Origin of the sequence: Rathayibacter sp. AY1B6, assembly GCF_002932755.1 — a bacterium.
Lineage (GTDB): Bacteria > Actinomycetota > Actinomycetes > Actinomycetales > Microbacteriaceae > Rathayibacter.
Genome location: NZ_PSWL01000010.1, coordinates 56,185 through 111,617, shown reverse-complemented (window position 1 = coordinate 111,617; position 55,433 = coordinate 56,185). Strand labels below are relative to the sequence as shown.

Sequence of the window (55,433 nt, the reverse complement as noted above, 5' to 3'; positions counted from 1 at the left end):
GCGACCTGTTCGCGCGCGTTCTGCACGGCGGGGCGCTGACCATCCAGGCCACCGTGATCGCGATCGCGATCGCCCTCATCGGCGGCCTCGCGCTCGGCGTCGTCTCGGGCTACGCGGGCGGAGTCGTCGACGCCGTCATCATGCGGATCGTCGACGTGCTCCTCGCGATCCCGGGGCTGCTGCTGGCGCTCGCCATCGTCACCGCGATCGGCTTCGGCACACTGCCGGTGGCGCTGGCCGTCGGGATCGGGATCCTGCCGGGCTTCGCACGCACCACGCGCGCCGAGGTCCTGCGGGTGAAGACGCTGCCCTACGTCGAGGCCGCCCGCACCGGAGGCGCCACTCGGCTGCGCATCCTCGTGCGGCACGTGCTCCCCAACTCGTGGGGCCCGGTCGCCGTGCTGGCGGTGCTCGATCTCGGGACCGCGATCATCGCGGTCGCCGCGTTGAGCTTCCTCGGCTTCGGTGCCGCTCCTCCCGCGGCGGAGTGGGGCACGCTCATCTCGAGCGGTCGCAACTACCTGGTGACCAGCCCCTGGCTCTCGCTGCTGCCCGGCCTGTTCGTCGGACTCCTGGTCTTCTCGCTGAACCACGTGGCGAAGACCGTCGAGGAGGTGCAGCGATGAGCGCCCTCGTAAGGCTGGATCGCCTGTCGGTCGCCTACGGCGAGCAGACCGTCGTGCACGAGGTCTCGCTCGAGATCGCCCCGGGCGAGATCGTCGCCGTGGTCGGCGAGTCGGGGTCGGGCAAGTCGACGACCGCGAACGCCGTGCTCGGGCTGCTGCCCGCGTCCGGGCGGATCCTCGGCGGCTCGATCGAGATCGCCGGCGGCGATGTCACCCGCGCCTCCGAGATGGAGCTGCGACGCCTCCGGGGACGCGTCGTCGGGCTCGTGCCGCAGGACCCGATGGTCGGCCTCGACCCCACCCTGCGGATCGGTGCCCAGGTCGCCGAGGCGGTGCGCCTGCGGGGGGTCGACCGCCGCGCGGTCGACGCCGAGGTGCTCGAGGCGCTCGGGCAGGCGGGGATCGATGATCCGCAGTTGCGCGCCCGGCAGTACCCGCACGAGCTCTCGGGGGGCCTGCGCCAGCGCGCGCTGATCGCGATCGCGCTGGCGGGGAAGCCGCGGCTGATCATCGCCGACGAGCCCACCTCGGCGCTCGACGTGACGGTGCAGAAGCGGATCCTCGACCACCTGCAGTCGCTCGTCCGCGAGCAGGGGATCGCGCTGCTGATCATCACGCACGACCTCGCGGTCGCCGCCGACCGGGCCGACCGCGTCCTCGTGATGCGGGGCGGCCGGGTGATCGAGCAGGGTCCGCCGGCCGAGATCCTCGTGGCGCCGCGGGAGGAGTACACCCGCGCTCTGATCGACGCGGCACCCGGGCTCGGGCACGGCGGGGCGATCGTGCCGCGCTTCGATCAGGTGGAGCCGGCTCCCGAGATCCTGCGGATCGAGAAGGTCGTCAAGGACTTCGCGCTCCCCGGGCGGCGCGCCGACTTCCGTGCGCTCGACGACGTCTCGTTCTCGGTGCGCGCCGGGCAGACGCTCGCGCTGGTGGGGGAGTCGGGCTCGGGCAAGACGACCGCGCTGCGGATCGCCCTCGGCCTCGAGCGCGCGTCGGGCGGCCGCGTGCTCGTCGAGGGGGCCGACCTGACCCACGCCGGCGAGAAGCAGTGGCGGCCGCTGCGTCGGCGCATCCAGCTCGTGCACCAGAACCCGTTCGCGGCGCTCGACCCGCGCTTCACCGTGCTCGAGTCGGTCGTCGAGCCGCTGGTGTCGTTCGGAGTCGGCGATCGCCTCACCCGCCTCGCCCGCGCCCACGAGCTGCTCGACCGGGTCGGGCTGCCCGACTCCTTCCTCTCCCGTCTGCCCGCCGAGCTCTCGGGCGGCCAGCGCCAGCGGGTCGCGATCGCCCGGGCGCTCGCACTCGGGCCGGATCTCGTGCTGCTCGACGAGCCGGTCTCGGCGCTCGACGTGTCGGTGCAGGCGCAGATCCTCGAGCTGCTGGTCGAGCTGCAGCGAGACCTCGGAGTCGCCTACCTCTTCATCTCGCACGACCTCGCGGTCGTCGCCGACGTCTCGCACGACATCGTGGTGCTGAACCGCGGCCGGGTCGAGGAGGCGGGGACCACCTCCCGCGTCTTCCGCTCGCCCGAGTCGGAGTACACCCGGACGCTCCTCGCGGCGATCCCCGGAGTGTCGGCGGTGACCTCGTGAGCCGGCGCTTCCTCGTCATCGGCGGCGGGGCCGTGGGCTCGGTGGTCGCGGCGCAGCTGCATCTCGCGGGGGAGGACGTCGTGCTGATCGCGCGCGGCGAGCACCTCCGCCTGGTCCGCGAGCGCGGGCTGCGCCTCCGACGGCCGGCCGGCGACGAGACGGTGCGGGTGCCGGTGGCGAGCGGACCGCTCGAGGCGGCACCGCGCCGAGGCGACGTGCTCGTGCTGACCGTGAAGGCGCAGGACGCCGAGGCGGCGCTCGCCGAGTGGGCGTGGACGCCGCTGGTCGGCGGGCGAGCGGGCAGCGAGCTGCCGGTGCTCACCTTCCAGAACGGACTTGCCGCCGAGGACGCGGCGCTGCGCCGCTTCGCCGACGTGTTCAGCGTCTCGATCGGCATCGCGGCCAGCTTCCTCACCCCCGGCGAGATCGTGTCGCCGTCGTTCCCGACGGTCGGAGCGCTCTGGATCGGCCGACACCCCGACGCCGACGACCCCCGGGCCGAGGCGCTCGCCGCGACGTTCCGCGATGCGGGCTTCGCGGCGCGGGCCGTGCCCGACATCGGCGCGTGGAAGGCGCGGAAGCTGCTCGCGAACGCCGTCAACGGCCTCGACCTCTTCACCGGCTCCGACGACGAGCGCAGCGCGCTTCGCGACACGCTCGTGGCGGAGGCGCGCCTCGCGCTCACCGCGAACGGCCGCACGATCGCCGCCGACGACGGCACTCGCCTCCGGGTCGACCCCGTCACCGGCCACACCGCCGGTCGTCTCTCGACCTGGCAGAGCTTCGCCCGCGGCGCCGGAAGCGAGGTCGACCACCTCACCGGCGAAGTCGTGCTGCTCGCCCGCCGAGCGGGCGTCGCCGTTCCCGTGAGCGAGCGCCTGCAGCTCCTCCTCGGGCTCCGCGGTCGGGAGGCGGCCGTCGCGCCGCTCCCGCTCGCCGAGCTCTCCGTCCCCTCTCCCGAAGGAGTCCCCGCATGACCCTGACCATCCCCGCCCCCCTCGTCCAGCGCTTCGACGAGCCCGAGGGCATCGGACCCCGAGGCACACTGATCGTCCTCGGCGGCCGAGGCGAGACGCCGGCCGTCTACGAGCGCCTCGGCACCCGGCTCGCTCGCGACGCCTACCGCGTTCGCGCGCTGGGCGACGCGACCGTCGAGGGGATCCGGGAGGCGGCGCTCGAGCTCCTCCACGACCCCGCCGCCGTCTCACCCCTGGTGCTGGTCGGCTCCGACGCGGGCGCGGCGGTCGCCCTCGAGCTCGCCGCGACCCACCCCGAGGCGGTCGACGCGGTGATCGTCGCCGGTCTGCCCGTCCGCGCCGAGGGAGGCGAGGGCGTCGCCGAGCGGACCGCCTGCCCGACCCACGCCGGGGTGCTCGCGCGCGAGGCCGATGCGGTCGCGCGCGACGCGGTGCTTCCTCCGGAGCTGCTCTCGGTCGTGGCGAGCGCCGTGCGCGCCCCGCTGCTCGCGCTGCACGGCGAGGCCGACGCGATCAGCCCCGTGGCGGAGGCGGTGGCCGTCTACCGCACGGCCCCGCGCGCCGAGATCCACCTCCTCGCCGACGGGCGACACGACGCGCTGAACGACGCGACTCACCGCTCGGCCGCGGCGACCGTGGTCCTGTTCCTCGAGCGGGTGAAGGCGTCGGCGGCGACCGCTGCGATCATCACGCGGGTGGAGGCGTGAGCGCCATCGCCTCCGCCCCCGACATCGCGCCCGCCCCCGACATCGTGCCGATCCTCGAGATCGCGCCCGCCGTCGTCCACGCCGACCGCTCGGGCTGGTCGCCCGCGGGCGATCCGGTCGGAGTGGTGCGCGCCCGCGATGTCGCTGAGGTCCGCGCGACGCTCGCGTACGCCTCCGCCCACGGGATCCCCGTGGTGACCCGAGGGGCCGCCTCCGGCCTCGCGGGCGCCGCGAGCGCGGGGGAGGGCGTGATCGTGCTCGACGTCTCCGGGCTCGACCGCATCCTCTCGATCGACCCGGTCGACGGCGTCGCACGGGTCGAGCCCGGGGTGATCACCGCCGACCTCGACCGCGCCGCCGCCCGCCACGGCCTGCTCTACGCGCCCGACCCCGGCAGCGTCGAGATCTCGACCATCGGCGGCAACATCGCCACGAACGCGGGCGGGCTGCGCGGCGCGAAGTACGGAGTGACGCGCGACGCGGTGCTCGCCCTCGACGTGGTCCTGGCCGACGGCTCGCTCGTCCACCTCGGCCGCGACACCGTGAAGGGCGTCGTCGGCCTCGACCTGACCTCCCTCGTGGTCGGGTCGGAGGGGAGCCTCGGCGTGGTCGTCGGCGCGACCCTCCGCCTCCTGCCTCGGCCCCGCGTCACCGCGACCGCCGCGGCGTTCTTCGCCGATGTCGCCGCGGGAGCCGAGGCCGCCGTCGCGCTCGCGCTCGCGGGCCTGCGCCCGAGCGTGCTCGAGCTCGTCGACGACCGCACCCTCGAGGCGATCGACGCGCTGCGCGGCTCCGATCTGGCGGCCCGCGGAGGCGCGTTCCTCCTCGTGCAGACCGACGGCTTCGGCGCGGCCGACGAGATCGAGGCGGTCCGCACCGTCCTCGCGGCGACCGCGGCGAGCGTCGAGACGACCCTCGACGCCGCCGAGGGGCTCGCCCTGGCGGCCGCGCGCCGCGACGCACTGCCCGCTGTCGAGGCGGGCGGCCGGGTCCTCATCGAGGACATCGCCGTGCCCCGGTCGCGTCTCGCCGAGGCGATCCGGCGGATCCACGCGATCGCCGCCGACACCGGCGCCGACGTGTACGTGTTCGCGCACGCCGGCGACGGCAACCTGCACCCGATCATCCGCCTCCGCGACGAGACCGACGCGGCTCGCGCGCAGGCCGACGCCGCGGCCGAGGCGGTGTTCGCCCTCGCCCTCGAGCTCGGCGGCACCGTCAGCGGCGAGCACGGCGTCGGTGGCCTGAAGCGCGAGTGGGCCAGGCGCGAGCTCGGCCCCGATGTCGTCTCCCTGCAGCGCGCGGTGCGGCGGCTGTTCGATCCTCAGGGCATCCTGAATCCCGCAACCGCGCTGTGAGCGCACTCGAAAGGACCGTCATGACCGACACTGCTCTGCCCGATACTGCGCTTTCCGACCCTGCTCTGCCCGATACTGCACTTTCCGACCCTGCACTTTCCGACACTGCGCTCTCAGGCTCCGACCGCTCCGGCTCCGCTCTCCCCGATCGGCGCGACGTGCTCGTGACGCCCGAGGAGCTCGAGGAGGCGCTCGCGTCGCCCGAGCCGCCGCTCGTGCTCGACGTGCGCTGGCGCCTCGATCGCCCCGACGGCCGGCCCGCGTACCTCGACGGGCACGTGCCCGGAGCCGTCTACGTCGACCTCGATCACGAGCTGGCCGAGCACGGCGACCCGGCTGACGGGCGGCACCCGCTGCCTCCGATCGACGCGCTGCAGGAGGCGGCCCGCGGCTGGGGCCTGCGCCAGGGCCAGGCGGTCGTGGTCTACGACGACCTGAAGAACCTGTCGTCGGCCCGCGCGTGGTGGCTGCTGCGGGCGGCCGGAGTCGCCGAGGTGCGCCTGCTCGACGGGTCGCTCCGCGCCTGGACCGGGTCGGGGCGCGCGCTCGAGACCGGTCCCGTGACTCCGGTGCGCGGCGACGTGGAGCTCGCCTACGGTGCCCTGCCGGTGCTCGACATCGACGCGGCGGCCGCGTTCCCCTCTCACGGCGTGCTGCTCGACGCCCGCGCGCCCGAGCGGTACCGCGGCGACGTCGAGCCGATCGACCCGCGCGCCGGGCACATCCCGGGGGCGCTGAACGCGCCGGCGACCGACAACGTCGACTCCGAGGGCCGCTTCCTCCCGTCCTCCGAGCTGCGCGCGCGCTTCGAGGCGGTCGGCGTGCGGGCCGATGCTCCGGTCGGCGTCTACTGCGGCTCCGGAGTGACGGCCGCCGCCGACGCCGTCGCGCTGACGCTCGCGGGCTTCGCGCCGCGCCTCTACCCCGGCTCGTGGTCGCAGTGGTCGAACACCCCCGGTCGCCCGGTCGCGACGGGCCCGTCCGCGTAGCACGCACTCTCCTCGTTCTCGATTCGCCGGCGCACCCACTCCTCAGAAGTCGCGGTAGTCGCGTCCCACTCCCGCGACTTCTGGAGTGTGGGCGGCCCGTCGGCGCGCGGACGTCCTCCGGCCGTCGAGAACGCAGGAGTTGTCGTCCTCGACGTCCGACTGCGACAACTCCTGCGTTCTCGGGCGCAGGTCAGCGCCTTCCCGCCGACGAGCCCGCGAGTACGCGAAAGTCGCGTGCCACTACCGCACCGTGTGGAGAGTCGGCGGTCTGCCCGTGGGCAGACGGGTTCGCGCCCGTCGAGAACGCGAGAGTTGTCGTACTCGACGACGACTTCTGCGTTCTCGCGCAGCCGGGACGGTGCCTCTGGGAGGCGTGCCCGCGAGTACGCGAATGTTGCGGTTGTCGAGCGCGCCTACCGCGACTTCTGAGGAGTGGCGCGCCTCAGCCCAGGCGGGAGTGCTCGCCGAGGTGGTGCCAGGTGCGGTTGTGGTAGACGAGGGGAGCAGTTGACTCGGAGCCCTCGGGCACATTGGCCTCGAGGGCGTGCACGGCGACGATCGTCGACGATCCCGCTTCCATCCGGTTGATCACCGTGCCGCGGATCCAGGCGGCCGCGCCCGGGAAGAACGGCTCGCCCGTGGGCAGCCGCGACCAGAGCGAGGTGTCGGCGAATCGGTCGATGCCGCTGGTCGACCCCAGGCGCGCCAGGTCGAGCTGCTCCGCCCCGAGCAGGTGCACCACCAGTGTCTCGGACGCCTGGATGGCGGGAGAGCTGGACGAGGCGGAGGAGAGCGAGAAGACGAACAGCGGCGGCTCGGCGCTCACCGAGAAGACGGAGGTCGCGGTCAGGGCGACCGGGCCGGTGCCCGGGTCGGCGGTGATCAGCGCGACTCCGGCGGCGTGGTTGCGGAACGCGAGCTTGAAGTCCTCCGGAGACAGTCCGGCGAAGGCGCGGTGCTCCGGCTCGCGGTCCGGCGTGGTGGCGAGGTTCTCGCGGCTCATCGGAGGCTCCTGATCGATCGAGGGTGCGGCACGGGGTGGTGGCCCGCCGTCGCGCCGCAGCACGGCCCTTCCAGACTGGCGCACCGGCCGGGGGAGGGCCGCCCCATTGCGGAGTATGACGCCGCTACCTCGGGGAACGCCGATCCCGGGCCGCGGGTGCCGGTCCGCCACCGGCTGCTCGCCCGCGCGATCTCCAGGACCCTGTGCCATCTGCCGGTCCCCGTGCCATTTGCAGGTCCCCGTGCCATCTGCAGGACCCGGTGCGATCTGCAGGCGATGGTGCGCAGAGAGCGATCTCTGCCGCATGATCCTGTCTGCCGCAGGCCGGTTCGCCTGCAGATCTTCCCTGCAGACGGCACGGAGTCCTGCAGACGGCACGGAGTCCTGCAGATGGAACCGAGTCCTGCAGATCGCACACCCGCTGCTCGCCCTGAGCGCAACCCGTCGCGGTCGCCCCTCCGGGCCCGCAGACTCGACGGCATGGCCCACCGTCAGCGCACGTCCACCGCGCACCCCGAGAGCAAGACCTGCGCCTCGTGCGGTCGCGAGATCGAGTGGCGGGCGAAGTGGGCGCGCGACTGGGAGGACGTCCGCTACTGCTCGGACGCCTGCCGCCGTCGCGGAGTCGGTCCGGAGGAGGCGCGCCTCGAGGAGGAGATCCGCACCGTCTTGCTCGCGCGAGCGGCGTCGTCGACGGCGTGCCCGTCCGAGGTCGCGCGCCGGGTCGGCGGCGAGGAGTGGCGGCCGCTGATGGAGCCGGTGCGCCGGGCCGCTCGTCGCCTGGTCGACCGGGGCGAGATCGACATCGTGCAGGGCGGACAGGTCGTCGACCCCTCTCGCGCGAAGGGCCCGATCCGGCTGCGGAGGCGCCCCGGAGGACCCCTGTCGCCGGGCGGCGCCGCGGGCTAGCCTCAGCAGATGCCCAGCAGCGACGCCGTCGTCCTCACCGTCCCTGGACCGCACGGCGAGCGGGAGGTGCGGATCTCGAGCCCTGAGCGCGTGCTCTTCCCTGAGCCGGGCATCACCAAGCGCGAGGTCGCGGAGTACCTGATCGCCGTCGGCGAGGCCTTCGTCGCGGCGAACGGCGGCCGCCCCGTCTCGCTGCAGCGCTTCTCCTCCGGGATCGAGGGCGAGCAGTTCTTCTCGAAGAACCCGCCCAAGGGCGCACCCGAGTACGTCCGGTCCGTCCCGGTGACGTACCCGAGCGGGCGGGTGCATCCGCAGCTCGTGATCGACGAGCCCGCGGCCGCCGTCTGGGCGGCGCAGATGAACACCGTCGTCTTCCACCCGTGGGCGTCCCGCGCCGACGCGCCGGACCTGCCCGACCAGCTGCGGATCGACCTCGACCCCCAGCCCGGCACCGACGTCGCCGACGCGGTCGTCGCGGCTCACGCGCTGCGCGAGGTCCTGCGGGAGGCCGGCCTCGAACCGTTCGTGAAGACGTCCGGCAACCGCGGCCTGCACGTCTTCGCGCCGATCCTCGCCGAGCACGAGTTCCTCGACGTGCGCCACGCGGTGATCGCCGCGGCGCGCGAGCTGGAGCGGCGGATGCCCGAGCAGGTCACGACGGCGTGGTGGAAGGAGGAGCGCGGCGAGCGGATCTTCGTCGACTTCAACCAGGCGAACCGCGACCGGACGATCGCCGGCGCCTACAGCCCGCGGCCGCTCGCGCACGCTCCCGTCTCCACGCCGCTGGACTGGGACGAGCTCGACGGCGTCGACCCGCGGGCCTTCACGATCCGCACGGTCCCGGCGCGCCTCGCCGAGCGCGGCGACCCGTGGGCCCGGATGCACGACGCTTCCGGCCGCCTCGACGCCCTGCTCGGCTGGTGGGAGCGCGATGTCGCCGCGGGCCTGGGCGAGCTGCCGTTCCCGCCCGACTTCCCGAAGATGCCGGGCGAGCCGCCGCGCGTGCAGCCCAGCCGCGCGAAGAAGGCCTAGCCGAGGACGTCGCCGAGGTCGTACGCGGTCGGCTGCTCCAGCTGCTCCAGGGTGCAGGAGGCGGCGTCGCGGTCCGGTCGCCAGCGCTCGAACTGCACGGTGTGCCGGAAGCGGTCGCCCTCGCGCTGGTCGTAGCGGACCTCGAGCACGAGCTCGGGACGCAGGCGCACGAAGGAGGTGTCGCGGCCGCTCGAGAACCGGCTCCGCTCGCCCTCGCCGCGCACCGGCACTCCCTCCGCGTCGCGCTCCACCGCGGGTGCGAGCTCCTCCAGCAGCTGCACACGACGCTCGTCGCTGAAGGCTGACGTCCCGCCGACCTGGCGGACCTCTCCGTTGTCGCCGTGCAGGCCGAGCAGGATCGAGCCCACGCCGGGCTTGGAGGCGTGCTCGCGGTACCCGATCGCGATCACGTCTGCCGTGCGGTGGTGCTTCACCTTGAGCACGGCGCGCTTCCCAGGAGAATAGGGCGCGGCCAGGGGCTTCGCCACGACGCCGTCCAGTCCTGCGCCCTCGAAGCGCTCCAGCCAGTCGCGTGCCAGGGCCTCGTCGTCCGTGGTGCGGCCGAGGTGCAGCGGATGCGTGACGCCGGCCATCACCGCGGCGAGCGCCTCCCGCCGTGCCGAGTACGGCTCCTCGAGCAGGCTGCGCCCGTCCACGGCGAGCAGGTCGAAGGCGACGAGCATCGCCGGGGTGGTCTCCGCCAGCACGGTCACGCGGCTCGCGGCCGGATGGATGCGCTGCGAGAGCAGGTCCCAGTCGAGCCGCTGCGCTCCCGGCTCACCGGTCGCCAGGACGATCTCGCCGTCGAGCACGCAGCCGTCGGGGAGCAGCCGGAGGAAGGCCTCGACGAGCTCGGGGAAGTACCGCGTCAGCGGCTTGGAGCCGCGGCTCCCGATCTCGCACTCCCCGCCGGCGACCGAGACGATCGCGCGGAACCCGTCCCACTTCGGCTCGTAGGAGTATCCGCCCGCGACGGCGGTCTGCTCCGGCACCGCCGGGACGGCCTTGGCGAGCATCGGGGCGAGGGGGAGCGCGAACGGGAGGTCCATGCCCTGATCATCCCGGCCGCGGTGTCCGGCCGCACCCCCTTCCGGAAGGCTGTGGACCGGGATGTTCCGGGCCCGCCGCGGAGATTCGAGGCGTAGCGTTCCCGGCATGAGCATTGACTGGAAGCGCTGGACGCCCGTCGCCGTCGTCCCCGCGGTCGTCGTCGCCGCGGCCGTCGCCCTCCCCCTCTCGGCGAGCGCCGCAGGGGACCTCCCCGGGAAGTCCGCAGCCGACCTCCTCGCCTTCGTCGCCGAGAGCGGCACCACGGCGTTCTCCGGCGAGATCCAGCAGACCTCCGACCTCGGCCTGCCCGACCTCTCGGCGCTCGGCGGCTCTGCGGGCTCGGCGTCCGCGGACCCCGCCGACTCCCTCGTCGAGCTCGCCACCGGCTCGCACCAGGCGCGCGTGTACGTCGACGCCGAGAAGGGTGCGCGCCTCCAGGTGCTCGACCGGCTGGCCGAGCGCGACGTCGTCGCCTCGACGACCGACGGAGTCTGGATCTACGACTCGAGCGCGAACACCGCCACTCACCTCGCGCCTCCCGCGGGCGGCGCCCCCGAGGCCTCCCCGCGCGACCAGGTCGTCACGCCCTCGTCCGCCGCCGAGCAGCTGCTCGCCGCGATCGACCCGACGACCACGGTCGCGGTCGGCTCGGACGTCAGCGTCGCCGGGCGCGACGCGTACGAGCTCGTGCTCACGCCCCGCGACAGCGGCACCCTGGTGGGCTCCGTGACCGTCTCGGTCGACGGCGAGACGGGCCTCCCGCTCGGAGTGGCCGTGACCGCTCGCGGGGGCACCGCTCCCGCGTTCAGCGTCGCGTACACGAGCATCGACTTCTCGACGCCCGACTCGTCCCTCTTCTCCTTCACGCCCCCGGTCGGAGCCGAGGTGACGGAGCAGGCCGCTCCGGTCGACGACGCGACGGACGCCCCGGACGTCTCCGCCCCGGACACCGCCGGGCACTCCGACGTCGTCACCTCGGGCTCCGGCTGGACGAGCGTCGTCGAGCTGCCCGCGGGCGACACCGACGCGCTCTCCTCGCTCGACGCGGTCACCACGCCGGTCGACGGCGGCCGCGTCCTCTCCTCCGTTCTGCTGACCGTCCTCGTCACCGACGACGGACGCGTCCTCGCCGGTGCGGTCCCGGCCGAGACGCTCCGCGACGCGGCCTCCGCTCGGTGACGGCGGGCGAGCTCGCGGTCGAGACGCGGGGCCTCACCAAGCGCTTCGGGCGCCAGGAGGCGGTCTCCGGTCTCGACCTCGCCGTCCCTCGCGGTGCCGTCTTCGGCTTCCTCGGCCCGAACGGCTCGGGCAAGACCACGACGATCCGGATGCTGCTCGCCCTGGCCGCGCCGACCGCGGGCAGCATCACCGTCCTCGGGCAGGCCATGCCCCGCCGCGCGGCCGAGGTCCTGCCCCGGGTGGGCGCGCTGGTCGAGGGGCCGGGCTTCTACCCGTTCCTCTCCGGAGCGGCGAATCTCCGGCGCTTCGACGCCGCGGAGGCGGGCACCTCGTCCCGCACCCGCGACACCCGCGCGAAGGAGGCCCTCGCCCGCGTCGGTCTCTCGGCCGCGGCCCGCAAGAAGGTCGGCTCCTACTCGCTGGGCATGAAGCAGCGGCTCGGCATCGCGGTCGCCCTGCTCTCGCCGCGCGACCTGATCGTGCTGGACGAGCCCACGAACGGCCTCGACCCGCAGGGCACCCGCGAGGTCCGAGCTCTCGTGCGCGGGCTGAATCAGGACGGCACGACCGTCCTCGTCTCCAGCCACCTCCTCGCCGAGATCGAGCAGCTCTGCACCCACGCCGCCGTCATGCGCACCGGGCGCCTCGTCGCCCAGGGCGGGCTCGACGAGCTGCGCGGGGACGCCGCATCGGTCGAGCTGCTGACGCCCGACCGCGAGCGCGCGATCGTGGCCCTGCACACCCGGGGTCTGGAGCCGCGCACCGCGCCGGGCCCGCATCCCGCCGATCCGCCGCTGGTCGTCGCCGCTCTTCCGCCCGGGCTCGCGGCCGAGACGCTGGTCGCCGACCTCGTGCAGGCCGACGTCCGCGTCCGCGGCTTCGCCGTCCGCCGCCCCTCACTCGAGGAGCGCTTCGTCGAGCTGACCGGGGAGGGCTTCGATGTCGAGCGCTGACGCGACCGCCCGCCGCTCAGGGATCGGGTCGCTGCTCGCCTCCGAGCTCGCCCTGCTCTTCCGCCGGCGCCGCACCTGGGCGCTGCTCGCGGCCCTGGCCGCCATCCCGATCCTGCTCGCCGTCGCGGTGCGGCTCTCGGGCGGCGGCGGAGGCGGACCGTCCTTCGTGGGAGCGATCGCCGGCAACGGCCTCTTCACCGGCTTCGCCGCGATCACGGTCGCCGTGCCGCTGTTCCTCCCGCTCACGGTCGGGGTCGTCGCCGGCGACGCGATCGCGGGCGAGGCCTCGCTCGGGACGCTGCGCTACCTGCTGGTCAGCCCCGTCGGCCGGGTGCGGCTGCTCGCGGTGAAGTTCGCCGCCTCCCTCGCCTTCTGCCTCGCCGCAGCGCTCACCGTCATGGTGGTCGGGATCCTGATCGGGCTGGCGCTCTTCCCGGCGGGACCGGTGACGCTGCTCTCCGGCAGCACCGTCCCGCTCGGCGACGCGATCGGCCGGGCCCTGGCGATCGCCGTGTACGCGGCGCTCTCGCTGGTCGGGCTCTCGGCGATCGGCCTCTTCATCTCGACGCTGACGGATGTGCCGGTCGGCGCCATGGCGGCCACCGTCGTCGTCTCCATCGCGGCGCAGATCGTCGGCTCGCTCTCGCAGCTGGACGCCCTCCACCCGTTCCTGCTGACGGACCGGTGGTTCGACTTCGCGGATCTCCTGCGCGATCCGATCGCGTGGAGCTCGTTCGGCGAGAACGCCCTGCTCCAGCTCGCCTACGTCGCCGTGTTCGGGTCGCTCGCGATCGGCCGCTTCACCACCCGCGACGTCCTCTCCTGATCCCGGGGACGACAGAGGCCGCCCTCCCGCAGTGCGGTGGGGGCGGCCTCCCGGTCGTCGGGGTCAGTCCTGCGGAGCGATCCCGAAGCTGACCGAGCCGCCCTCGTCCACCTGCGCGTCGAGGACCTTGTCGCCGAGAGCGACGGAGGCGGCGACGTCGAGGAACACGCGCGCTCCGTCCTGCTCCACGACGGCGTCCGTCGACTCGGGGGCCGCGGCGACCGCGACAGCGAAGTTGAGGGCGTCGAGATCGGTGCCGCTGATGCGCAGGCCTCCCTCGACGGGGGTCTCGGTCTGCCCGGTGATGGTCTTGACGACGGTGCTGGCGTTGTCGGTGAGCGTGAGCATCGGGTCGTTCCTTCCGTCCGTGGTCGATGAGGGGGCCACGTTGCCGGGATCCGGCGGCACCCTCAAGGCAACGGAGCGGATGTGGAGGGGATGCACACCTGGCCGGCGCGGGGAGTCCCGGCGCTCGCCGGAGCCGCGCCGAGCCGGGGGCGCCGCGCCGCCTGTCACACTGGCCGGATGCACCCCGCCGACTCCTGCCCCTGCGGAAGCCGCCGCCACTACGCCGACTGCTGCCGCCCCGCCCACCTCGGCGAGGAGCCCTCGCCGACGGCGGAGCGCCTGATGCGCAGCCGCTACAGCGCGAACGTCCTCGGCAGCGCCCCCTACCTGCTCGCGAGCTGGCAGCCCTCGACCCGGCCGCGCCGGATCGACCTCGATCCCGACGTCCAGTGGCGCCGGCTCCAGATCGTCGACACCTCGTTCGGCGGGGAGGGCGACGAGGAGGGACTGGTCGAGTTCCGCGCCTCCTACCGCTCGGCCGCGGGCCCCGGCCTCGTGCACGAGCGGAGCCGCTTCCTGCGCGAGGACGGCCGCTGGCTCTACGTCGACGGCGAGATGCTCGGCGACGAGGCCTGATCCGCCCGGGCCGTCCTACTCTGGAGGCATGGCCAAGGACTTCCGCCGGGCGGACGACGCGTCGCGCTACGAGCTCCACCTCGACGGCGCCCTGGTGGGCGTCCTCGACTTCCGCGAGGCGCCCGGCAGCGTCTCCCTCGTCCGCTCCTTCACGACCCCGCCCTTCCGCGGCCGCGGACTCGCGGGCGAGCTGGTCGCGTTCGCGGTCGACGACATCGAGGCGTCCGGCGGCCGGAGCGTGGTCCCGATGTGCTGGTACGTCGGCCAGTGGTTCGAGCAGCACCCGGAGAAGGCGCACCTGCTCGCTCCGTCCTGAGCCCACCGCTCACTCGCGGACAGCGGGCTCCACTCCGATCAGGTCCGGGCCGAGGCCGATGTCGACCAGGCGCAGGCGGCCCGCGTAGGAGTCGCCCGGGGGCAGCAGCAGACCGGCCTTGATCGCGCCGAAGGTCACCGTCACGTCGGCGTGCAGCACGGTCGGATCGGGGACCGACCCGTCGTCGGGATGGATGCCGCTCGGCAAGTCGACCGCGACGACCACCGGGCGCTCGGGCCGCCGCTCCAGCGCGTCGAGCACCGCCCCGACGACCACGCGCGGCCGGCCCCGCAGCGCCGGCTCCGTCGCTCCGATGCCGAGGATCCCGTCGACCAGGACGTCCGCACGCGCCACCGCCGCCGCGAGGCCGCGCGCGTCGTCGGCGGACACCTGCCCGCAGCCCTCGTCGAGCGCCACAGCGAGGCCCCGGCGGTGCACCCGCTCGGCCGTGAGGACGAGGACGACGTCGGTCCCGGAGGCGGACAGCTCGGCCGCCGCGTAGAGCGCGTCTCCGCCGTTGTCGCCCGGACCGACCAGGACGAGCACGGAGCCCGGACGGGAGCGGTCGGTGCGCCCGGCGAGCACGAGCCGCAGCTCGCGGGCGAGGCCGTCGGCGGCGCGCTGCATCAGCGGCTCCCGCCGGGCCAGGTGCGGAGCCTCGGCGGCCCGCACCTGCGCGGACGTGTATCCCTCGACCATGCGCTCCACTGTGCGCGCGGCGCAGCGGGGGTGCAACCCCGTCAGCTCTCCTGCACCGCCCGGTCCGACTCCTCGACGATCGCGCGCATCGCGGCCTCCGCAGCGTCCGCGTCCCCCGAGGCGACGGCGGCGGCCACCGCCCGGTGCAGCCGCACCGCCGTGGAGTCGGCCTCGCGCGGCATGAGCGCGTTGCGGGTGCGGCCGGCGAGGACCTCGGCGACCAGATCGCCCAGCTGCGCGAGCATCCGGTTGCCGGACGCCGCCAGGAGGGAGCGGTGGAAGGCGGTGTCGGCGGCGAGGTAGGCGGACTGGTCGGCTGCGCGGGAGTGCGTCGAGAGGGCGTCGCCCGCCTCCGTGAGCGCCCGACGCTGCTCCTCGGTCGCGTTCGCCGCGGCGAGCCGGGCCGCCAGCGGCTCCACCCCGAGCCGGAGCTCGCTGAGCTGGTGCAGCTGGCGCCGCCGATCCGGGCCGTCGAGGCCCCACGCGACGATCCGCGTGTCCAGGGCGTTCCAGCACTCCGGAGGCTGGACCCGCGTCCCCGCGCGGCGGCGGGAGGTCACGAGCCCGAGCGTCTCGAGCACGCGCACGGCCTCCCGCATCACCGAGCGGGAGACCCCGCGCCGCTCCGCCCGCTCGTCGGCGCTGAAGGTGGTGCCCGGCGCGAGCTCGCCGCGCACGATCTGCGAGCCGAGCTCGTCCAGCACCGAGTGGTGCAGCGAGGGCGTCGGCGCGGGCATGCGGTCATCCTGCCACCGCCGGAGTCGCGCCCCGCCCGATCTTCGGGCATGATCGGGACACACGCAGGTTATGTCGGACAAAAGCCGACCGCTGGCCGTCGGCTCGACCAAGGACGCTCATGACACCGACCCTCCTCCCCGCCCTCCACGCCGCCGCCGGGGACGCACCCGCCACCACCGCCGGGCAGGGGCAGCTGATCCTCGCCGCCGTCGTCGGCATCGCCGTGATCGTGGTGCTGATCACCTGGCTGAAGCTGCACCCCTTCGTCTCCCTGCTGATCGGAGCGCTGACCACGGGCCTGATCGCGGGCCTGGCGGCGGCGGACGCGGTCGCCAGCTTCGCGCTGGGGTTCGGCACCACCATGGGCGGCGTCGGCATCCTCATCGGCCTCGGCGCGATGTACGGCAAGCTGCTCGCCGACTCCGGCGGGGCGGACCGCATCGTGGACACCCTGATCGCCCGCTCGAGCACCCGGGCGCTGCCCTGGACGATGGGCTTCGTCGGCGCGCTGATCGGGCTGCCGATGTTCTTCGAGGTCGGACTCGTGCTCCTGATCCCGGTCGTGATCCTGGTCGCCCGCCGGAGCGGCCTGCCGCTGATGAAGGTGGCGATCCCGACCCTCGCCGGCCTCTCGGTCATGCACGGGCTCGTCCCGCCGCACCCCGGCCCCCTGGTCGCGATCGACGCGCTCGGTGCGAATCTCGGCGTGACCCTCGCGTTCGGCGTCCTGGTCGCGATCCCCACCGTCGTCGTCGCCGGCCCGCTCTTCGGCCGGATCGCCGCCCGCTGGGCGCCGGTGGAGACGCCGCCGCTCTTCGGCGAGGGAGCGGGCGAGACGCGCGAGCACCGCCCGGGCTTCGCCGCCGCCGTCGCGAGCATCCTGCTGCCGGTCGTGCTGATGCTGGGCAAGGCGATCGCCGACATCGCGGCTCCCGACTCCTCCGACGCCTGGAAGGGCGCCCTCGACTTCCTCGGCACGCCGACCATCGCGCTGGGGATCGCGCTCCTGGCCGGTCTGGTCCTGCTCGGCCGCGGCGGCCGGATGAACCGCACCGAGCTACAGGCCTCGCTCTCGAGCTCGCTGCCGCCGATCGCGGGCATCCTGCTCATCGTCGGCGCGGGCGGCGGCTTCAAGCAGGTCCTCGTCGACACCGGGATCGGCGGAGTGGTCGCCCAGCTCGCGGAGGGGAGCGGCGCCTCGGCGCTCCTGCTCGCCTGGCTCGTGGCCGTCGTGATCCGCGTCGCCACCGGCTCCGCGACCGTCGCCACCGTGACCGCCGCAGGGATCCTCCAGCCGCTGACCGAGACCATGGACGGGCCGATGGTCGCCCTCATGGTGCTCGCGATCGGCGCCGGCTCGGTGTTCCTGTCGCACGTGAACGACGCCGGCTTCTGGCTGGTGAAGGAGTACCTCGGGCTCAGCATCGGCCAGACCCTCAAGACCTGGACCGTGATGGAGTGCCTGGTCTCGGTGACCGGGCTCGCCGGGGTCCTCCTGATCGGTCTCTTCGTAGGAGGTATCTGATGACCGCTCTTCCCACCGTCCCCGTCCGCGCCGTCGTCGTCATGGGCGTCTCCGGCAGCGGCAAGTCGACCGTCGCGTCGCTCCTGGCGCGCCGACTCGGCTGGGAGTTCCTCGAGGGGGACGACCTGCACCCGCAGGCCAACGTCGACAAGATGCACGCAGGCATCCCGCTGACCGACGAGGACCGCGCGCCCTGGCTGGCCGAGATCGCCCGCGTCGTCGACCAGCGGATCACCGCGGGCGCCTCGGTCGTGGTGACCTGCTCCGCCCTGCGCCGCCGCTACCGCGACGTCCTGCGCCGCGACGACCTCGTCTTCGCGCACCTCGCGGGATCGAGGGACCGGATCGCCGGGCGGCTCGCCTCGCGGGTCGGCCACTTCATGCCGACCACGCTGCTCGACTCGCAGTTCGAGGCGCTCGAGCCCCTCGGCGACGACGAGCTCCACGTCACGGTCGACGTGGGCGGCGCTCCGGACGAGGAGATCGCCGAGATCCTCGGGGGGCTCGACCTCGCGCCCGCAGGCGCCTAGCCCAGCAGCGACTCCACCGGCACGGCCGGGAGGTCGAAGGCCGCGGCGACGGCGGCGTTCGCGACCCGGCCGTCGTGGGTGCTCAGGCCGCGGGCGAGGGCCGGGTCGGCGGCCAGGGCGGCCCGCCACCCGCGGTCGGCCAGCGCGACCGCGTAGGGGAGCGTCGCGTTGGTGAGCGCGCGGGTCGAGGTCTCAGGAACGGCGCCGGGCATGTTGGCGACGCAGTAGTAGACGCTCTGGTGCACGGGGAACACCGGGTCGTCGTGCGTGGTCGGACGCGAGCCCTCGAAGCAGCCGCCCTGGTCGATCGCGATGTCGACCAGTACCGAGCCCGGCTTCATCGTGGCGACCATCTCGTCGGTCACCAGCTTGGGCGCCTTGGCGCCCGGGATGAGGACGGAGCCGATCACGAGGTCGGCGTCCGCCAGCTGCGCGGCGATCTCGTAGACCGAGGAGGCGCGCGTCTGGATCGCGCCCTGGAAGCGGTTCTCGAGCTGCGCGAGGCGGGGGAGCGAGAGGTCGACGATCGTGACGTCGGCCCCCATGCCGAGGGCGTTGGCCGCGGCGTGCTCGCCGGCCGTGCCGCCGCCGATCACAACGACCTTCGCCTTCGGAGTGCCGGGGACCCCGCCGAGCAGCGTGCCCCGGCCGCCGACGGCGCTCATGAGGTGGTACGCGCCGACCGTGATCGACAGGCGCCCGGCGACCTCGCTCATCGGCGAGAGCAGCGGCAGCCGCCGGTCGTCGAGCTGGACCGTCTCGTAGGCGATGGAGGTCGTCCCCGCGGCGAGCAGCGCATCGGTGCACGGGCGGGAGGCGGCGAGGTGGAGGTAGGTGAAGAGCACCTGGTCGCGGCGCATCCGCGGGTACTCGGCCTCGATCGGCTCCTTGACCTTGAGGACCAGCTCGGACTCGCCCCAGACCTCGTCGGGTCCGTCGACGACGCGGGCGCCGGCGCTGCGGAAGTCCTCGTCCGACACGCGGGAGCCGAGGCCCGCGCCGGCCTCGACCAGGACCTCGTGGCCGCGGCGCACCAGCTCGTGGACGCCGGCCGGAGTGGCGGCGACCCGGTTCTCGTTGTTCTTGATCTCGGTGGGGATCCCGACGCGCACGGCGGCTCCTTCGCTGCGGCCCGCGGGGCGGGCGGTGGGCGCCGATCCTGCACCGGCTCTGCCCCCATCGTGCGAAGATCGTGCCTGGAGCGGAGGGATTCCGCAGGCTCGGTCAGAAGTCGGCGCACGAGCCGAAGGTTCGTCGGCGGAGAGGGGGAACGGGCGCATGCCACCGAAGGATCTGCACGACCTCGACGACCTGGATCCGGTCGACCGGACCCTGGTGCGCCTCCTGCGCGCCGACGCGCGCACGCCCAACAGCCGGCTCGCCGAGCGCGCCGGCATCGCCCCGTCGACCTGCGTCGCACGCGTCCGGGGCCTCGTCGAGCGCGGCGTGATCACCGGCTTCACCGCCGAGCTCGATCCGGCGGCGCTCGGCCTGACCCTGCAGGCGCTGATCAGCGTCAACATCCGCGTCGGCCAGCGCCAGGCGATCACCCGCTTCGCGGAGGAGATCAGCGCGCTGCCCGAGGTGGTGCAGCTGTTCTTCCTCGGCGGCTCCGAGGACTTCATCATCCACGTCGCCGTCCGCGACTCCGACGACGTGCGGGACTTCGTGGTCTCGAACCTCTCGGCGCACCCGGCGGTGGCCTCGACGCGCACGAGCCTGGTGTTCGACCACCACCGCAAGGGCCCGGCGGTCCCCGAGTAGCGCGGGCCGACGCGGGGCCGAGCGGCCGCCCGGCGCGCACCCGTCCCTCCGGGCTAGTGGGCCCCGGGGTTCACGTCGCCGCCCCCGCGCTGCATGAGGCCGGGGATGCGCTTCGCGAGCCCGGGGATCGCCTCGTCCGAGATCGAGATCCGCGTGTCGCGCAGGCGCTGGCGCAGCAGGGTCTCGACGTCCTCCTCCGGTCGCAGCTCGGCGTCGCCGGCGACCTGCAGCAGCACGCCGCGCAGCTTCTCGTCGAGCTGGGCGTCGTCGCTGCCGTGCTGGATCGGGTGGTCCTGGGATGCGTTCGTCATGCCTCCATGCTGGCACCGGCGACCTCGTGCCGAGAGGACTTGCGCCGCGGGAGGATGGTCGCATGCCGTTCACCCGCGCCGAGCTCGCAGCGTTCCAGGACCGCACGGTCGAGGACCTGCTGGGCGACGACGTCCGCCTCCTGTTCGTCGGCATCAACCCGGGACTGTGGACCGCCGCCACCGGCGCGCACTTCGCCCATCCCGGCAACCGCTTCTATCCGGCGCTCGTCGCGGCCGGGATCCTCGAGCGCGCGCCGCGGGTCTCCGAGGGGATGAGCGCCGCCGACCGCGCAGAGCTCGTCTCCCGCGGCGTCGGGATCACCAACCTCGCCGCCCGGGCGACCGCCCGCGCCGACGAACTGAGCGCGGAAGAGCTGCGCGAGGGCGCTCAGCGGCTCGTCGCCACAGTGGGGCGGGTGCGGCCCCGTGCCGTCGCGGTGGTCGGCATCACCGCCTATCGGATCGCGTTCGGACGCCGCAGGGCGGTGCAGGGCAGGCAGGAGGAGGACGTCGCGGGCTCCCCGCTCTGGGTGCTGCCGAACCCGAGCGGCCTGAACGCGCACGACACCGTCGCCTCGCTCGGGCGCGCCTACCGCGAGCCGGCGCTCGCGGCGGGGATCGTCTCTTCGGACGAGCTCCTGCACGGGGACGTCGGACCCCGCCCGCAGGAATAGCCGTCGACCTCCGGAGGTTGCAGAAGTCCATGAGTATGCATGAAGTGAAGTTCGGCGTCGACACGTTCGGCGACGTCACCGCCGGCCCCGACGGCGCCCCGCTGCCGCACGGCCAGGTCCTCCGCGACGTGGTCGAGGAGGGGGTGCTCGCCGACCGGGTCGGCATCGACTTCTTCGGGATCGGCGAGCACCACCGCGCCGATTTCGCCGTGAGCGCCCCGGACGTCGTGCTCGCCGCGATCGCGGCCCGCACCGAGCGCATCCACCTCGGCTCCGCCGTGACGGTCCTCTCCTCGGACGACCCCGTCCGGGTCTACCAGCGCTTCGCGACCCTCGACGGGCTCTCCGGCGGGCGGGCCGAGGTCATCCTCGGCCGCGGCTCCTTCACCGAGTCCTTCCCCCTCTTCGGCTACGACCTCGCGCAGTACGAGGTCCTCTTCGAGGAGAAGCTCGACCTCTTCCACGCCCTGATCCAGGGCGGCCCGGTCACCTGGCAGGGCACGACCCGCCCCGCGCTCACCGAGCAGAGCGTCTACCCGACCCTCGACAACGGCAGCCTCCGCACCTGGATCGGGGTCGGCGGCAGCCCCGAGTCGGTCGTCCGCGCCGCCCGCTACGGCTTCCCGCTCGTCCTGGCGATCATCGGCGGCTCGCCGGCCCGCTTCCGCCCCTACGTCGATCTCTTCGGCCGCGCGCTCGACCAGCTCGAGCAGCCCCGCCTCCCGGTCGCCGTGCACTCGCCCGGCTTCGTCGCCGACACCGACGAGGAGGCGCGCGAGCTGTACTTCCCGCACCACAAGGCGATGATGGACGCCATCGGCCGCGAGCGCGGCTGGTCCCCGATGACCCGTGAGCGCTTCGAGGAGGAGGCGGGCCCCGACGGCGCCATCCACCTCGGCTCGCCCGAGACGGTCGCTCGGAAGATCGCGCGCACGGTCGAGGCTCTGGGCATCGACCGCTTCGACCTGAAGTACAGCGCCGGCACGCTGCCGCACCCGGCGATCATGCGCAACATCGAGCTCTACGGCACGCAGGTCATCCCGCGGGTGCGCGAGCTGCTCGCGCGCTGACCCCCGCCGGACGCCCGCTCCCCGGCGGGCGTCCGGCGCGTTCCGAGCCGACGCGGTGCGCGCTCCCACCGGGCGCCCGGCCGGCGTCGATACACTCGGAACCCCCCGCCCCGACCCTCCCGGAAGCACATGCCCGACAGCCACGCCGCCCGCACCCCCTACGAGGTGCTGGGCGTCGCCGCCACCGCGTCCGACGACGAGCTCCGCCGGGCGTACCGGCTCCGCCTCCGCGAGACCCATCCGGACACAGGAGGTGACGCAGCGTCGTTCCACGCGGTGCAGCTCGCCTGGGAGCGGATCGGCAGCGCCTCCGCCCGCAGCGACTACGACCGAGGAGCCCCCGCCCCCGGGACGTCGTCCCCGCGGTCGCCGTACACCGGCTCGCCGCGCCCGAAGACCGCCTCCGCCGTGCGCGCCCGCTCCTACGGTCACCCGGGCGGCGCGGCACGCGAGTACTACCTCCGCCTGGTGCGCGAGTGGCTCGGCCGCGGCGTCGAGACCGAGGACCCCTTCGACCCGGCGATCGTCCGTTCCGCTCCCCGTGAGGTGCGCTCCTGGCTCGCGAAGGCCCAGGCCGAGGAGGCGACGGCCGCGCTCGTCGGCGCCCTCGGCATCGCCTACACGATCTGGAACGACGTCGCGGTCGGCGACGGCGGGCTCAAGATCGACCACCTCGTGCTCGGGCCGGCCGGCCTGCTCGCGCTGACCTCCGCCGACTGGGGCGACCCGGTCCGCCTGAAGAAGGGCGAGCTCGAGGGCCCCGGGATCGCCGAGGACGAGAAGCCGATCGCCTCGCTCGCGAAGGCCGCGCGACGTCTCGGCCGAGAGCTGGGCGTCCGCTTCTCGGCGAGCGTCGTGGTCGTGCCGGACGACGCGCTGGAGCAGCCGTTCGAGCAGGTCGAGCGCGGCCGGCACCAGGGTGCCGTCGTCATCCGCCGCTCGCTGCTGCCGCAGCTGCTGCGCTCCGGCACGGACGATCCGCGCCTCGGCGGGTACGGCGAGTCGTTCGAGGTCCGCACCCGGGTGCAGAACCGCATCCGCTTCGTCTGACGCCGCGCTAGCCGCCGCTCGCCACCGGGGCAAGGGGTTAGCGCGCATCCGGTGCCCCGCCCACCATGGACGTGCCCCCCGGGCATCCCACGACGAGCGGAACGAGGACGGACCATGGTGCGATTCGGATACACCCTGATGACCGAGCAGAGCGGACCCAAGCAGCTGGTGGGCTACGCGGTCGACGCCGAGAGGCTCGGCTTCGAGTTCGCGGTCTCGAGCGACCACTACTCGCCGTGGCTGACCGAGCAGGGGCACGCCTCCTACGCCTGGACGCTGCTCGGAGCGGTCGCGCAGGCCACGTCGACCATCGACCTCACGACCTACGTCACCGCGCCGACCATCCGCTACCACCCGGCCGTGGTCGCGCAGAAGGCGGCGACGCTCGCGATCCTCTCGGACGACCGCTTCACGCTCGGCCTCGGCTCGGGCGAGAACCTCAACGAGCACGTGGTCGGCGAGGGCTGGCCCTCGGTCGCCGTGCGCCAGGACATGCTCGAGGAGGCCGTGCACCTCATCCGCGAGCTGCACACCGGCGAGCTGGTGACCTGGGAGGGCGAGTACTTCCGCGTCGACTCCGCCCGCATCTGGGACCTGCCGGACAAGCCGGTCGAGATCGGCCTCGCGGTCTCCGGAGAGAAGTCGATCGCCCGCTTCGCGCCGATCGGCGACCACCTCATCACGACCGAGCCCGACGCCGAGCTGATCTCGCAGTGGACCGCGGTCCGCGGTGCGGACGCCGCCCCCTCGCGCACGATCGGCCAGATCCCGATCTGCTGGGCGCCCGACAAGGAGCAGGGAGTGGCGCTGGCCCACGAGCAGTTCCGCTGGTTCGCCGGCGGCTGGGCGGTCAACTCCGATCTGCCGACCCCCGCCGGCTTCGCCGGAGCGAGCCAGTTCGTGCGCCCGGAGGACGTCGCCGAGCAGATCGCCTGCGGCCCCGACCTCGACGAGCTCGCCCAGAGCTTCGTGCCCTACATCGAGGCGGGCTTCACCGACATCGCCCTCGTCCAGGTCGGCGACGAGCTGCAGCAGCGGTTCCTCGACGAGGCGGCGGAGGGGCTCCTGGAGCGCCTGCGAGCCCTCGCCCCCTGAGGCGCCGCGCCGCAGGCCGTCCGCGGCGTCAGAACCCGCGGAGCCGCTCGATGTCGCGCCGGTCGCGCTTGGTCGGGCGGCCCGCTCCGCGGTCCCGGACGATCACGCCCGGCGCGGACTCCCGGGGAGGCGGCGGGGGCGTCCGGTCCTCCATGCACTCGGCGGCCACCGGCGCACCGACCCGCTTGACCACGAGTCCGCGGACGATCAGCTCCCGGTCGAAGCCGCCGATCCGGGCGCGGACCTCGTCGCCGACCCGCACGGTCTGCGCCGCCTTGGCCCGCTCGCCGTTGACGCGGATGTGGCCGGCCCGGGCCGCGGTCGTCGCGGCGGAGCGCGTCTTGTAGATGCGCACCGCCCAGAGCCACGCGTCCACCCGCACGGCACCGGTCACCGGGATCTGCATCCCCCCAGTCTACGAACGGCGCCCGCTCGCCACCCACCCCGCGGTCCTACACTGGCCGCCGACAAGGAGGTTCCCATGAACCGAGACGACAGCATCTACACCGGAGCGGACGACGCGCTGCGGAGCGGCGACGACCGCATGGTCGCGGCGAACGACAGCTCCGGGGCCGGCGGAACCCGCGGCGACGTCGGCATGAGCACGACGAGCGGCGAGGGCACCGGGGTCCCCACCCGTGGCGCGCCTCCGCAGAGCGGATCCCCGTCCGAGCTGCGCCCCACCGGCTTCCCGCACGCGGGCCTGGAGTTCTCGCTCGTCCCGTCCGGGCACGAGGAGTGGCGGATCGAGCACCCGGGCGGTCGCACCGTCGGCGTCCTCGCCGTCATCTCGCACGCGGGCGAGGAGTCGGAGGCCGTGTTCGTCACGCGCCGCGTCGGCTCCGAGGACGCCGTGGCCGAGGGCACCGACTGGCGCGGCATCGTGTCGGCCGTCATCAACGACGAGGCGGCGGACGAGCGCGAGCCGGTCCAGCTCGACCCCACGGTCGAGCACGTCCGCGGCGGACTCATCGGCCGCGGCCCCGCGGACGTCGACGGCCTCTCCTGAGCCCTCTCTCCTCCGGGACGCCGTCCGCGCTCGGCGCGGGGCGTCCCGCGGGGGAGGACCGGAGTCTCAGCGGGCGAGCAGCGCGGCGTTGATCCGGGCAGAGAGGTCGGCGTCGATGCGGCGGTCGGCCCCGTCGACGGCGCGGACGGGAGCGGCGTTGCGTGCGCTCGAGACCAGCCACGCCGCGTCCGCGGCCTCCAGGTCGTCCGCGCGCAGCGGACGCACGGCCGTCCCGAGGCCGAGGCCGGGGGCGAGCGCGAACAGGTCGGCCTGCGTGGTCCCGGGCAGCAGCCCGAGGCTCGGCGGGGGAGTCACGAGCTCGCCGTTCGTCAGCAGCACGAGGTTCGAGGTCGGCCCCTCGAGCAGGTAGCCGTCGCTCGACACGAACAGGGCGTCGTCGGCACCGCGCCGGGCGGCCTCCCGCGCGGCCGCGCGGTTCACGGCGTACGAGAGCGTCTTCGCCCCGGCGAGCAGCCAGGGGGACGTCGTCTGCACGTCCGAGCGCAGCCCGCGGTCCAGGAGCACCACGCGCACTCCGTCGCGGCGGGCCGGGCCGAAGTCCGGGCTGGTCTGCACGAAGACGACGCCGGTGGGCCGCCCGCCGCCCTCGACGCCGCGGGTCAGGATCGTCTTCACCATCGCCTCGGCGACGCGCGGGTGCGCGGCCACCGCCGCTCCGATCGCCTCGAGCCAGGCGGCCCGGTCCGGCCGGGGCAGGTCGAGCATCCGGGCCGAGCGCTCGAAGCGGTCCAGGTGCGCGTCGAGCGCCTGCAGCCGTCCGTCGACCAGGTTGATCGTCTCGAACACGCCGTCGCCACGCGTGAAGCCGAGGTCGGTGACGTCCAGATCGCCGCGCCCGCTCGGATCGATGCGGTGCGCGGCTCCTCCCGGCGAGTGCGCCTCCGCGTCGAGGGAGGGTCGGTCGAGGACGACGAGGGTCTCAGCGGGCATGGGCGGTGCGGTCCTTCCGGGAGCGGCGGCGGGGGGAGAAGCGGAGCAGCGCGACCGTCAGCAGCGCGCCGATCACGGAGCCGCTGCCGTTCGAGACCAGGTCCTGCAGGTCGGAGACGCGGGTCGGCAGCCACAGCAGCTGCGCGGTCTCGACGGCCGCCGAGACCCCGAGGCCGATGGCGGCGGCCCACAGGCGGCGCCCCGGCGGCAGCTGCGCGGCGACCAGCGCCCCGAGCGGCACGAAGAGCAGCACGTTCGCGGTGAACTCCGCCACGTCGAAGTCGAACCAGCCGGTGAGCGGCGTGGAGGCGAGGAAGGCGATGATCCCGCGGATCAGCGCGTTCGGCTCCCCGGCCGGGTAGGGCGCGGGCGTCAGCGTGATCAGGGCGATCAGCGCGAGCCAGGCGAGCGTCGCGAGGCGGAGGGGTCTCGAGCGGCGCATCGTCCGATTCTGCCAGCCCGTCGGAGTCGGGTGCGGCGGGCGCGGTGTGGGAGGCTGGAGGGCATGACCAGCGAGGACCCCGGCGCGGACGCCGTGCTCCCGCGCCACCCCTTCGACGCGTCGCTCGGCGACGGCTGGGTCGAGATCGGCGACGGACGCCGCTTCTGGGGGCGCTTCGGCGCCGCCGGCCTCCTCCTGCGCGATCCGTCGGGACGCGTCCTGCTCCAGCACCGCGTGAGCTGGAGCCACTTCGGGGACACCTGGGGGCTGCCCGGCGGGGCCCGTCACCCCGAGGAGACGGCCTTCGAGGCGGCCCTCCGGGAGTCGGAGGAGGAGGCGGGCGTCCCCGCCGACCTGATACTGCCCGTGCTCTCCAGCGTCGTCGTGATCGGCCCGTGGAGCTACTCCACCGTCCTGGCCGACTCCCGCGAGCACTTCACTCCCCGCATCAGCGACGCCGAGAGCACCGAGCTGCGCTGGGTCGCCCCGGACGACGTCGACTCCCTGCCGCTGCACCCGGGCTTCGGGGCGGCCTGGCCGGGTCTGCGCGTGCTCGGCTCCTCGATCCCGGTGCTCGTCGTGGACGCCGCCAACGTGGTCGGCTCCCGCCCCGACGGCTGGTGGCGCGACCGCGCCGGCGCCGCGGAGCGCCTCCTCGCGTCCCTGGCCCGCCTCGCGGGGGCCGGCGTCCCCGGCCGTCTCCTGGGGATCGACGCCGACACGGTCTGGCCCCGCATCGCCGTGGTGCTCGAGGGAGCGGCGCGCGCCGCCCGTCCGGAGGCCGGTGCTCCCGCATCGCGGTTGACGGTCCACGCGGCCGACGGCTCGGGCGACGACGCGGTCGTCGACCTGGTCGGAGCGCTCGAGACCGCGGTCGTCGTGACGGCCGACCGGGGACTGGCCGCCCGCGTCGAGGCGCTCGGGGCCGCCGTGGTCGGTCCGCGCTCGCTGCTCGACCTCCTCGATCCCGCCCGGGAATAGGCCGCGGGGGCACCCGGTTGCATCCCCCATGGCTACGACTGCGATGACCCTCGACTCCCACGACCAGACGATCGCCGACGGCATCGTCCTCATCGACTTCTGGGCCGACTGGTGCGGCCCGTGCAAGCAGTTCGCTCCGGTCTTCGAGGCCACGAGCGAGAAGAACGCCGACATCACCTTCGCGAAGGTCGACACGGAGGACCAGCAGCAGCTCGCCGCGAGCTACGGCATCTCCTCCATCCCCACCCTCGTGGTGTACCGCGACGGCGTCCCGCTGATGGCTCAGCCCGGCGCCCTGCCCGCCCCTGCGCTCGACAACCTGATCGAGCAGGTCCGCGGCCTCGACATGGTCGAGGTGCGCCGCCAGTACGAGGAGGCGAAGGCCGCTCAGGACGCCGGCGCCGCCCCGCAGGCCTGATCCGCCCGGCGCCTCGACCCGCTCCGCAGGCGGGAGGCGCCCGCAGACGCACGAGAACCCCCGGCAGCCGTGAGGCCGCCGGGGGTTCCGTCGTTCCGAGGCGGGATCAGCCGGTGTTCTGCAGCCCCGCCGCGACTCCGTTGACCGCGAGCAGGAGCAGCCGCTGGTTCTGCTCCGTCCCGGATCCGCCCGGGTCGGTGCGGAGCGCCTTCAGCGCGCGCAGCTGCAGGAGCGAGAGCGCGTTGACGTACGGGGTGCGCAGGCGCACCGCCCGGCCGAGCACGCGATGGCCGGTGAGCAGGCTCTCCTCGCCGGTGATCGAGAGCACCCACCGGCGGGTGAGCGCCATCTCGTCGAGCACGAGTCCGGCGAGGTCGTCGCGGGAGTCGAGGGCGAGGTAGCGGCGGGCGATGCCCTCGTCGGTCTTCGCGAGCGACATCTCGACGTTGTCGACCATCGTCGTGAACAGCGGCCAGGAGGCGTACGCCTCGCGGAGCAGGTCCAGGTCGCCGACGGCCTCGAGCGCGCTGCCGAGGCCGAACCAGCCGGTCAGGTTGACGCGCGCCTGGGTCCAGGCGAAGACCCACGGGATCGCGCGCAGGTCCTCGAGCGACTCGACGGACAGGCCGCGGCGGGCCGGACGCGAGCCGAGGGCGAGCAGGCCCACCTCCTCCTGCGGGGTGACCCGGGCGAACCACGGTGCGAAGCCGTCGGCCTTCACGAGCTCGAAGAAGCGGCGGCGCGACTCGCGGTCCATCGTCGCCGCCACCTCGGCGAAGCGCTCCGCGGCGCCGGCGTTGCGCTCGCCGACCGCGGGCGAGGAGGCGAGCAGCGTCGCTCCCGCCACCTGCTCGATGTGCCGCGTGGCGATGTCCGGGTTGCCGTAGCGGGCGAAGATGACCTCGCCCTGCTCCGTCAGCTTGAAGCGGCCGTCCACCGACCCGGGCGGCTGCGCGAGGACGGCGCGGTTGGCCGGCCCGCCGCCGCGGCCGAGCGCTCCGCCGCGGCCGTGGAACAGCGTGAGCACGATGCCCTCATCGGCCGCCCACTGCGCGATGCGCGCCTGCGCGTCGTAGAGCGCGAGCGTCGCCGAGACCGGCCCGACGTCCTTCGACGAGTCGGAGTAGCCGAGCATCACCTCGAGGCGGTTGCCGGTGGCCGCGAGGCGCGCCTGCACCTGGGGGAGGCGGATCATCTCGGCGAGGATGTCGGTCGAGGCGTCGAGGTCGGCGAAGGTCTCGAAGAGCGGGACCGCGTCGATGATCGGCGGCACGCCGTCGGTCGCCGCCTCCGCGAGCTCGAAGACCGTCCTCAGGTCGTCGGCCGACTGCGTGAAGGAGACGATGTAGCGCCTCGCCGCGTCGGTGCCGAAGCGCTCCTGGACCTTCGCGATCGCGCGGAACACCGACAGGACCTCGAGGCCGCGCTCGTCGAGCTCCTCGCCGGCGCGGATCGCCGCGATCGTCTCGCGGTGCACCTTCGAGTGCTGGCGCACCTCGATCTCGGCGAGGTGGAAGCCGAACGTCTCGAGCTGCCAGACGAAGTCCTGGAGGTCGCCGTACGCGGCGCGGACGTCCTCGGCTTCGACCAGCGACTCCTGCAGGGTGCGCAGCTCGGCCAGCAGCTCACCCGCGGCGGAGTAGGCCAGCGGTCCCGCGGTCCGCGTGGCGGCCAGGCGCTCGGCCGCGAACAGCAGGACGCGGCGGTGAGCCTCGTTGGGCGAGCGCTCGGCGATGTCGGCGGCGAGCTCGGGAGCGCGCTCGACGCAGGAGGCCCAGAGCGCCTCGACGGCTGCCGACGGGGGAGTGGTCGACGCGTCGAGGGTCAGCGCGCGGCCCACGCGGCGGGCGACGCGCTCCAGGCCCATGAGGACGTGCTCGGAGGCGATGTCCACCGCCGCGAGGGTCGTCTCGGCGGTGACGAAGGGGTTGCCGTCGCGGTCGCCGCCGATCCAGGTGCCGAGGCGGACGAAGGCCGGTGCGACCGGTGCCCGGGTGCCCGAGCCCTCGCCGAGCAGGGCGTCGTCGAGGCGGCGGTAGACGCGGGGGAGCACCGAGAACAGCGACTCGTCGAAGACGCTCATCGCCGTGCGCACCTCGTCGAGAGGGGTGGGCTTGGACTCGCGCAGCGGAGCGGTGCGCCACAGAGTGTCGACCTCGGCCAGCAGCCGGCGGCGGATCTCCACGAGCACGACGCCGCCCATGCGCGGGTCGTCGCGCTGCTCGAGCAGGTCGCTGATGCGGCGGATGGTCGAGGCCACGGCGCGGCGGCGGGCCTCGGTCGGGTGCGCCGTCAGGACCGGGCGGAACTCCAGTCGGGACAGGCGCGCGAACGCCTCGTCCTCCCCGAGCTCCCCGGTCAGCCGGCGCATCGAGGCGAGGATCGAGTCCTCGGGCGACTGCGCACCGGCGTCGGCCTCACGGCGGCGCAGCACGCGGACGCGGTGGAACTCCTCCGCCACGTTCACGAGGTGGAAGTAGCAGGTGAAGGCCCGGGCGACCTCCTCGGCGCGCTCGAGCGTGAGCGAGGCGACGAACTCCTCCGCCTCCGCGGTCCCGGCCGCGTCGCCGCTGTCGTAGGCGCTGATCGTGAGCGCGCGCAGGCGCTCCACGTCCTCGTAGAGGGAGGGCTCGCCCGACTCGCGGAGGACCTGACCGAGCAGCTCGCCCAGCAGATGGACGTCGGCGCGGATCCTCTCGTCGAGCGGAGGCGCGGTCGTCCCGTCGGCGGAGGAGGGAGCGGTGGCGGAGGCGGGTGCTGCAGGCGCGGCGGACGCGTCGGAGAACGGAGGCACGGGAGAGACCTTAGCGGCGGTGCGTATCGAGCACATGACGCCTGCGTCACGATCCGAACTGGAATGATCGAGGGGTGACCGTGACAACCGCACCCCTCGCTCCCGCCGTCCAGACCGAGCAGGCGGCACCTCATGTCGTCGTGCTGTTCGGCGCCGTCGGCGATCTGGCCCGGCGCAAGCTCATCCCGGGGATGGCCCACCTCGCGCTCTCGTCCCTCGCGCCGGACCTGCAGATCGTCGGCACCTCGCTCGAGGAGCACGACGACGCCTCGTTCCGCGCGTTCGCGAAGCTGGCCTACGACGAGTTCGGGAGCCGCTCCCTGACGCCGGCGCAGTGGGACGAGTTCGCGTCCAAGCTCCGCTACGTCCCTCAGTCCGCCGGACCGGCCGCCCTGGCCGCCGCCGTGACCGACGCCGAGGCGGTCCTCGGTCCGGACGTGAGCCGGCTGCACTACCTCAGCGTCCCGCCCAGGGCCGCGCTCTCGGTCGTGCGGATGCTCGCCGAGGCCGGGCTGGTCGAGCGATCGCGCATCATCATGGAGAAGCCGTTCGGCGTCGACCTCGAGAGCGCTGTCGTCCTCAACGCGGAGCTCCACGAGACCTTCAGCGAGGAGCAGATCTTCCGGATCGACCACTTCCTCGGCAAGGAGCCGGCGCAGAACATCCTCGCCTTCCGCTTCGCGAACGGCCTCTTCGAGCCGATCTGGAACCGCAACTTCATCGATCACGTCCAGATCGACATCCCCGAGCGCCTCACGCTCGACCGCCGAGCGGAGTTCTACGAGTCCACCGGTGCGTACAAGGACATGGTCGTCACCCACCTCTTCCAGGTGCTGGCGTTCATGGCGATGGAGCCGCCCACCGCGCTGGAGCCCCAGGCCATCAGCGAGGAGAAGAACAAGGTCTTCCGCTCGATGCGCCCGCTGAACCCCGAGAACGTGGTGCGAGGCCAGTACATCGGCTACCGCGACGAGCCGGGCGTCGCCGCCGACTCCGAGACCGACACCTTCGTCGCACTGAAGTGCGAGATCGACAACTGGCGCTGGGCCGGAGTGCCGTTCTACCTCCGCACAGGCAAGCGGATGGCCGAGGGCCAGCGCATCATCTCGATCGCCTTCCGCGAGCCGCCGAAGAGCATGTTCCCGCAGGGCTCCGGAGTCGGCGCACACGGCCCGGACCACCTCACCTTCGACCTGGCGGACGCCTCGAAGGTCTCGCTCTCGTTCTACGGCAAGCGCCCCGGTCCCGGTATGCGGCTCGACAAGCTGAGCATGCAGTTCGCGCTCCAGGAGACCGATCGCGCAGGCGACGCGCTCGAGGCCTACGAGCGCCTGATCCTCGACGCGATGCGCGGGGACCACACGCTGTTCACCACGGCGGAGGGCATCGAGCGGCTCTGGGAGGTCTCCGCGCCCCTCCTGCAGGATCCGCCGCCCGTCCGTCTCTATGCGCCCGGCTCCTGGGGGCCGAACGCGATCCACCAGCTGATCGCGCCGCACGCCTGGCGCCTTCCGTTCGAGCGGGTCTGGCGCGACAAGCGCTGACCGGGCCGCAGTGCGCCCCGCCTAGGCTGGGCGCATGGCGCGCACCGGTGAGGACCGGATCTGGACGGTCCCGAACGTCCTCAGCATGGTGCGCCTGGCCCTGGTGCCGGTGTTCCTCGTGCTCGTGGTCCTCGGCGAGGACGCGCTCGCACTCCTGACCCTCGTCGTCTCGAGCCTCACCGACTACCTCGACGGCTGGATCGCGCGCCGCTTCGACCAGATGACGCGCCTCGGCCGCGTCCTCGATCCGGCCGCCGACCGCCTCTACATCTTCGCCACCGTCCTGGGCCTCGCGGCCCGCGGCCTGGTGCCCTGGTGGCTGGTCGCCGTGCTGCTGGCCCGCGACCTCGTGCTCGTGGTCCTGGCGGTCGTCCTGGCGAACAACGGCTACGGACCGCTTCCCGTGCACCACCTGGGCAAATTCGCGACCTTCTGCCTCTTCTACGCCCTCCCGCTGATCATGCTGGGGCAGGCGTTCCCGGCCCTCGCGCCCGCCTCCCTCCCCATCGCCTGGGCCTTCGCGCTGTGGGGCGCGTTCCTCTACTGGTGGGCCGGGATCGTCTACGCCGTCCAGACGCGGGACCTCGTCCTGGGGGTCCGCACAGGTGCTCAGGGGTCCGACGAGGGTCACGATTCGGATACGCTGACCTGACAGGAGGTACGTCTTGGTCGAGCCCGTCGGTGGAGCATCATCCGCCCAGCACAATTCCGTTCCCGGTGAGCCGTCGACGGAGACGACTCTGACGTTCACCGACGACATCGGCGCCCAGCTCGCCGCGCTCGACAACCGCGCGTCCCGCGAGGAGGCCGAGGCCGTCGGCGCACTGCCCTCCGGCTCCGCGCTGCTGGTCGTGCGCCGCGGACCGAACACCGGCGCCCGCTTCCTCCTCGACACCGACTCCACGACGGTCGGCCGCCACCCCGACGCGGGCATCTTCCTCGACGACGTCACGGTCTCGCGTCGGCACGCCGAGTTCGTCCGCCGCGGCACGGCGTTCGAGGTCCACGACCTCGGCTCGCTGAACGGCACCTACTTCGACGGGGTCCGGATCGAGTCCGCGATCCTCACCGACGGCTCCGAGGTGCAGGTCGGCAAGTTCCGTCTCACCTTCTACGCGTCCCGCGCCGACCTCGTCGCCGCTCCGGACGCGTGAGCCGTGGGCCGCTCCTCCGCGCGCGCCCTCCCCACCGGCTCCGCCGCTCTGCTGAGCATCGGGCAGGTGCTGGCCAGGCTGACCACTGAATTCCCGGACGTGACCCCGTCCAAACTGCGCTTCCTCGAGGAGCAGGGGCTCGTCTCGCCGGCCCGCACCGACTCCGGCTACCGCAAGTTCTCGGGCTCCGACGTCGAGCGGCTCCGGATGATCCTCGCGCTGCAGCGCGACCACTACCTCCCCCTCAAGGTCATCCGCGGGTACCTCGACGACATCGACGCCGGACGCGAGCCCGCCCTGCCGGCCGGCGTCGGGGGTCCGAGCGCCTCGCTCCTCGGCCCCGCCACGCGGTTGACCCGCGAGGGCCTCGCGGCCGAGTCCGGTGCGACGCCCGCTCTCGTCCAGGAGGCCATCGCCGCCGGGCTCGTGCGGGGCGGCGACGTGTTCGGAGACGAGGCCGTGACGACGCTCAGGGCGCTCGTCGAGCTGGGGCGGTCGGGCATCGAGCCCCGCCACCTCCGACCGCTCCGCGTCGCGGTCGAGCGCGAGATGTCGCTCATCGAGAGCGTCGTCGCCTCCAGCGCCCGCCGCGGAGAGGCCTCGGGATCCGCCGGAGCCGCCGAGAACGCAGTGGGCCTCGCGACCCAGCTGGGCACGATCCGCGGGGCGATGGTCCGCAGCGCCCTGTCGCGGATCGCCCGCTCGTGAGGGCCGCACCGCCGGCGGACGGACGGCCGGGGCGACACGCCGCGGCGCCGAGGCCGATGTCGTTTACTCGGCCTGCGCCGGTCGGTACGGTAGGGAGCGCGTTCGGAGGATCCGGCGTCCGGATCCGAGAGGCACAGGGATGAGAGAAGTCAGCCGCGACGTCAGCGGCCAGCGCGACCTCGTCCTGTTCACCGACGGACTGCCCGAGCTCGACGCCGACGCGGGCTACCGCGGGGCCGTCGCGGCCCGCGCCGCGGGGATCACCTACCGGCAGCTCGACTACTGGGCGCGGACCGAGCTCGTCGAGCCGACCGTGCGCGGCGCGTCCGGCTCCGGCACGCAGCGCCTCTACGGCTTCCGCGACATCCTCGTGCTGAAGCTGGTCAAGCGCCTCCTCGACACCGGGATCTCGCTCCAGCAGATCCGCACGGCGGTCAACCAGCTCCGCGAGTCCGGGGTCGACGACCTCGCGCAGACGACGCTGATGAGCGACGGCGCGAGCGTCTACCTCTGCACCTCGAACGACGAGGTCATCGACCTGCTCAGCCGCGGCCAGGGCGTCTTCGGCATCGCCGTCGGCAAGGTCCTCCGCGAGGTCGAGTCGAGCCTCGTCGAGCTCGACCACCAGTCGGTCGACCCGGGCGACGAGCTCGCCCAGCGGCGCGCCTCCCGCCGCGTCGGCTGACCGCCGGCGTCTCACGACTCAGCAGCGTCCCCGGGGACTCCCGTGTCTCCTCCGCTCGCTCAGCCGATCAGGAGCGGGCGCCGCCCGACTGTCGAGTTTCCACGCCGGGCAGACACGCCGAGCGTCCGCCGACACCGCTCCCGTCACGGCTCGACCAGCGGGCACCGCCCGCGTCTCGAGACCCTGAGCCGGATGCGTCCGGCGGACCCGCGCCCCTAGGTCGCGGCGGGGACCTGCTCGCCGATGCGACCGGTGCGGATGACGCGGTCGAGCAGCAGGTCGAAGTTGTGCGCCATCTCCTGGGCGCTCTCTCCGGGCCAGACGTGGACGGGCTTCGCCGCGCCTTGCGCCTGCTGGAGAGACGTGCGCTCCGGGAGCTGCGGGCTGAGGACGAGCGGCCCGAACATGTCACGCAGCTCCTTGATCCGGAACTGGTGCTCCAGCGACTGGACGCGGGCCCGGTTGACGATGATGCCCAGCGGCTGGAGGCGCGGGCTGAGTCCGCGGCGGATCTCCTCGATCGCCCGGAGCGCCCTGTCGGCGGCGGCCACCGAGAACAGGCCCGGCTCCGTGACGACGGCGACGCGGTCGCTCGCGGCCCACGCCGTGCGCGTGAGGGCGTTGAGCGAGGGGGCGCAGTCGATCAGCACGAGGTCGTAGTCGGCCTCGACGCTCGCGAGGGCCTCCTCGAGCTTCCAGATGTCGCGGATGCTGGGGTGCGGCCCGTCGAAGTTGATCGCGGAGGGGCTGCCGATCAGCACGTCGATCGTGCCGTGGTGCTCCTTGGTCCAGCCGGAGGGGGCGATCGCCGAGCGGACGATCTTCTCCTTCGGCGACGTCAGGACGTCGGCGATGTTGAGGTGGCCGGCGACGTTGATGTCCATTCCGGTCGACACGTCGGACTGAGGGTCGAGGTCGACGACCAGCGTTCGCAGGCCCTTCGAGAACGCCGCGGATGCAAGGCCGAGCGTCACCGTGGTCTTGCCGACGCCGCCCTTGAGGGAGCTCACGCTGAGTACATGCATGGCTGACTACTTTACGTTCCTCCGGGCGGCAGAACCTAACCGTTCGCTGCACGCGCCGTCCGCGCCGCTTCCGGGGGCGGGCTGCACTAGCAGTCGGGGCGCGCTCCGACCAAGCCGCCCGGCGCGATCCGGGCCCGCCGGTACACTCGTCCTGAGCGGAAGGAGGCTCGTTCGCATGGATGAGCGCAACGACGAACAGCCCGACACCGGCACCGGTCCCACGCCGCGGACCGCCATGGACGCGGCTCGGGAATCGGGACAGTACTCCCCGCGAGCGAACGACACCGCTCCGACCCTCCTGCCCGACGGCGTGCGGATCACGCCGCCCGGCCCGCGGCGCCGCTCCACCGCCCCCGCTCCGGTCGAGGACGAGGACGCGATCGACGTCGGCCGCCTCGGCCTGCCGCCCTCGCGCTCGCACGCTCTCGTGCCGCCGGAGCCGAGTCCTGCTCCGACCCCCGCACCGGCTCCCGCGCACCCGTCTGTCGCGAACGGACCGGTCTCGGCGGGGATCCCCGCTCGAGCGGAGTCCGCCGAGAAGCCCGCGGCGTCCGAGTCCGTGGGGGAGCCCGCCGCCGTCCCCACCCGCCGCGACCGCCTCCGCGCCGAGTCCTCGAGCGCCGCTCCCGCCCCGTCCACGCCGAGTGCCGCCGTCCCGGAGTCGGCGTCGATGCTCACCCCGGACAGGCTCCTGGAGGTCAACCGCAAGACCCGCCCCGCTCCCACGGGGGGCTGGCACCGCTTCCTGTACGGCCTCACCTTCCACACGGTCAACCTCGGCGACTCCGCTAAGGTGAAGGCCTGGAAGGCGATGGACGAGCGGATCGGCCGGCAGTTCGAGGGCGGCACCCGCTTCGTCCCGGTGATGACCCGCAAGGGCGGCGTCGGCAAGACGACGGTCACGACGCTCCTGGGCATGGCCCTCGCCGACGCTCGCGAGGACCGCATCATCGCGGTCGACGCGAACCCCGACCGCGGCACCCTGGCCGAGCGCGTCCCCAAGCAGACGCGGGCGACCGTCCGCGACGTCGTGAACCGCGCGGCCGGCGTGACCGGGTTCACCGAGTTCTCGACGATGGTCTCCCGCGACGAGACCCGCCTCGACGTCCTCGCCTCCGACACCGATCCGCAGCTCTCCGAGGCCTTCGACGAGGACGACTACAACGTGGTCGCCGACCTGGTCGAGCGCTTCTACTCGATCATGCTCACCGACTGCGGCACGGGCATCGTGCACTCGGTGATGCGGCCCACGCTGCAGCGCGCCGACACGGTGGTGATCGTCTCGGGCGGCAGCGTCGACGAGGCCCGCCTCGCCTCCGAGACCCTCACCTGGCTGGACGCGAACGGCTACGGCGCCCTCGTGCGCAACGCGGTCGTCGCGCTCAACACGGCGACGCAGGGCACGAGCCTGGTGAAGCTGGAGGAGATCGAGTCTCACTTCCGCTCCCGCGTCCGGGACATCGTCCGCATCCCCTACGACCCGGTGCTCGCCGCCGGCTCCGTGGTGAAGTGGGAGCAGCTGCGCGAGGGGACGAAGGACGCCGCTCGCCTTCTCGCCGCGCTCGTGGTCGAGGGCATGCCGGTCCGACGTGTCTGAGCCCCGGGGCTCCGAAGCGGCGTCCGCCGCGTTCCAGGACCGCACCGACGGACCCGACGCGTCCACCGACGCCTTCGATCTGATCGTCATCGGGGCCGGCTCCGGCAACTCGATCGTCGGTCCGGAGTTCGACGGCCTGCGGGTCGCGATCCTCGACGACGGCGAGTGGTTCGGCGGCACCTGCCTCAACGCCGGCTGCATCCCGACGAAGATGTTCGTCCATGTCGCCGACGTGGTCACCGACGTCGACCAGGGCGGCCCGATCGGCGTCCACTCCCGCCTCCGCCGCCCCGAGTGGGCCGAGGTGCGCGACCGGGTCTTCGGCCGGATCGACGCGATCAGCGGGGGCGGGTTCGAGTACCGCGATCAGCGCTCCCCGAACGTGACCGTCCTCCGCGAGAGCTTCGGCTTCGAGTCGCTCGGAGACGGCGACCGCCCGCACGTCCTCGTCAGCGCCAGCGGTGCCCGCATCAGCGCACCGCAGGTGGTCGTGGCCGCAGGCTCGCGACCCAGGCCGCTTCTCGCGGCGTACGAGCCCGACCCCCGGATCCAGGACTCCTCCTCGGTGATGCGGCTCGACGAGCTCCCCGAGCGGATGCTGATCCTCGGCGGCGGCGCGGTGGCCGTCGAGTTCGCCCACGTCTTCTCCTCCTTCGGCACTGCAGTGACCGTCGCCGTCCGCGGCGACCGCCTCCTCCGCGCCCTCGACGAGGACGTCTCGCGCCGGTTCACCGGGATCGCCGCCGAGCGGTACACCGTGCTCACCGGAGTGAGCGCCGAGAGCGTCGACACCCGCCCCGACGGCCTCCGCGTCACCCTCAGCGACGGCGCGACGGTCGAGACCGACCTGCTGCTCGTCGCCCTCGGCCGCGACCCCAACAGCGACACGGTCGCCGCCGCCTCCGTCGGGATCGACCTGCACGAGGACGGCCGGATCAGCGTCGACACCGAGCAGCGCGTGCTCTCCGGCGGCCGCCCCGTGCCCGGCCTCTTCGCCCTCGGCGACGTGTCGTCCCGCTGGCAGCTCAAGCACGTCGCCAACCACGAGGCGCGCCTCGTGGCGCACAACCTCCTGCATCCGGGGGAGCTGCTCTCGAACACCCTCTCCCCGGTGCCCGGCGCGATCTTCGCCCACCCGCAGATCGCCCACTTCGGACTCACCGCGGCCGAAGCGCGGGACCAGGGCCTGGACGTCGTCACCGTCACCCAGGAGTACGGCTCCACCGCCTTCGGTTGGGCGCTCGAGGACGACTCCAGCGCCTGCCTCCTGGTCGTCGGACTCGACGGCGCCCTCCTCGGCGCGCACATCATCGGGCCGCAGGCCAGTATCCTCATTCAGCCGCTCGTCCAGGCCGCCAGCGCCGGCACCGGAATCCGCGGACTCGCCCGCAGCCAGTACTGGCCGCACCCCGCAGCGAGCGAAGTCGTCGAGAACGCCCTCCTGAGCGCGGAGGAGGCCCTGAGGGAGCGCACCACATGACCGAACGCCAGATCCGCATCTTCGGGGACCCGGTGCTGAAGACCCCGTCCACGACCATCGAGACGGTCGACGCCGGCGTCCGCGGCCTCGTCGAGGACCTCGTCGACAGCGTCCGCCCGCCCGGACGCGCCGGCGTCGCAGCCCCCCAGATCGGCGTCAACCTCCGCGCCTTCAGCTACAACGTCGACGGCGTCATCGGCTACATCCTCAACCCCGAGATCGTCGAGCTCAGCGGAGACCCGCAACCGGTCGACGAGGGCTGCCTCTCCGTCCCGAACCTCTGGTACCCCGCGATCCGCTACCCCCACGCGAAGGTCCGCGGCACCGACCTCGACGGCAACGAGATCGTCCTCGAAGGCGACGGCCTCATGGCCCAAGCCCTCCAGCACGAATGCGACCACCTCGACGGACGTCTCTACCTCGACCGCCTCTCCAAGGACGACCGCCGCGCCGCCATGAAGGCCGTCCGCGAATCCGACTGGTTCTGAGTGGGATTCCGAGCCGGTCCCTGCCCGGCTCGGCGCGGTCGGCTCTTCGAGGTGGGAGCGCTCTGTAGAGCGTGTCGCGTTCCGCCGACGGGAAAGCGCTGGGACGCGCTTTCCCGGATAAGGCGGCGTTGAGGGGGAGCCGGTCCCTGCCCGGCTCCGCGCGGTCGGCTCTGCGAGGTGGTGCGTTTCGTGGAGCGTGTCGCGTTCCGCCGACGGGAAAGCGCTGGGACGCGCTTTCCCGGATACGGCGGTGTTGATGGGGGAGCCGGTCCCTGCCCGGCTCCGCGCGGTCGGCTCTGCGAGGTGGTGCGTTCCGTGGAGCGTCCTGCGTTACGCCGACGGTGAAGCGCTGGCACGCGCTTCACCGGATACGGCTGCGTCGGGTTCGGAGCGGGTTCTGCGCGACTCGCGCGGGGGGCGCGCGTCAGCGGAGGGAGATGCCCTCGGTGGCGGGGGCGGCGGAGTAGACGGCGGCGATGGTGTCGGCGAAGTCGGCGAGAATGACGTTCCGCTTGATGCTCATCTTCGGAGTCAGGTGACCGCTCGCCTCCGTGAACTCGGTCGGGAGGATCACGAACTTGCGGATCGACTCCGCACGGGACACGCGCTCGTTCGCCGCGTCGACGGCCCGCTGCACCTCGGCCAGAACGACCGGGTTCACGGCCGCGTCCTCGAGCGAGAGACCCCTGTCCTGCCCGTTGTTCGCGAGCCACGTCGGCAGCATCTCCGAGTCGAGCGTGACCAGTGCGGCGATGAACGGCCGCTGATCGCCGACGACGACGACCTGTCCGACCAGCGGATTCGCGCGGATCGGATCCTCCAGCGCCGCCGGAGCGACGTTCTTGCCGCCGGCGGTGACGATGATCTCCTTCTTCCGCCCGGTGACGCGCAGATACCCGTCCTCGTCCAGCGTTCCGAGATCGCCCGTGCGGAACCACTCGCCGTCGAACGACTCGGCCGTCGCCGCCTCGTTGTTCCAGTAGCCGCCGAAGACGTCGATGCCGCGCACCTGGATCTCGCCGTCGCCCGCGATCCGGATCGAGACCCCGGGCATCGCCGGGCCCACCGAGCCGATCTTGAACCGCTCGGTGCGGTTGACCGTGGCGGGCGCCGTCGTCTCGGTGAGGCCGTAGCCCTCGAGGATCTTGATGCCGAGGCTGTGGAAGAAGTGGCCGAGCCGGTCGCCCAGCGGCGCGGAGCCGGACACAGCGAAGCGGACGTTCCCGCCCATGGCGGTGCGCAGCTTCGAGTAGACGAGCCGGTCGAAGAGGAGGAACTGCAGCTTCAGCGCGAGCGGCACCGAGCCCGCCTCGAGCGCCATCGAGTGGGCGACGGCGACATCGGCCGCGCGGCGGAAGATCTTCCCCTTGCCTCCGGCCTCGGCCTTCTGCTCGGCCGAGTTGTAGACCTTCTCGAACACGCGCGGCACGGCCAGGAGGAACGTCGGCTTGAAGGACCCGAGCGAGGGGAGCAGCTGCCTCGTGTCGGCCTGGTGCCCCACCTTCACCCCGCCGTGCACGCAGAGGATCGCGATGAAGCGGGCGAACACGTGTGCCGTGGTGATGAACAGCAGCGTCGACGCGCCGGGCTGATGGATCAGCTCCGTCAGGGCGACCGCCGAGTTGCGGCTGAGCTCGACGAAGTTCGAGTGCCGGATGATGCAGCCCTTGGGGCGGCCGGTGGAGCCGGAGGTGTAGATGATCGTCGCGATATCGGTACCGGTCGCCAGTGAGCGGCGGCGCTCGATCTCGGCGTCCGGCACGTCGACGCCGCGCGCGACGAGCTTGTCCAGATCACCCAGCCCGATCTGCCAGGCGAGGCGGACCTCGGGCAGGTCGGCGCGGATCTCGTCGAAGCGGGCGAAGTGCTCGGGGGTCTCGACGATCACGGCGTGCGCGCCGGAATCGGCGAGGTTCCACTGCACCTGCGCGGGGGAGGAGGTCTCGTACACCGGGACGAGGACCCCGCCGGCGAACCAGACGGCGAAGTCGATCAGCGTCCACTCGTAGCGCGTCCTGCAGATCAGCCCGACCTTCTCGCCCGGCTCGAGGCCGGCGGCGACGAAGCCCTTCGCGAGGGCCGTGACCTGGTCGAGGAACTCCTGCGCCGTCACGTCGCGCCAGCCCTCGCCGTCGGGAAGCGCGAAGAGCGGCCGGTCGGGCGTCTCGCGGACGCGGTCCAGCAGGAGGGCGGTCGTGTTGGCCTGGGGATCGGCCGGAACCACCAGGGGGGAATCGAACTGGTCCACGGCAACTCCTTCGGTACCTGAATGAACGTCGTCTCCACCCTACCGGCGCGGCGCAAGCTGTGGATCCGTTCAGGGTAACGATCCAGCGGTGGCTCCGCGAGGAGGTCCGACACGCGTCGCCGGGTCTCGCCGCTGAGCCGCACCGGAGCGCTCGCGGTCACTACACTCGTCCTGGCCGCCGCTCAGGGCGGTCCGCCGACGCTGCCGCGCCGGTGGCGACGGGAAGGCGGTTCGCGTGCACGCGATCGGGATCGACATCGGCGGCACGAAGATCGCCGGAGCCCTGGTCGACGAGTTCGGGGGGATCCTCCGCGAGGACCGCCGGCCCACTCCTGCCGGGCACCCCGAGCTGATCGTCGACGTCGTGGTCGAGATGGTCGAGCATCTGCGCTCCGGCCTGCTCCCGGGGGACGTCGCCGCGGTCGGAGTCGCCGCCGCCGGCTTCATCGACGCCTCGCAGTCGATCGTCTACTACGCCCCGAACATCAACTGGCGCAACGAGCCCTTCCGCGAGAAGCTCTCGGCCCGCATCGACCTGCCGATCATCATCGAGAACGACGCGAACGCCGCAGGCTGGGCCGAGTTCCGCTACGGCTCCGGCCGCCTCGTCAGCGACATGCTGATGCTCACCATCGGCACCGGAGTGGGCGGCGCGATCGTCATCAACGACCGGCTCCTGCGCGGCGGCTTCGGAGCCGCGGCCGAGATCGGGCACATGCGCGTCGTCCCCGGAGGCCTGCCCTGCGGGTGCGGCGCCCGCGGCTGCATCGAGCAGTACGGCTCGGGCCGCGCGCTCCAGCGCTTCGCCGGCGAGCTCGCCGACGCGGGCGGGATCGGCCAGGGCATCGCCGACGCCCGCGCCCGCAACGGCGGCGAGCTGAACGGCCGCCTCATCTCCGAGCTGATCACTGCAGGCGACCTGGGCGCCCTCGCGGCGCTGCGCCAGCTCGGCCACTGGCTGGGCGAGGCGGCGGCCAGCCTGAGCGCGGTCCTCGACCCGCAGATGTTCGTCATCGGCGGCGGAGTGGCGCAGGCCGGCGATCTCCTGCTGGACCCCATCCGCCAGGCCTACCTCGACAACCTCCCCGCCCGGGGCTACCACCCCGAGCCCGAGTTCCGCATCGCGGAGCTCGTCAACGACGCCGGAGTCGTGGGGGCCGCCGACCTGGCGCGCCTGCACGCGAGCTCCCTCTAGCGGCACCCGCCGCACCCGATCCGCCGCACCGCCGAGGAGCCCGATGTTCTACTGGTTCATGAAGCACATCGTCGCGGGCCCGCTCCTGAAGACGATCTTCCGCCCGTGGGTGGTCGGCGCCGAGAAGGTGCCGCAGAACGGCGGCGTGATCCTCGCGAGCAACCACCTCTCGTTCATCGACTCTGTGATCCTCCCGCTGGTGATCGAGCGGAACATGGTGTTCCTCGCCAAGAGCGACTACTTCACCGGCAAGGGCCTCAAGGGCTGGGCGACGCGGACGTTCTTCACCGCGACGGGGATGCTGCCGATCGACCGCTCCGGCGGCAAGGCGTCCGAGGCCTCGCTCAACACGGGGCTGCGCGTCCTCGCGGGCGGCCACGCCCTGGGCATCTATCCCGAGGGCACGCGCAGCCCCGACGGCCGCATGTACCGCGGCCGCACCGGAGTCGCCCGCATGGTCCTCGAGGCAGGCGTGCCCGTCATCCCGGTCGCCATGATCGACACCGCGCGCATCATGCCCATCGGCAAGCGCCTGCCGAAGCTCGGCCGCATCGGCATCGTGTTCGGGGAGCCGCTCGACTTCAGCCGCTTCGAGGGCATGGAGGGCGACCGCTTCATCCTCCGCTCGATCACCGACGAGATCATGTACGAGCTCCTCGCCCTGAGCGGCCAGGAGTACCTCGACGTCTACGCGACGTCGGTCAAGGAGAAGCGCGCGGCACTCACCCGCTGAGCGCCCGCTCGACGCCGGGGCCCCCTCCCGGCCGAGCACCCTGCCAGGCGATAAGCTCGTCAACCGCTGCCGTCCGTCCGGACGGAAGCCCTCCGCGCGCCGCTGGCGCCCGTCAGAACCGGGAACACCCTCGTGGTCATCGATCCGAACGAACCGTACGTCCTCGCCGCCCCCTCCGTGGTCGCCGGCCTGGACTATTGGCGCGAGCTCGAGATCAAGCAGCAGCCGCAGTGGCCCGACGCGGAGGCCGTGCGAGCGGCGTCCGCCGAGGTGGCCGCGCTGCCTCCGCTGGTCTTCGCCGGCGAGGTGGACCAGCTGCGCGAGCGTCTCGGAGCCGCGGCCCGCGGCGAGGCGTTCCTCCTGCAGGGCGGCGACTGCGCCGAGACCTTCGCCGGAGCGACCGCCGAGCAGATCCGCAACCGCGTGAAGACCGTGCTGCAGATGGCCGTCGTCCTGACCTACGGCGCGAGCATGCCCGTCATCAAGATGGGCCGGATGGCCGGGCAGTTCGCGAAGCCCCGCTCGAGCGACCTCGAGACCCGCGGCGACGTGACCCTGCCCGCGTACCGCGGCGACATCGTCAACGGCTACGACTTCACTCCGGAGTCGCGCGCCGCGGACCCCCGCCGCATCGTGCAGGGCTACCACACCGCCGCCTCGACGCTGAACCTGATCCGCGCCTTCACGCAGGGCGGATTCGCCGACCTGCGCCTCGTCCACTACTGGAACAAGGGCTTCACCGAGAACCCGCAGAACCAGCGCTACGAGCAGCTGGCCCGCGAGATCGACCGCGCGGTCAAGTTCATGGTGGCGTGCGGGGCCGACTTCGAGGGCATGAAGCGCACCGAGTTCTACACCGGCCACGAGGGCCTGCTGATGGACTACGAGCGCCCCATGACGCGCATCGACTCACGGACCGGCACGCCGTACAACACCTCCAGCCACTTCATCTGGATCGGCGAGCGCACCCGTGAGCTCGACGGTGCGCACGTCGACTTCCTGTCGCGCGTGCGCAACCCGATCGGCGTGAAGCTCGGCCCGTCGACCACGCCCGAGACGATGCTCGAGCTGATCGACAAGCTCGACCCCGAGCGGGAGCCGGGTCGCCTCACCTTCATCACCCGCATGGGTGCCGGGAGGATCCGCGACGCGCTCCCGCCGCTGCTCGAGGCCGTCAAGCGCAGCGACGCCCTGCCGCTGTGGGTGACCGACCCGATGCACGGCAACGGGCTGACGACGCCGACCGGCTACAAGACCCGTCGCTTCGACGACGTGGTCGACGAGGTCAAGGGCTTCTTCGAGGCGCACCGCACCGCGGGGACGCACCCCGGCGGCATCCACGTCGAGCTCACGGGCGACGACGTCACCGAGTGCCTCGGCGGCTCGGAGCACATCGACGAGGCGACGCTCGCCACCCGGTACGAGTCGGTCTGCGACCCGCGCCTCAACCACATGCAGTCGCTCGAGCTCGCGTTCCTGGTGGCGGAGGAGCTCCGGGGCCGCGCGATCTGAGCACGACCGCCGGTCGAGTCCCCGCCGGGGAGCTCGACCGGCGGCGTCAGGTGGTGATGGTGATCGACAACTGGATCGTCGTGCCGCGCTGGACGAGATCGCCGGCCTTATTGGACTGGTTCGTGACCTTGGTCAGCTCGTTCGGCGCCGCGTCGATCAGCGGGCCGAGCGTCGTCAGGGAGTAGCTCCACGACAGGTCCGCCGCCTCGAGGGCCGCCTTCGCCTCGTCGCGGTTCATCCCCACGACGTCCGGCACCGCGACCGGCTCGGGCCCCTTCGACACGACGACCGAGACGGTGTCGCCGGTCACGGCGGGTGCCTCCGGGTTCGCCTGCGTGAGGACGACGCCCGCGGCCACGGTGTCGCTCCAGTCCTCGCCGCTGCGGTCGAGGGCGAGACCGGCAGCCTCCGCCTTCGCCGTCGCGTCGTCGATCGAGAGGCCGACGACGTTCGGGATCGGTCCGAGGCTCACGACCATCGCGATGGTGCTGGTCTCCGACATCGTCTCGGGCAGCGCCGATCCGTCCGGCAGCGAGGCGGAGACGACCACACCCGCGTCGACGTCGGCGTCGAAGATCTTCGAGACGTCGCCGACGGTGAAGGACCCGCCCGTCACCGCGGCTGCCGCGTCCGCCTCCGAGAGGCCGGCGAGCGAGGGGACCGGCAGCTGGCGCGGCCCGCTCGAGACGGTCAGGGTGATGACGGAGCCCTTGTGGACCCCCTGCCCGCCGGGCGGATCGGAGCTCACCACCGTCCCCGCGGGCACGGTGAGGTCGGGCGTCTCCTGCGGCTGCACCTCGAAGCCCTGCGCCTGCAGCTGGGCCGTCGCGTCCTGCTGCGACTGGCTGACGACGTCCGGGATCGACACGATCGCCCCGGGCCCCTCGCCGAACCACCAGGCCGTCCCGCCGCCGATGAGCGCCAGGAGGAGCACGACCACCGTGAGCAGGACGCCGCGGCGCCGTCGGACGCGGCGCCTGCTCGCGAGCCGGGCGACCGTGTCGTCGTCCTCGTCGACCACGAGCACCGCTCCGGGCGCCGGCGCCGGGTCGAAGACCGACGTCTGCCCGGCCTCCGCCGGATCGAAGACGGCCGTCGCCGGCGCCGGATCGGCGACGGGCGCCGGGAGCGGGGTGACCGCCTGCGTGTCGCCGCGGCGGTCGCTCGGCGTGATGCCCATGAGCCGCTCGGCCTCGAGGAGCTGGGCGAGCATGACGCCGGCGTCGCGGGGCCGCATGTCCGGGTCGCGCTCGGTCGCCCAGAGGACGAGCTCGTCGAGCGAGGTGGGCACGGAGGCGACCGTCGCGCTGGGGTACGGGACGGAGTCGTTCGCGTGCTGGTAGGCGATCTGCATCGGCTGCTCGCCCGTGAAGGGCTGCTGGCCGGTGAGCATCTCGTAGATCATGATCCCGATGGCGTAGATGTCGCTGCGGGTGTCGGCGGTGCCGCGCGTGACCAGCTCGGGGGAGAGGTAGGCGATCGTGCCGAGGAGGGCCTGGCCGGAGGCGGTGTTGGCGGAGGCGGCGCGCGCGAGGCCGAAGTCGCCGATCTTGATCCGGCCGTCGTCGGCGAGGAGCACGTTCTCGGGCTTGAGGTCGCGGTGGAGGATCCCGGCGCGGTGCGCGGCGGCGAGCCCCGAGAGCACGGAGTGCATGATGTCCACGACCTGCTGGGCGGTCAGCCGGCCGCGCTCCTTGAGCAGGTCGCGCAGGGTGATCCCGGGGAGGTACTCCATCACCAGGTAGGCCATGTCCGAGTCCTGGCCCTGATCGAAGACGCTGACCACGTTCGGGTGGGCGAGACGGGCGGCGGAGCGCGCCTCCTGGACGAAGCGGTTCTTGAACGTCGCGTCGTCGGAGAGGTGGCCGTGCATGACCTTCATCGCCACGCGGCGCTCGAGGCGCTGGTCGTGCGCGAGGTACACCGTCGCCATGCCGCCGCGGGCGATCCTCGAGCGCACCTCGTACCGGCCGTCGACGAGACGGCCGAGGAGAGGGTCGAGCTGGCTGGTGGTCACGCGACGAGTCTAGGCAAGACCCCCGGGGGAACCGGTGAGCGACGCCCGGGCGGCGCAGGACGGGATCGGCACCTTCTCCGGGGCACCCGCAGTTGGCGGCCCCCCGGGCTCGTGGCAGTCTTGTCGCGTGACCGACTCGTCCGCTGCCCCCGCCACCTCGACCGATTCCGAGCTCGAGTGGCTGACCGTCCCCGACCTCGTCGAGCTGACCGGGCTCGGCGCCGGCCGGGTCCGCCGCCTCCTCGAGGAGCGCCACCTGCTCGGCACCCGCCGCGACGGCGTGCTGAAGGTGCCCGCTCTCTTCCTCCGCGGCGGGGAGCCGATGAGCGAGATCCGCGGCACCGCGATCCTGCTCTCCGACTCCGGCTTCACCGACGACGAGGCGGTCGACTGGATGCTGACGGTCGAGGAGAGCCTGGGCACGAGCCCGATCGTCGCCCTCCGCGCCGGCCGGAAGGCCGAGGTCCGGCGGGTCGCCCAGGCGCTGGCCTGATCCGCGGGTCCGCTCCTAGGAGGTGCGGACCGTGACCTGGGCGGCCAGCTCGCGCAGCTCCGCCACGCCCTCCGTCCGGAGCGGCGCGTCGGGGAGGACCGCCATCGCCGCGGCCACCTCCCGGCCGATGCGCTCCTCGAGCCGCTCGAGAGCGCCGCTGCCCGCGATGATCCCCTGCGCCCGCGCGATGGACGCCTCGTCGACGTCGCTCCGGCCCACGACCGCGTCGAGCTCGGTCCGCTCGCCCGGTGAGCACGCGCCGCGGGCGAGGCCGAGCAGCACGGTGCGCTTGCCCTCCCGCAGATCGTCGCCGGCCGGCTTGCCCGTCACTGCCGGATCGCCGAAGACTCCGAGGACGTCGTCGCGCAGCTGGAAGGCGATCCCGACCGGGAGCCCGAAGCGGCGCAGAGCGTCCAGCTGCGCGTCGTCGCCGCCGGCGAGGGAGCCGCCGATCACCAGGGGCGCCTCGATGCTGTACTTCGCGCTCTTGTAGACCACCACCCGCTCCGCCCGCTGCAGGTGCTCGTGCTCGGGGTGCTGCACCCACGCGCTCTCCTCGAGGATGTCGAGGTACTGGCCCAGCGTGACCTCGGTGCGCATCAGGTTGAACTCGGCGCGCGCGCGCTCGGCTGCGACGCGGTCACCGAGGGACCACTCCGCCGCGGCGAAGATCTCGTCCGACCAGACCAGGAGCAGGTCGCCGAGGAGGATCGCGGAGGAGCGGCCGAACTCGTCGCGGTCGCCGGTCCAGCCGCCGTCGGCGTGGAAGGAGGAGAAGCGCCGGTGCGCCGCGGGGGCGCCGCGGCGGGTGTCGGAGTTGTCGATCACGTCGTCGTGCACGAGGGCGGCGGCGTGGAACAGCTCCAGGCCGGCCCCCACCCTCGCGATCGGATCGGAGCCGCTCGGATGGGCCTCGCTCGAGGTGCTCGAGACCGCGTTCCAGCCCGCCTCGCAGAAGCGCGCGCGGAACCGCTTGCCCCCGCTGAGAAAGTCCCGCGAAAGGTCGCCGAGGGCGGAGACGTCCTCTCCTATGGAGCGCAGAATTGGCGTGCGCCCGGTGAGGAATTCATCGATTCGGAGCTGGACGCGATCGACCAGTCGAGAGCTGTGGTTCACCCGACCAGCCTATGCACCGAAGGTGCCTGGTGCCTGCGTCGGGCTCGGTCTACACTGAAGCGCCGCCCGACCGGTCGAGCCCAGACGCCGCCTATTCCGGTGCCGATCCCCGAAAGGATCGACGCCACACCCTGAAGGGGTCACGATGCCGCTTTCGGAACACGAGCAACGGCTCCTCGATGAGATGGAGCGGAACCTCTACCAGAACGACGCCGATTTCGTGGCGGCGGTCGGCAAGGGGCGCGGCGGCACCAACTACCGGGCGCTCGTGCTCGGCATCCTCCTCGGCATCCTCGGTCTCGCCGTGCTCGTCGCGGGCGTGGTCGTGCGCCAGCCCCTCGTCGGCATCCTCGGCTTCGCCCTCATGCTCGGCGGCGTGATCGTGGCCATGCGGCCGGCCGCCGGCGGCTCCTCCGAGCCCGGCCTGCCCGACGTCGGCCGCCCGTCGAAGCCCCGCTCGGGCAACCGTCAGGGGTCCGGCTTCATGGACCGTCTGAACGACAGGTGGGACAACCGCGGAGACGGGCGCGGCTAGCCCCCCTTCCGCTCCACCACAGGGTCGATCCTCACGGATCGGCCCTTTTTTCGTGCCCGCGGCCTCCCTTCCGCCGCATTCCTCCTCCACTTCGCCCCACTGTCGCGATTCCGCGGGAACACGCGGATGACGGGGGCCTCTGCGGCGCGCCCCGCTTCGTGCCGGGGTTGTGAGTGGGGGGAAGTGGAGTACTGTGGAGGACACACCATCCTTGGCCGGAAGAAGTGGGGGGCAGTCCGTGTTCCTCGGCACCTATTCCCCCAAGCTCGACGAGAAGGGCCGCGTGATCCTCCCCGCCAAGTTCCGCGACGAGCTCTCCTCCGGAGTCGTCGTCACGCGCGGCCAGGAGCGGTGCCTGTACGTGTTCAGCCAGGCCGAGTTCGAGGTCATGCACGAGAAGATCCGGCAGGCGCCGGTGACCAGCAAGCAGGCGCGGGACTTCCTCCGGGTGTTCCTCTCGGGCGCGAGCGCCGAGACGCCGGACAAGCAGAACCGCGTGACCCTCCCGGCCCCGCTGCGCGCCTACGCCGGCCTCGACCGCGACCTCACCGTCATCGGAGCGGGCAACCGCGCCGAGATCTGGGCGCAGGGCGCCTGGGAGACCTACCTGCAGGAGCAGGAGTCCGTGTTCTCCGACACCCAGGAGGAGGTGATCCCGGGCCTGTTCTAGGTCCTGTCGCGCGACTCCCAGCCACTCGGCGCCCGGACGCACCTTCCCCGGTGTCCGGACGCGAGGTGGATGGGGATCGGACGACAGGAACGGGAACGGCGGGACCGCCATGGCAGAGAACACTCCGAAGGACGCTCCGCGCCCGACCGAGGAGCGGCACCTCCCGGTGCTGCTCGAGCGCTGCGTCGAGCTCCTCGCTCCGGCGCTGGAGCGCGACGGGGCGGTCGTCGTCGACGCGACGCTCGGGATGGGCGGGCACTCGCTCGCGCTGCTCGAGCGCTTTCCTGGTCTGCACCTCGTAGGCCTGGACCGCGACCCCGAGGCGCTGCAGCTCGCGGGAGAGCGGCTCTCCGCCCACGCCTCCCGGATCGATCTCGTGCACGCCGTCTACGACGAGCTGCCCGACGTGCTCGACGAGCTGGGCATCGACACGATCGACGGCGCGCTCTTCGACCTCGGCGTCTCCTCGCTCCAGCTCGACGAGACCGAGCGCGGCTTCTCCTACTCCAAGGACGCGCCGCTGGACATGCGGATGGACTCGACCGCCCCGCTCACGGCGGCGAGCATCCTCGCCGACTACGACGAGACAGCGCTGCGCCGCATCTTCCACGAGTACGGCGAGGAGCGTCTCGCCGCTCGCTACGCCAAGAAGATCGTGGAGGCCCGCCGCGAGGCGCCGCTGGAGCGGTCCGGTCGTCTCGTCGAGATCATCCAGGCGGCGACCCCGGTCGCGATCCAGCGGAACGGCCACCCCGCCAAGCGCGTCTTCCAGGCGCTGCGGATCGAGGTCAACCAGGAGCTCTCCGTCCTCGAGCGGGCGATCCCCGCCGCCCTGGGGCGGATCAACGAGGGCGGGCGCATCGTCGTCGAGGCGTACCAGTCGCTCGAGGACCGGATCGTCAAGCGCGCGCTCCAGGCCGCGTCCTCCTCCACCGCTCCGGCCGGCCTCCCGATGGAGCTGCCGGAGCACCGACCCGAGTTCCGACTCGTCATCCGCGGAGCCGAGCTCGCCTCCGACGACGAGAAGGCTCGCAACCCCCGAGCGACACCCGTGCGTCTGCGCGCGGCCGAGAGGATCAGGAGCACCGCATGAGCGCCACCGCCGTCATCGACCCCGCCGTCATCGACACCGCCCGCCGGGCACGCCCCGAGGAGGAGGCGCCCCGCCCCCGCATCGAGGCCGTCCCGGCCGGCCAGGCGCAGTCGCGCCCGAAGCTCGTCTACGGGATCGTCGCGGTCGCCGGCCTCTTCGCGATCATCGTCGTCCAGCTCCTCGTGAGCGTCGGCCTCTCGCAGGGGGCCTACCAGATCTCGGCGCTGCAGACCGAGCAGAAGTCGCTCACCCGCAGCAACGCGGAGAAGCAGGACGCCGTCGACACGCTGAGCTCGCCGCAGAACCTCGCCACCGCCGCGCAGGGCTTGGGCATGGTCGCCAACACCGCGCCGGTCTACCTCCGGCTGTCGGACGGCGCCGTGCTGGGCGACCCCTCCTCCGCCGCGTCGAGCGAGGTCGCGGGCACCGCCTCCGCGCCGCTCGTGCCCAACGCGCTCGTCCCGGCTCTCCAGCCCGGCGCGAGCGCGTCGTCCCCGGCTGTCGACGGCGCGGCCGTACCGTTGCAGGGCGAGCTGCCGGCGCCCATCACGCACTGACGCACGGCGTCGCGGTCCGCCTCCCCGCGGGCACCCGCCCCGCGGGGCGCACGACGACCATCCGGACCCGACGAACGGCGGCCCGCCCGCCCGGAGCAAGAAGGACACCGCCGCAGTGAGACACCACCGCTCGAGCAGACGCCGCACAGCCGTCACGTTCGTGATCATCGTCGCCGTCGTCGGACTCTTCATCGGCAAGCTGGTGGACATCCAGATCGTGCGGGCGAACGAGCTCACCGATGCGGCCGCCCAGAACCAGTCGAACAGCGTCGTCACCTACGGCCAGCGCGGCCCCATCGTGGACCGGTCCGGGACGGTGCTCGCCGACACCACCACGCGCTACCGGCTGACGACCTCGCCGAAGAACGTGGCCGAGTTCCCGCGCGAGCTGGGCGAGGACCAGAAGGTCATGGTCAGCGTGCAGCAGGCCGCGTCCGAGATCGGCGCGGTCACCGGGCAGTCGGTCGAGCAGATCACCGGGGCGGTGGACGCCGCGCTCGCGAAGGACGCGAAGGCCAACTACCTGATCCTCGCGGAGGGACTGGACCTCGAGGCCTACCAGAAGCTCGTCGCGCTCGACATCCCGTGGACCTACTTCGAGACCCAGCAGGGCCGCAGCTACCCCAACGGCGCGGTGGCCGGCAACCTCGTCGGCTACGTCGGCGCGGACGGAGCGGCCCAGGAGGGCATGGAGTACGCGGAGAACACCTGCCTCGCGGGGCAGAACGGGTCCGAGAGCTACGAGCGCAGCGCCGACTACGTCCGGATCCCGGGCAGCACCGTCTCGGAGACCCCGGCCGTCGACGGCGGGACACTGAAGCTCACCATCGACTCCGACCTCCAGTACTACTCCCAGCAGGTCCTCTCGCAGCGCGTCGCCGAGGTCGGCGGCAGCTACGGGATCGTCGTGGTGCAGGAGGTCAAGACCGGCAAGCTGCTCGCCGTGGCCGAGACGCCGACCGTCGACCCCAACAACGTCGAGGCGAGCGCCTCCGCCGACCGCAGCTCGCGCGCCTTCCGCGCGCCGTTCGAGCCGGGCTCGACCTTCAAGCCGATGACGGCCGCGATGCTGATCGACCAGGGCCAAGCGGGGCCGACGACCCAGGTCGTCGTCCCGGACTCGTTCGAGAAGGACGGCGCCTCGTTCAGCGACGACTTCGCGCACACCCCGACGAACTACACGCTGACCGGCATCCTCAAGGACTCGTCGAACGTCGGCATCTCGATGCTCGGCTCCCGCCTGTCTGCCCAGACCCGCTACGACTACCTGCAGAAGTTCGGGCTCGGCACGCCCACCACGAGCGGCTTCCCCGGCGAGGAGGGCGGCCTGCTCGCCGACTACCAGGACTGGGACAACCAGACGAACTACACGACCATGTTCGGCCAGGGCGTCTCGGCGACCGCGGTGCAGGTCGCGAGCATCTACCAGACGCTCGGCAACGGCGGAGTGCGGCTCCCGTCGCAGCTGATCGACGGCTGCACCACGGCCGACGGCTCCGTCGTGGACGTGCCCGACGCGACGGGGACCCAGGTGGTGTCGAGCTCGGCCGCGAAGCAGGTCGTCGACATGCTCCAGACCCACTACAACGAGGGCTGGCTGGCGAACGACATCCACGTCGACGGCTACAACATCGCCACCAAGACCGGAACCGCGCAGCAGCCCGACGGCAAGGGCGGCTACTCGAAGAGCTACACCGTCTCGCTCGCCGGGCTCGCGCCGGCGGAGGACCCGGAGTACGTCGTGACGGTCACCATCGCCGATCCGGTTAAGATGAACACGTCCCAGGCGACGGCTCCCGTCTTCCAGCAGGTCATGACCCAGGTGCTCAAGACCAACCGGGTGGAGCCGTCCACGGTCCCGCCCGTCGAGTACCCCACGACGTGGTGAGCCCCGCCGGGACCGCGATCCACGCACCAGAACGAGAGAAAGAGCGGGCAGTGCACGACCCTCGCCCGCAGTCCTCCCTCCGCCCCGAGCACCCCGTGCCGCGGAGCCTCTCGCAGCTCGTGGCCGAGTTCTCCCTCGGCCCGGTCCGCGGCCTCGAGGGCGTCGAGGTGAGCGGAGTCACGCTGGACTCGAACCAGGTCGAGTCCGGAGACCTCTACGTCGGTGTCGCAGGACGTCGTGCCCATGGCGCGGCCTTCGCGTCCGCGGCCGCGGCGTCCGGTGCCGTCGCCGTGCTGACCGACCCCGCCGGAGCCGAGCTCGCCGCCGACAGCGGCCTGCCCGTGCTGGTGACCCCCGACCCGCGGGCCGCCCTCGGCGACGTCGCCGCGTGGATCCACCGCACCCGGGAGGACGTCCCGACGCTCTTCGGCGTGACGGGGACCAACGGCAAGACGAGCGTCGTCTACATCCTCGACGCGCTGCTGCGCCGGCTCGGAGTCGTCTCGGGTCTCAGCTCCACCGCCGAGCGCCGGATCGGCGACGTCGCGGTGGTGAGCTCGCTGACCACTCCCGAGGCGAGCGAGCTGCACGGCCTTCTCGCGCGGATGCGCGAGTCCGCCGTCCGCGCGGTCTCGATCGAGGTCTCGGCGCAGGCGCTCACGCGGCACCGGATCGACGGCCTCGTCTTCGACGTCGTCGGCTTCACGAACCTCAGCCACGACCACCTCGACGACTACTCCGATCTGCGCGAGTACTTCGAGGCCAAGGCGGACCTCTTCGAGCCGGAGCGCGCACGCCGCGGCGTCGTCACGGTCGACAGCGCCTGGGGGCGCGAGCTCGCCGAGCGCAGCCGCATCCCCGTCGCGACGCTCGCGGGCTCGCCGGTCGTCGGAGTCGCCCCGACGACGCCGGCCGACTGGTCGATGACGGTGCTGGAGGCGACGCCCGACAGCACCACCTTCCGCCTGGAGGGGCCCGAGAACCGCTCCGTCGTCGTCACCGTCTCGCTGATCGGCTGGTACATGGCGTCCAACGCCGCGCTGGCGATCGTGATGCTGGTCGAGTCCGGCTTCGACCTGGACGCCGTCGCGCACGCGCTCGAGGACAGCCGTCTCGACGTCTACATCCCGGGCCGCGCCGAGCTCGTCTCGGGGGAGCGCGGACCGCGCGTCTACGTCGACTACGGCCACACCCCGGACGCGTTCCAGAACGCGCTCGAGGCGCTGCGGACCATCACCCCCGGCCGCCTGTTCATGGTGTTCGGGGCGGACGGCGACCGCGACACGACCAAGCGGAGCGAGATGGGCGCCATCGCGGCCCGTCTGGCCGACGTCGTGGTCGTCACCGACTTCCACCCGCGCTGGGAGGATCCGGCCGCCATCCGCGCCGCACTCCTCCGGGGCGCCCGGGCCGCCGTGCCCGACCGGGAGATCCACGAGATCGCCGACCCGCGCGCCGCCGTGCGCGCCGCCGTCGCCCTCGCGCGCGAAGGGGACTCGATCCTCTACGCCGGGCCCGGCCACGAGGACCACCAGGAGATCGCAGGAGTGCACATGCCGTATTCGGCCAGAGACGACGTCCGTCACGCGCTGCGCGAGGCGGGCTGGCTGTAGATGATCGCCCTCACCCTCACCGAGATCGCCGAGGCCGTCTCCGGGCGCCTCCACCTGGCCGGCTCGTCCGCCACGGCCGCCACCGTGATAGACGGCGCGACCGAGACCGACTCCCGCGAGATCGCGCCCGGCGGGATCTTCGTCGCCAAGCGCGGCGAGCACACCGACGGCCACCTCTTCGCGCCCGCCGCCCTCGAGCGCGGCGCCGCACTCCTCATCGTGGAGCGCCCGCTCGACCTCGACGTGCCGCAGGTCCTCGTCGACGACTCCGTCGAGGCGCTCGGCGCCCTGGCGACCGAGGTCGTCCGCCGCGTCCGCGCGAAGGGCGGGCTCACCGTCATCGGCGTCACCGGCTCGAACGGCAAGACGACGACCAAGAACCTCCTCCGCACCGTCCTCGAGCGGGTCGGCGAGACGGTCGCGCCGCGCGGCTCCTTCAACAACGAGGTCGGCGCACCGATCACGATGCTCCAGGTGTCCGCGTCGACGCGCTTCCTCGTCGCCGAGATGGGCGCGAGCGCGGTCGGCGAGATACGCCGCCTCGTCCGGATGGCCAGGCCCGACGTCGGCGTCGTCCTCGCCGTGGG

Annotated in this window: 57 protein-coding genes (2 of these 57 only partly in view); 42 read left to right on the top strand and 15 right to left on the bottom strand. The window is 73.0% G+C overall.

The genetic code is table 11. The features are described from left to right. The 6 genes from C5D08_RS07480 to C5D08_RS07455 all read left to right on the top strand — a co-directional run. Positions 1–626, top strand: partial view of an ABC transporter permease gene (locus tag C5D08_RS07480; protein WP_104276486.1) — the 3' portion only. The gene continues 277 nt to the left of window position 1, outside the view; the window shows 626 of its 903 coding nt (coding positions 278–903); its start codon lies off the left edge, out of view; the stop codon is at positions 624–626. Continuing rightward, positions 623–2,221, top strand: a complete 1,599-nt coding sequence (locus C5D08_RS07475) for an ABC transporter ATP-binding protein (protein ID WP_104276485.1) — start codon at positions 623–625, stop codon at positions 2,219–2,221. Before C5D08_RS07480 ends, C5D08_RS07475 begins: the two co-directional genes overlap by 4 nt. Next, positions 2,218–3,198, top strand: coding sequence for a ketopantoate reductase family protein (locus C5D08_RS07470; RefSeq protein ID WP_104276484.1), 981 nt, complete (start codon positions 2,218–2,220; stop codon positions 3,196–3,198). Before C5D08_RS07475 ends, C5D08_RS07470 begins: the two co-directional genes overlap by 4 nt. After that, on the top strand, positions 3,195–3,905 hold the full coding sequence (locus tag C5D08_RS07465; RefSeq protein WP_104276501.1) for an alpha/beta hydrolase: 711 nt from the start codon (positions 3,195–3,197) through the stop codon (positions 3,903–3,905). The genes C5D08_RS07470 and C5D08_RS07465 overlap by 4 nt, the downstream gene beginning before the upstream one ends. Further along, positions 3,902–5,263, top strand: a complete 1,362-nt coding sequence (locus tag C5D08_RS07460) for an FAD-binding oxidoreductase (RefSeq protein ID WP_258067348.1) — start codon at positions 3,902–3,904, stop codon at positions 5,261–5,263. The genes C5D08_RS07465 and C5D08_RS07460 overlap by 4 nt, the downstream gene beginning before the upstream one ends. 158 nt (positions 5,264–5,421) lie before the next feature. Further along, the gene (locus C5D08_RS07455; RefSeq protein ID WP_258067347.1) at positions 5,422–6,252 is read left to right on the top strand and encodes a sulfurtransferase; all 831 of its coding nucleotides are present in this window, start codon (positions 5,422–5,424) and stop codon (positions 6,250–6,252) included. A gap of 442 nt (positions 6,253–6,694) precedes the next feature. Here the strand turns inward: C5D08_RS07455 and C5D08_RS07450 are convergent, their stop codons facing one another. Continuing rightward, on the bottom strand, positions 6,695–7,255 hold the full coding sequence (locus C5D08_RS07450; protein ID WP_104276482.1) for a flavin reductase family protein: 561 nt from the start codon (positions 7,253–7,255) through the stop codon (positions 6,695–6,697). Positions 7,256–7,735: 480 nt separating this feature from the next. On the opposite strand from C5D08_RS07450, the gene C5D08_RS07445 reads away from it, so the two are divergent. Both C5D08_RS07445 and ligD read left to right on the top strand, forming a co-directional pair. Next, positions 7,736–8,164: a DUF2256 and DUF3253 domain-containing protein gene (locus C5D08_RS07445; protein WP_104233370.1), complete on the top strand. Its 429-nt coding sequence runs from the start codon at positions 7,736–7,738 to the stop codon at positions 8,162–8,164. A gap of 9 nt (positions 8,165–8,173) precedes the next feature. Continuing rightward, positions 8,174–9,196, top strand: coding sequence for a non-homologous end-joining DNA ligase (ligD, locus tag C5D08_RS07440; RefSeq protein ID WP_181109979.1), 1,023 nt, complete (start codon positions 8,174–8,176; stop codon positions 9,194–9,196). On the opposite strand, the gene C5D08_RS07435 is transcribed toward ligD, so the two are convergent. Continuing rightward, positions 9,193–10,245, bottom strand: a complete 1,053-nt coding sequence (locus C5D08_RS07435; RefSeq protein ID WP_104276481.1) for an ATP-dependent DNA ligase — start codon at positions 10,243–10,245, stop codon at positions 9,193–9,195. The genes ligD and C5D08_RS07435 overlap by 4 nt on opposite strands. A gap of 106 nt (positions 10,246–10,351) precedes the next feature. Between C5D08_RS07435 and C5D08_RS07430 the strand changes: the two genes are divergently transcribed. The 3 genes from C5D08_RS07430 to C5D08_RS07420 are packed head-to-tail and all read left to right on the top strand — an operon-like array spanning position 10,352 to position 13,204. After that, the gene (locus tag C5D08_RS07430; RefSeq protein ID WP_104276480.1) at positions 10,352–11,425 is read left to right on the top strand and encodes a DUF2092 domain-containing protein; all 1,074 of its coding nucleotides are present in this window, start codon (positions 10,352–10,354) and stop codon (positions 11,423–11,425) included. Next, the gene (locus tag C5D08_RS07425; RefSeq protein WP_104276479.1) at positions 11,422–12,378 is read left to right on the top strand and encodes an ABC transporter ATP-binding protein; all 957 of its coding nucleotides are present in this window, start codon (positions 11,422–11,424) and stop codon (positions 12,376–12,378) included. Before C5D08_RS07430 ends, C5D08_RS07425 begins: the two co-directional genes overlap by 4 nt. Next, a complete protein-coding gene (locus C5D08_RS07420; RefSeq protein WP_104276478.1) occupies positions 12,365–13,204 on the top strand; it encodes an ABC transporter permease in 840 nt (279 codons plus the stop codon). Before C5D08_RS07425 ends, C5D08_RS07420 begins: the two co-directional genes overlap by 14 nt. Positions 13,205–13,267: 63 nt before the next feature. On the opposite strand, the gene C5D08_RS07415 is transcribed toward C5D08_RS07420, so the two are convergent. Next, positions 13,268–13,552 carry a hypothetical protein gene (locus C5D08_RS07415; RefSeq protein WP_104276477.1) on the bottom strand — a complete coding sequence of 95 codons (285 nt, stop codon included), beginning with the start codon at positions 13,550–13,552 and terminating at the stop codon, positions 13,268–13,270. 177 nt (positions 13,553–13,729) lie between these two features. Here C5D08_RS07415 and C5D08_RS07410 point away from each other — a divergent pair, with 177 nt between their 5' ends. Next, positions 13,730–14,128, top strand: a complete 399-nt coding sequence (locus C5D08_RS07410; RefSeq protein WP_104276476.1) for a YchJ family protein — start codon at positions 13,730–13,732, stop codon at positions 14,126–14,128. A 28-nt stretch (positions 14,129–14,156) separates the two neighbouring features. Further along, entirely contained in the window at positions 14,157–14,444 is a 288-nt protein-coding gene (locus C5D08_RS07405) for a GNAT family N-acetyltransferase (RefSeq protein WP_104276475.1), read from the top strand. Between the two features lie 9 nt (positions 14,445–14,453). Here the strand turns inward: C5D08_RS07405 and C5D08_RS07400 are convergent, their stop codons facing one another. After that, positions 14,454–15,143: an NAD(P)H-hydrate epimerase gene (locus C5D08_RS07400; protein ID WP_104276474.1), complete on the bottom strand. Its 690-nt coding sequence runs from the start codon at positions 15,141–15,143 to the stop codon at positions 14,454–14,456. Between the two features lie 41 nt (positions 15,144–15,184). Next, positions 15,185–15,880: a FadR/GntR family transcriptional regulator gene (locus C5D08_RS07395; protein ID WP_104276473.1), complete on the bottom strand. Its 696-nt coding sequence runs from the start codon at positions 15,878–15,880 to the stop codon at positions 15,185–15,187. A 119-nt stretch (positions 15,881–15,999) separates the two neighbouring features. Here C5D08_RS07395 and C5D08_RS07390 point away from each other — a divergent pair, with 119 nt between their 5' ends. Further along, complete coding sequence (locus C5D08_RS07390; protein WP_104276472.1) at positions 16,000–17,406, top strand: GntP family permease; 1,407 nt, start codon at positions 16,000–16,002, stop codon at positions 17,404–17,406. Further along, complete coding sequence (locus tag C5D08_RS07385; RefSeq protein ID WP_104276471.1) at positions 17,406–17,936, top strand: gluconokinase; 531 nt, start codon at positions 17,406–17,408, stop codon at positions 17,934–17,936. The genes C5D08_RS07390 and C5D08_RS07385 overlap by 1 nt, the downstream gene beginning before the upstream one ends. Here C5D08_RS07385 and ald read toward each other — a convergent pair. Then, complete coding sequence (gene ald / locus C5D08_RS07380) at positions 17,933–19,048, bottom strand: alanine dehydrogenase (protein ID WP_104276470.1); 1,116 nt, start codon at positions 19,046–19,048, stop codon at positions 17,933–17,935. The two genes, C5D08_RS07385 and ald, sit on opposite strands and share 4 nt — an antisense overlap. A 166-nt stretch (positions 19,049–19,214) precedes the next feature. Between ald and C5D08_RS07375 the strand changes: the two genes are divergently transcribed. After that, entirely contained in the window at positions 19,215–19,700 is a 486-nt protein-coding gene (locus tag C5D08_RS07375; protein WP_104276469.1) for an Lrp/AsnC family transcriptional regulator, read from the top strand. Positions 19,701–19,753: 53 nt separating this feature from the next. Here the strand turns inward: C5D08_RS07375 and C5D08_RS07370 are convergent, their stop codons facing one another. After that, positions 19,754–20,011, bottom strand: a complete 258-nt coding sequence (locus C5D08_RS07370) for a hypothetical protein (protein WP_104222561.1) — start codon at positions 20,009–20,011, stop codon at positions 19,754–19,756. 62 nt (positions 20,012–20,073) lie between these two features. Between C5D08_RS07370 and C5D08_RS07365 the strand changes: the two genes are divergently transcribed. The 4 genes from C5D08_RS07365 (at position 20,074) to C5D08_RS07350 (ending at position 23,900) form a co-directional block, all read left to right on the top strand. Continuing rightward, on the top strand, positions 20,074–20,685 hold the full coding sequence (locus tag C5D08_RS07365) for a mismatch-specific DNA-glycosylase (protein ID WP_104276468.1): 612 nt from the start codon (positions 20,074–20,076) through the stop codon (positions 20,683–20,685). A 35-nt stretch (positions 20,686–20,720) separates the two neighbouring features. Beyond that, a complete protein-coding gene (locus C5D08_RS07360; RefSeq protein ID WP_104276467.1) occupies positions 20,721–21,755 on the top strand; it encodes an LLM class flavin-dependent oxidoreductase in 1,035 nt (344 codons plus the stop codon). Between the two features lie 129 nt (positions 21,756–21,884). Further along, on the top strand, positions 21,885–22,805 hold the full coding sequence (locus C5D08_RS07355; RefSeq protein WP_104276466.1) for a DnaJ domain-containing protein: 921 nt from the start codon (positions 21,885–21,887) through the stop codon (positions 22,803–22,805). A 114-nt stretch (positions 22,806–22,919) separates the two neighbouring features. Beyond that, on the top strand, positions 22,920–23,900 hold the full coding sequence (locus C5D08_RS07350) for a TIGR03557 family F420-dependent LLM class oxidoreductase (RefSeq protein ID WP_104247153.1): 981 nt from the start codon (positions 22,920–22,922) through the stop codon (positions 23,898–23,900). A gap of 28 nt (positions 23,901–23,928) precedes the next feature. On the opposite strand, the gene C5D08_RS07345 is transcribed toward C5D08_RS07350, so the two are convergent. Further along, the gene (locus C5D08_RS07345; RefSeq protein WP_181027140.1) at positions 23,929–24,306 is read right to left on the bottom strand and encodes an RNA-binding S4 domain-containing protein; all 378 of its coding nucleotides are present in this window, start codon (positions 24,304–24,306) and stop codon (positions 23,929–23,931) included. 75 nt (positions 24,307–24,381) lie between these two features. Between C5D08_RS07345 and C5D08_RS07340 the strand changes: the two genes are divergently transcribed. Further along, positions 24,382–24,909 (top strand): hypothetical protein, encoded by a 528-nt coding sequence (locus C5D08_RS07340; RefSeq protein ID WP_104276465.1) that lies wholly within the window; start codon positions 24,382–24,384, stop codon positions 24,907–24,909. 66 nt (positions 24,910–24,975) lie between these two features. On the opposite strand, the gene C5D08_RS07335 is transcribed toward C5D08_RS07340, so the two are convergent. Further along, positions 24,976–25,860, bottom strand: coding sequence for an aminotransferase class IV (locus C5D08_RS07335; RefSeq protein WP_104276464.1), 885 nt, complete (start codon positions 25,858–25,860; stop codon positions 24,976–24,978). Next, on the bottom strand, positions 25,850–26,302 hold the full coding sequence (locus C5D08_RS07330; RefSeq protein ID WP_104276463.1) for a VanZ family protein: 453 nt from the start codon (positions 26,300–26,302) through the stop codon (positions 25,850–25,852). Before C5D08_RS07330 ends, C5D08_RS07335 begins: the two co-directional genes overlap by 11 nt. Before the next feature lie 63 nt (positions 26,303–26,365). On the opposite strand from C5D08_RS07330, the gene C5D08_RS07325 reads away from it, so the two are divergent. Both C5D08_RS07325 and trxA read left to right on the top strand, forming a co-directional pair. Further along, the gene (locus C5D08_RS07325) at positions 26,366–27,283 is read left to right on the top strand and encodes an NUDIX domain-containing protein (RefSeq protein WP_104276462.1); all 918 of its coding nucleotides are present in this window, start codon (positions 26,366–26,368) and stop codon (positions 27,281–27,283) included. Positions 27,284–27,311: 28 nt separating this feature from the next. Then, the gene (gene trxA / locus C5D08_RS07320) at positions 27,312–27,701 is read left to right on the top strand and encodes a thioredoxin (protein WP_104276461.1); all 390 of its coding nucleotides are present in this window, start codon (positions 27,312–27,314) and stop codon (positions 27,699–27,701) included. Between the two features lie 106 nt (positions 27,702–27,807). Here the strand turns inward: trxA and C5D08_RS07315 are convergent, their stop codons facing one another. Beyond that, positions 27,808–30,495, bottom strand: coding sequence for a phosphoenolpyruvate carboxylase (locus tag C5D08_RS07315; RefSeq protein WP_374953935.1), 2,688 nt, complete (start codon positions 30,493–30,495; stop codon positions 27,808–27,810). Between the two features lie 80 nt (positions 30,496–30,575). Between C5D08_RS07315 and zwf the strand changes: the two genes are divergently transcribed. From zwf to C5D08_RS07290, 5 genes are all read left to right on the top strand, one after another. Beyond that, positions 30,576–32,039, top strand: a complete 1,464-nt coding sequence (gene zwf / locus C5D08_RS07310) for a glucose-6-phosphate dehydrogenase (RefSeq protein ID WP_104276498.1) — start codon at positions 30,576–30,578, stop codon at positions 32,037–32,039. A 34-nt stretch (positions 32,040–32,073) separates the two neighbouring features. Then, a complete protein-coding gene (locus C5D08_RS07305; RefSeq protein ID WP_104276459.1) occupies positions 32,074–32,691 on the top strand; it encodes a CDP-alcohol phosphatidyltransferase family protein in 618 nt (205 codons plus the stop codon). A 13-nt stretch (positions 32,692–32,704) separates the two neighbouring features. After that, positions 32,705–33,193: an FHA domain-containing protein gene (locus C5D08_RS07300; protein ID WP_104222573.1), complete on the top strand. Its 489-nt coding sequence runs from the start codon at positions 32,705–32,707 to the stop codon at positions 33,191–33,193. 3 nt (positions 33,194–33,196) lie between these two features. Next, a complete protein-coding gene (locus tag C5D08_RS07295; RefSeq protein ID WP_104276458.1) occupies positions 33,197–33,901 on the top strand; it encodes a MerR family transcriptional regulator in 705 nt (234 codons plus the stop codon). A 139-nt stretch (positions 33,902–34,040) separates the two neighbouring features. Next, the gene (locus C5D08_RS07290) at positions 34,041–34,586 is read left to right on the top strand and encodes a MerR family transcriptional regulator (protein WP_104222575.1); all 546 of its coding nucleotides are present in this window, start codon (positions 34,041–34,043) and stop codon (positions 34,584–34,586) included. Between the two features lie 215 nt (positions 34,587–34,801). Here the strand turns inward: C5D08_RS07290 and C5D08_RS07285 are convergent, their stop codons facing one another. Then, complete coding sequence (locus tag C5D08_RS07285) at positions 34,802–35,611, bottom strand: ParA family protein (protein WP_104222576.1); 810 nt, start codon at positions 35,609–35,611, stop codon at positions 34,802–34,804. 175 nt (positions 35,612–35,786) lie between these two features. Between C5D08_RS07285 and C5D08_RS07280 the strand changes: the two genes are divergently transcribed. From C5D08_RS07280 to def, 3 genes are read left to right on the top strand one after another with little or no spacing between them, the layout of a single operon-like run. Then, the gene (locus C5D08_RS07280; protein WP_258067346.1) at positions 35,787–37,208 is read left to right on the top strand and encodes a MinD/ParA family protein; all 1,422 of its coding nucleotides are present in this window, start codon (positions 35,787–35,789) and stop codon (positions 37,206–37,208) included. After that, a complete protein-coding gene (locus C5D08_RS07275; protein WP_104276457.1) occupies positions 37,201–38,688 on the top strand; it encodes a mycothione reductase in 1,488 nt (495 codons plus the stop codon). The genes C5D08_RS07280 and C5D08_RS07275 overlap by 8 nt, the downstream gene beginning before the upstream one ends. Further along, positions 38,685–39,176 carry a peptide deformylase gene (gene def / locus C5D08_RS07270; RefSeq protein ID WP_104276456.1) on the top strand — a complete coding sequence of 164 codons (492 nt, stop codon included), beginning with the start codon at positions 38,685–38,687 and terminating at the stop codon, positions 39,174–39,176. The genes C5D08_RS07275 and def overlap by 4 nt, the downstream gene beginning before the upstream one ends. Positions 39,177–39,600: 424 nt before the next feature. On the opposite strand, the gene C5D08_RS07265 is transcribed toward def, so the two are convergent. Further along, the gene (locus C5D08_RS07265) at positions 39,601–41,424 is read right to left on the bottom strand and encodes a long-chain fatty acid--CoA ligase (protein WP_104276455.1); all 1,824 of its coding nucleotides are present in this window, start codon (positions 41,422–41,424) and stop codon (positions 39,601–39,603) included. Between the two features lie 235 nt (positions 41,425–41,659). On the opposite strand from C5D08_RS07265, the gene C5D08_RS07260 reads away from it, so the two are divergent. From C5D08_RS07260 to C5D08_RS07250, 3 genes are all read left to right on the top strand, one after another. Beyond that, positions 41,660–42,619 carry an ROK family glucokinase gene (locus tag C5D08_RS07260; RefSeq protein ID WP_104276454.1) on the top strand — a complete coding sequence of 320 codons (960 nt, stop codon included), beginning with the start codon at positions 41,660–41,662 and terminating at the stop codon, positions 42,617–42,619. Between the two features lie 43 nt (positions 42,620–42,662). Further along, positions 42,663–43,352, top strand: a complete 690-nt coding sequence (locus C5D08_RS07255; protein ID WP_104276453.1) for a 1-acyl-sn-glycerol-3-phosphate acyltransferase — start codon at positions 42,663–42,665, stop codon at positions 43,350–43,352. 177 nt (positions 43,353–43,529) lie between these two features. Then, complete coding sequence (locus C5D08_RS07250; protein WP_104276497.1) at positions 43,530–44,864, top strand: class II 3-deoxy-7-phosphoheptulonate synthase; 1,335 nt, start codon at positions 43,530–43,532, stop codon at positions 44,862–44,864. A gap of 46 nt (positions 44,865–44,910) precedes the next feature. On the opposite strand, the gene pknB is transcribed toward C5D08_RS07250, so the two are convergent. Then, on the bottom strand, positions 44,911–46,881 hold the full coding sequence (gene pknB / locus C5D08_RS07245) for a Stk1 family PASTA domain-containing Ser/Thr kinase (protein ID WP_104276452.1): 1,971 nt from the start codon (positions 46,879–46,881) through the stop codon (positions 44,911–44,913). Positions 46,882–47,008: 127 nt separating this feature from the next. Between pknB and C5D08_RS07240 the strand changes: the two genes are divergently transcribed. Further along, entirely contained in the window at positions 47,009–47,374 is a 366-nt protein-coding gene (locus tag C5D08_RS07240) for an Rv2175c family DNA-binding protein (RefSeq protein ID WP_104276451.1), read from the top strand. Positions 47,375–47,389: 15 nt separating this feature from the next. On the opposite strand, the gene C5D08_RS07235 is transcribed toward C5D08_RS07240, so the two are convergent. Then, positions 47,390–48,490 (bottom strand): polyprenyl synthetase family protein, encoded by a 1,101-nt coding sequence (locus C5D08_RS07235; protein WP_104276450.1) that lies wholly within the window; start codon positions 48,488–48,490, stop codon positions 47,390–47,392. 145 nt (positions 48,491–48,635) lie between these two features. Between C5D08_RS07235 and C5D08_RS07230 the strand changes: the two genes are divergently transcribed. The 7 genes from C5D08_RS07230 to murF form a co-directional block, all read left to right on the top strand. After that, complete coding sequence (locus C5D08_RS07230) at positions 48,636–49,025, top strand: DUF3040 domain-containing protein (protein WP_104276449.1); 390 nt, start codon at positions 48,636–48,638, stop codon at positions 49,023–49,025. Between the two features lie 238 nt (positions 49,026–49,263). After that, a complete protein-coding gene (mraZ, locus tag C5D08_RS07225) occupies positions 49,264–49,695 on the top strand; it encodes a division/cell wall cluster transcriptional repressor MraZ (RefSeq protein WP_104222586.1) in 432 nt (143 codons plus the stop codon). Between the two features lie 109 nt (positions 49,696–49,804). After that, on the top strand, positions 49,805–50,788 hold the full coding sequence (gene rsmH / locus C5D08_RS07220; protein ID WP_104255491.1) for a 16S rRNA (cytosine(1402)-N(4))-methyltransferase RsmH: 984 nt from the start codon (positions 49,805–49,807) through the stop codon (positions 50,786–50,788). Then, positions 50,785–51,345: a hypothetical protein gene (locus tag C5D08_RS07215; RefSeq protein ID WP_104222588.1), complete on the top strand. Its 561-nt coding sequence runs from the start codon at positions 50,785–50,787 to the stop codon at positions 51,343–51,345. Before rsmH ends, C5D08_RS07215 begins: the two co-directional genes overlap by 4 nt. A 115-nt stretch (positions 51,346–51,460) precedes the next feature. Continuing rightward, positions 51,461–53,233 carry a penicillin-binding protein 2 gene (locus tag C5D08_RS07210; RefSeq protein WP_258067345.1) on the top strand — a complete coding sequence of 591 codons (1,773 nt, stop codon included), beginning with the start codon at positions 51,461–51,463 and terminating at the stop codon, positions 53,231–53,233. Positions 53,234–53,283: 50 nt separating this feature from the next. After that, complete coding sequence (locus C5D08_RS07205; RefSeq protein ID WP_104276448.1) at positions 53,284–54,846, top strand: Mur ligase family protein; 1,563 nt, start codon at positions 53,284–53,286, stop codon at positions 54,844–54,846. Next, a protein-coding gene (gene murF, locus C5D08_RS07200) for a UDP-N-acetylmuramoyl-tripeptide--D-alanyl-D-alanine ligase (RefSeq protein ID WP_104276447.1) crosses the window boundary here: on the top strand, positions 54,847–55,433 show its 5' portion. It continues 838 nt past the right edge of the window; the window shows 587 of its 1,425 coding nt (coding positions 1–587); its start codon is at positions 54,847–54,849; its stop codon lies off the right edge, out of view.

Excerpts from the sequence above, each read along its gene's own strand:
- C5D08_RS07475 (WP_104276485.1), top strand. The coding sequence starts at position 623 with ATGAGCGCCCTCGTAAGGCTGGATCGCCTGTCGGTCGCCTACGGCGAG.
- C5D08_RS07465 (WP_104276501.1), top strand. The coding sequence starts at position 3,195 with ATGACCCTGACCATCCCCGCCCCCCTCGTCCAGCGCTTCGACGAGCCC.
- C5D08_RS07450 (WP_104276482.1), bottom strand. The coding sequence starts at position 7,255 with ATGAGCCGCGAGAACCTCGCCACCACGCCGGACCGCGAGCCGGAGCAC.
- C5D08_RS07445 (WP_104233370.1), top strand. The coding sequence starts at position 7,736 with ATGGCCCACCGTCAGCGCACGTCCACCGCGCACCCCGAGAGCAAGACC.
- ligD (WP_181109979.1), top strand. The coding sequence starts at position 8,174 with ATGCCCAGCAGCGACGCCGTCGTCCTCACCGTCCCTGGACCGCACGGC.
- C5D08_RS07435 (WP_104276481.1), bottom strand. The coding sequence starts at position 10,245 with ATGGACCTCCCGTTCGCGCTCCCCCTCGCCCCGATGCTCGCCAAGGCC.
- C5D08_RS07430 (WP_104276480.1), top strand. The coding sequence starts at position 10,352 with ATGAGCATTGACTGGAAGCGCTGGACGCCCGTCGCCGTCGTCCCCGCG.
- C5D08_RS07420 (WP_104276478.1), top strand. The coding sequence starts at position 12,365 with ATGTCGAGCGCTGACGCGACCGCCCGCCGCTCAGGGATCGGGTCGCTG.
- C5D08_RS07415 (WP_104276477.1), bottom strand. The coding sequence starts at position 13,552 with ATGCTCACGCTCACCGACAACGCCAGCACCGTCGTCAAGACCATCACC.
- C5D08_RS07410 (WP_104276476.1), top strand. The coding sequence starts at position 13,730 with ATGCACCCCGCCGACTCCTGCCCCTGCGGAAGCCGCCGCCACTACGCC.
- C5D08_RS07405 (WP_104276475.1), top strand. The coding sequence starts at position 14,157 with ATGGCCAAGGACTTCCGCCGGGCGGACGACGCGTCGCGCTACGAGCTC.
- C5D08_RS07400 (WP_104276474.1), bottom strand. The coding sequence starts at position 15,143 with ATGGTCGAGGGATACACGTCCGCGCAGGTGCGGGCCGCCGAGGCTCCG.
- C5D08_RS07395 (WP_104276473.1), bottom strand. The coding sequence starts at position 15,880 with ATGCCCGCGCCGACGCCCTCGCTGCACCACTCGGTGCTGGACGAGCTC.
- C5D08_RS07390 (WP_104276472.1), top strand. The coding sequence starts at position 16,000 with ATGACACCGACCCTCCTCCCCGCCCTCCACGCCGCCGCCGGGGACGCA.
- C5D08_RS07385 (WP_104276471.1), top strand. The coding sequence starts at position 17,406 with ATGACCGCTCTTCCCACCGTCCCCGTCCGCGCCGTCGTCGTCATGGGC.
- C5D08_RS07375 (WP_104276469.1), top strand. The coding sequence starts at position 19,215 with ATGCCACCGAAGGATCTGCACGACCTCGACGACCTGGATCCGGTCGAC.
- C5D08_RS07370 (WP_104222561.1), bottom strand. The coding sequence starts at position 20,011 with ATGACGAACGCATCCCAGGACCACCCGATCCAGCACGGCAGCGACGAC.
- C5D08_RS07365 (WP_104276468.1), top strand. The coding sequence starts at position 20,074 with ATGCCGTTCACCCGCGCCGAGCTCGCAGCGTTCCAGGACCGCACGGTC.
- C5D08_RS07360 (WP_104276467.1), top strand. The coding sequence starts at position 20,721 with ATGCATGAAGTGAAGTTCGGCGTCGACACGTTCGGCGACGTCACCGCC.
- C5D08_RS07355 (WP_104276466.1), top strand. The coding sequence starts at position 21,885 with ATGCCCGACAGCCACGCCGCCCGCACCCCCTACGAGGTGCTGGGCGTC.
- C5D08_RS07350 (WP_104247153.1), top strand. The coding sequence starts at position 22,920 with ATGGTGCGATTCGGATACACCCTGATGACCGAGCAGAGCGGACCCAAG.
- C5D08_RS07345 (WP_181027140.1), bottom strand. The coding sequence starts at position 24,306 with ATGCAGATCCCGGTGACCGGTGCCGTGCGGGTGGACGCGTGGCTCTGG.
- C5D08_RS07340 (WP_104276465.1), top strand. The coding sequence starts at position 24,382 with ATGAACCGAGACGACAGCATCTACACCGGAGCGGACGACGCGCTGCGG.
- C5D08_RS07335 (WP_104276464.1), bottom strand. The coding sequence starts at position 25,860 with ATGCCCGCTGAGACCCTCGTCGTCCTCGACCGACCCTCCCTCGACGCG.
- C5D08_RS07330 (WP_104276463.1), bottom strand. The coding sequence starts at position 26,302 with ATGCGCCGCTCGAGACCCCTCCGCCTCGCGACGCTCGCCTGGCTCGCG.
- C5D08_RS07325 (WP_104276462.1), top strand. The coding sequence starts at position 26,366 with ATGACCAGCGAGGACCCCGGCGCGGACGCCGTGCTCCCGCGCCACCCC.
- trxA (WP_104276461.1), top strand. The coding sequence starts at position 27,312 with ATGGCTACGACTGCGATGACCCTCGACTCCCACGACCAGACGATCGCC.
- C5D08_RS07305 (WP_104276459.1), top strand. The coding sequence starts at position 32,074 with ATGGCGCGCACCGGTGAGGACCGGATCTGGACGGTCCCGAACGTCCTC.
- C5D08_RS07290 (WP_104222575.1), top strand. The coding sequence starts at position 34,041 with ATGAGAGAAGTCAGCCGCGACGTCAGCGGCCAGCGCGACCTCGTCCTG.
- C5D08_RS07285 (WP_104222576.1), bottom strand. The coding sequence starts at position 35,611 with ATGCATGTACTCAGCGTGAGCTCCCTCAAGGGCGGCGTCGGCAAGACC.
- C5D08_RS07280 (WP_258067346.1), top strand. The coding sequence starts at position 35,787 with ATGGATGAGCGCAACGACGAACAGCCCGACACCGGCACCGGTCCCACG.
- def (WP_104276456.1), top strand. The coding sequence starts at position 38,685 with ATGACCGAACGCCAGATCCGCATCTTCGGGGACCCGGTGCTGAAGACC.
- C5D08_RS07255 (WP_104276453.1), top strand. The coding sequence starts at position 42,663 with ATGTTCTACTGGTTCATGAAGCACATCGTCGCGGGCCCGCTCCTGAAG.
- C5D08_RS07230 (WP_104276449.1), top strand. The coding sequence starts at position 48,636 with ATGCCGCTTTCGGAACACGAGCAACGGCTCCTCGATGAGATGGAGCGG.
- rsmH (WP_104255491.1), top strand. The coding sequence starts at position 49,805 with ATGGCAGAGAACACTCCGAAGGACGCTCCGCGCCCGACCGAGGAGCGG.
- C5D08_RS07215 (WP_104222588.1), top strand. The coding sequence starts at position 50,785 with ATGAGCGCCACCGCCGTCATCGACCCCGCCGTCATCGACACCGCCCGC.